This window comes from Carboxylicivirga mesophila, assembly GCF_018271975.1.
In the GTDB taxonomy this organism is placed as follows: Bacteria; Bacteroidota; Bacteroidia; order Bacteroidales; family Marinilabiliaceae; genus Carboxylicivirga; species Carboxylicivirga mesophila.
This window is the reverse complement of the sequence record NZ_JAGUCN010000002.1, coordinates 173,014-230,684: the sequence shown is the minus strand read 5'-3', so window position 1 is coordinate 230,684 and position 57,671 is coordinate 173,014. Positions and strand designations below refer to the sequence as shown.

The 57,671-nt window shown below is 43.2% G+C and carries 42 protein-coding genes and 1 tRNA gene (2 of these 43 only partly in view); 5 read left to right on the top strand and 38 right to left on the bottom strand.

From position 1 onward, the window contains the following. The 9 genes in view from KEM09_RS02940 to KEM09_RS02900 are tightly spaced (at most 60 nt apart) and all read right to left on the bottom strand, a layout consistent with a single transcriptional unit that may run on beyond the window. On the bottom strand, positions 1 to 141 hold the start of the coding sequence (locus tag KEM09_RS02940; protein ID WP_212225260.1) for a methylmalonyl-CoA mutase family protein. It extends 3,186 nt beyond the left edge of the window; only the first 141 of its 3,327 coding nucleotides appear in the window; its start codon is at positions 139 to 141; its stop codon lies beyond the left edge, outside the window. A 14-nt stretch (positions 142 to 155) separates the two neighbouring features. Then, entirely contained in the window at positions 156 to 944 is a 789-nt protein-coding gene (locus KEM09_RS02935) for a (Fe-S)-binding protein (RefSeq protein ID WP_244824785.1), read from the bottom strand. Between the two features lie 26 nt (positions 945 to 970). Continuing rightward, positions 971 to 2,227, bottom strand: a complete 1,257-nt coding sequence (locus KEM09_RS02930) for a 4Fe-4S dicluster domain-containing protein (protein ID WP_212225258.1) — start codon at positions 2,225 to 2,227, stop codon at positions 971 to 973. Positions 2,228 to 2,265: 38 nt separating this feature from the next. Then, the gene (locus KEM09_RS02925) at positions 2,266 to 3,243 is read right to left on the bottom strand and encodes an electron transfer flavoprotein subunit alpha/FixB family protein (RefSeq protein WP_212225256.1); all 978 of its coding nucleotides are present in this window, start codon (positions 3,241 to 3,243) and stop codon (positions 2,266 to 2,268) included. A 60-nt stretch (positions 3,244 to 3,303) separates the two neighbouring features. Further along, positions 3,304 to 4,047 carry an electron transfer flavoprotein subunit beta/FixA family protein gene (locus KEM09_RS02920; RefSeq protein WP_212225249.1) on the bottom strand — a complete coding sequence of 248 codons (744 nt, stop codon included), beginning with the start codon at positions 4,045 to 4,047 and terminating at the stop codon, positions 3,304 to 3,306. 18 nt (positions 4,048 to 4,065) lie between these two features. Continuing rightward, positions 4,066 to 5,214 (bottom strand): acyl-CoA dehydrogenase family protein, encoded by a 1,149-nt coding sequence (locus tag KEM09_RS02915; RefSeq protein ID WP_212225247.1) that lies wholly within the window; start codon positions 5,212 to 5,214, stop codon positions 4,066 to 4,068. Positions 5,215 to 5,244: 30 nt separating this feature from the next. Continuing rightward, positions 5,245 to 6,480 (bottom strand): thiolase C-terminal domain-containing protein, encoded by a 1,236-nt coding sequence (locus KEM09_RS02910; RefSeq protein ID WP_212225238.1) that lies wholly within the window; start codon positions 6,478 to 6,480, stop codon positions 5,245 to 5,247. A 3-nt stretch (positions 6,481 to 6,483) separates the two neighbouring features. After that, complete coding sequence (locus tag KEM09_RS02905) at positions 6,484 to 7,815, bottom strand: 3-hydroxyacyl-CoA dehydrogenase family protein (RefSeq protein ID WP_212225230.1); 1,332 nt, start codon at positions 7,813 to 7,815, stop codon at positions 6,484 to 6,486. 24 nt (positions 7,816 to 7,839) lie between these two features. Further along, positions 7,840 to 8,598, bottom strand: coding sequence for an enoyl-CoA hydratase/isomerase family protein (locus tag KEM09_RS02900; RefSeq protein WP_212225228.1), 759 nt, complete (start codon positions 8,596 to 8,598; stop codon positions 7,840 to 7,842). 406 nt (positions 8,599 to 9,004) lie between these two features. On the opposite strand from KEM09_RS02900, the gene KEM09_RS02895 reads away from it, so the two are divergent. Next, positions 9,005 to 10,237 carry a hypothetical protein gene (locus KEM09_RS02895; RefSeq protein WP_212225226.1) on the top strand — a complete coding sequence of 411 codons (1,233 nt, stop codon included), beginning with the start codon at positions 9,005 to 9,007 and terminating at the stop codon, positions 10,235 to 10,237. A 62-nt stretch (positions 10,238 to 10,299) separates the two neighbouring features. Here KEM09_RS02895 and KEM09_RS02890 read toward each other — a convergent pair whose 3' ends face one another. From KEM09_RS02890 to folB, 4 genes are all read right to left on the bottom strand, one after another. Beyond that, positions 10,300 to 10,494 (bottom strand): YwbE family protein, encoded by a 195-nt coding sequence (locus tag KEM09_RS02890; RefSeq protein ID WP_212225224.1) that lies wholly within the window; start codon positions 10,492 to 10,494, stop codon positions 10,300 to 10,302. Positions 10,495 to 10,681: 187 nt separating this feature from the next. Further along, positions 10,682 to 10,752 (bottom strand) — tRNA-Cys (locus KEM09_RS02885). Between the two features lie 50 nt (positions 10,753 to 10,802). Beyond that, positions 10,803 to 10,997 (bottom strand): cysteine-rich CWC family protein, encoded by a 195-nt coding sequence (locus KEM09_RS02880; protein ID WP_212225222.1) that lies wholly within the window; start codon positions 10,995 to 10,997, stop codon positions 10,803 to 10,805. Between the two features lies 1 nt (position 10,998). Then, a complete protein-coding gene (gene folB, locus KEM09_RS02875; protein WP_212225220.1) occupies positions 10,999 to 11,367 on the bottom strand; it encodes a dihydroneopterin aldolase in 369 nt (122 codons plus the stop codon). Positions 11,368 to 11,504: 137 nt separating this feature from the next. On the opposite strand from folB, the gene KEM09_RS02870 reads away from it, so the two are divergent. Then, the gene (locus KEM09_RS02870; protein WP_212225218.1) at positions 11,505 to 13,214 is read left to right on the top strand and encodes a glutamine--tRNA ligase/YqeY domain fusion protein; all 1,710 of its coding nucleotides are present in this window, start codon (positions 11,505 to 11,507) and stop codon (positions 13,212 to 13,214) included. Positions 13,215 to 13,276: 62 nt separating this feature from the next. On the opposite strand, the gene KEM09_RS02865 is transcribed toward KEM09_RS02870, so the two are convergent. The 25 genes from KEM09_RS02865 to KEM09_RS02745 all read right to left on the bottom strand — a co-directional run bounded on the left by KEM09_RS02865 (position 13,277) and on the right by KEM09_RS02745 (position 50,981). After that, positions 13,277 to 14,008 (bottom strand): sulfotransferase family 2 domain-containing protein, encoded by a 732-nt coding sequence (locus KEM09_RS02865; protein WP_212225216.1) that lies wholly within the window; start codon positions 14,006 to 14,008, stop codon positions 13,277 to 13,279. Positions 14,009 to 14,217: 209 nt separating this feature from the next. After that, positions 14,218 to 14,595: a GxxExxY protein gene (locus KEM09_RS02860; RefSeq protein WP_212225207.1), complete on the bottom strand. Its 378-nt coding sequence runs from the start codon at positions 14,593 to 14,595 to the stop codon at positions 14,218 to 14,220. A gap of 517 nt (positions 14,596 to 15,112) precedes the next feature. After that, a complete protein-coding gene (gene gltX, locus KEM09_RS02855; RefSeq protein WP_212225205.1) occupies positions 15,113 to 16,636 on the bottom strand; it encodes a glutamate--tRNA ligase in 1,524 nt (507 codons plus the stop codon). Further along, on the bottom strand, positions 16,623 to 17,210 hold the full coding sequence (locus tag KEM09_RS02850) for a hypothetical protein (RefSeq protein WP_212225203.1): 588 nt from the start codon (positions 17,208 to 17,210) through the stop codon (positions 16,623 to 16,625). Before KEM09_RS02850 ends, gltX begins: the two co-directional genes overlap by 14 nt. A 311-nt stretch (positions 17,211 to 17,521) precedes the next feature. Beyond that, the gene (locus tag KEM09_RS02845) at positions 17,522 to 18,370 is read right to left on the bottom strand and encodes a sugar phosphate isomerase/epimerase family protein (RefSeq protein WP_212225202.1); all 849 of its coding nucleotides are present in this window, start codon (positions 18,368 to 18,370) and stop codon (positions 17,522 to 17,524) included. Beyond that, complete coding sequence (locus KEM09_RS02840; RefSeq protein WP_212225200.1) at positions 18,367 to 19,113, bottom strand: 3-keto-disaccharide hydrolase; 747 nt, start codon at positions 19,111 to 19,113, stop codon at positions 18,367 to 18,369. Before KEM09_RS02840 ends, KEM09_RS02845 begins: the two co-directional genes overlap by 4 nt. A gap of 99 nt (positions 19,114 to 19,212) precedes the next feature. After that, positions 19,213 to 20,697 carry a Gfo/Idh/MocA family oxidoreductase gene (locus tag KEM09_RS02835; RefSeq protein WP_212225199.1) on the bottom strand — a complete coding sequence of 495 codons (1,485 nt, stop codon included), beginning with the start codon at positions 20,695 to 20,697 and terminating at the stop codon, positions 19,213 to 19,215. Positions 20,698 to 20,741: 44 nt separating this feature from the next. Beyond that, positions 20,742 to 22,292: a Gfo/Idh/MocA family protein gene (locus KEM09_RS02830; RefSeq protein ID WP_212225197.1), complete on the bottom strand. Its 1,551-nt coding sequence runs from the start codon at positions 22,290 to 22,292 to the stop codon at positions 20,742 to 20,744. Continuing rightward, the gene (locus KEM09_RS02825; RefSeq protein WP_212225195.1) at positions 22,282 to 22,773 is read right to left on the bottom strand and encodes a DoxX family membrane protein; all 492 of its coding nucleotides are present in this window, start codon (positions 22,771 to 22,773) and stop codon (positions 22,282 to 22,284) included. The genes KEM09_RS02830 and KEM09_RS02825 overlap by 11 nt, the downstream gene beginning before the upstream one ends. A 297-nt stretch (positions 22,774 to 23,070) precedes the next feature. Further along, positions 23,071 to 25,458 carry a glycoside hydrolase family 3 C-terminal domain-containing protein gene (locus tag KEM09_RS02820; protein ID WP_212225193.1) on the bottom strand — a complete coding sequence of 796 codons (2,388 nt, stop codon included), beginning with the start codon at positions 25,456 to 25,458 and terminating at the stop codon, positions 23,071 to 23,073. Between the two features lie 21 nt (positions 25,459 to 25,479). Next, on the bottom strand, positions 25,480 to 27,201 hold the full coding sequence (locus tag KEM09_RS02815) for an MFS transporter (RefSeq protein WP_212225191.1): 1,722 nt from the start codon (positions 27,199 to 27,201) through the stop codon (positions 25,480 to 25,482). Positions 27,202 to 27,223: 22 nt separating this feature from the next. Continuing rightward, entirely contained in the window at positions 27,224 to 28,018 is a 795-nt protein-coding gene (locus KEM09_RS02810) for a glycoside hydrolase family 16 protein (protein WP_212225189.1), read from the bottom strand. A 25-nt stretch (positions 28,019 to 28,043) separates the two neighbouring features. Further along, positions 28,044 to 29,489 (bottom strand): MFS transporter, encoded by a 1,446-nt coding sequence (locus KEM09_RS02805; protein WP_212225187.1) that lies wholly within the window; start codon positions 29,487 to 29,489, stop codon positions 28,044 to 28,046. A 59-nt stretch (positions 29,490 to 29,548) separates the two neighbouring features. Next, on the bottom strand, positions 29,549 to 30,625 hold the full coding sequence (locus KEM09_RS22065) for a glycosyl hydrolase family 17 protein (RefSeq protein ID WP_212225185.1): 1,077 nt from the start codon (positions 30,623 to 30,625) through the stop codon (positions 29,549 to 29,551). After that, the gene (locus KEM09_RS02795; RefSeq protein WP_212225183.1) at positions 30,622 to 31,581 is read right to left on the bottom strand and encodes a glycoside hydrolase family 17 protein; all 960 of its coding nucleotides are present in this window, start codon (positions 31,579 to 31,581) and stop codon (positions 30,622 to 30,624) included. The genes KEM09_RS22065 and KEM09_RS02795 overlap by 4 nt, the downstream gene beginning before the upstream one ends. Positions 31,582 to 31,611: 30 nt before the next feature. Further along, positions 31,612 to 32,499 carry a glycoside hydrolase family 17 protein gene (locus KEM09_RS02790; RefSeq protein WP_212225181.1) on the bottom strand — a complete coding sequence of 296 codons (888 nt, stop codon included), beginning with the start codon at positions 32,497 to 32,499 and terminating at the stop codon, positions 31,612 to 31,614. A 63-nt stretch (positions 32,500 to 32,562) separates the two neighbouring features. Beyond that, positions 32,563 to 36,015, bottom strand: coding sequence for a hypothetical protein (locus tag KEM09_RS02785; RefSeq protein WP_244824782.1), 3,453 nt, complete (start codon positions 36,013 to 36,015; stop codon positions 32,563 to 32,565). Between the two features lie 25 nt (positions 36,016 to 36,040). After that, a complete protein-coding gene (locus KEM09_RS02780; protein ID WP_212225179.1) occupies positions 36,041 to 36,913 on the bottom strand; it encodes a hypothetical protein in 873 nt (290 codons plus the stop codon). 159 nt (positions 36,914 to 37,072) lie between these two features. Then, positions 37,073 to 39,328 (bottom strand): beta-glucosidase BglX, encoded by a 2,256-nt coding sequence (bglX, locus tag KEM09_RS02775; RefSeq protein ID WP_212225177.1) that lies wholly within the window; start codon positions 39,326 to 39,328, stop codon positions 37,073 to 37,075. Positions 39,329 to 39,354: 26 nt separating this feature from the next. Beyond that, positions 39,355 to 40,158 carry a glycoside hydrolase family 16 protein gene (locus KEM09_RS02770; protein WP_212225174.1) on the bottom strand — a complete coding sequence of 268 codons (804 nt, stop codon included), beginning with the start codon at positions 40,156 to 40,158 and terminating at the stop codon, positions 39,355 to 39,357. Positions 40,159 to 40,183: 25 nt separating this feature from the next. After that, positions 40,184 to 41,275, bottom strand: coding sequence for a glycoside hydrolase family 16 protein (locus tag KEM09_RS02765; protein WP_212225172.1), 1,092 nt, complete (start codon positions 41,273 to 41,275; stop codon positions 40,184 to 40,186). Positions 41,276 to 41,347: 72 nt separating this feature from the next. Then, the gene (locus KEM09_RS02760; protein WP_212225170.1) at positions 41,348 to 43,129 is read right to left on the bottom strand and encodes a PKD domain-containing protein; all 1,782 of its coding nucleotides are present in this window, start codon (positions 43,127 to 43,129) and stop codon (positions 41,348 to 41,350) included. A gap of 19 nt (positions 43,130 to 43,148) precedes the next feature. Continuing rightward, entirely contained in the window at positions 43,149 to 44,669 is a 1,521-nt protein-coding gene (locus tag KEM09_RS02755; RefSeq protein WP_212225168.1) for a RagB/SusD family nutrient uptake outer membrane protein, read from the bottom strand. 20 nt (positions 44,670 to 44,689) lie between these two features. Next, positions 44,690 to 47,812: a SusC/RagA family TonB-linked outer membrane protein gene (locus KEM09_RS02750; RefSeq protein ID WP_212225166.1), complete on the bottom strand. Its 3,123-nt coding sequence runs from the start codon at positions 47,810 to 47,812 to the stop codon at positions 44,690 to 44,692. Positions 47,813 to 48,080: 268 nt separating this feature from the next. Continuing rightward, on the bottom strand, positions 48,081 to 50,981 hold the full coding sequence (locus KEM09_RS02745; RefSeq protein WP_212225164.1) for a triple tyrosine motif-containing protein: 2,901 nt from the start codon (positions 50,979 to 50,981) through the stop codon (positions 48,081 to 48,083). Between the two features lie 475 nt (positions 50,982 to 51,456). Here KEM09_RS02745 and bglX (KEM09_RS02740) point away from each other — a divergent pair, with 475 nt between their 5' ends. The 3 genes from bglX (KEM09_RS02740) to KEM09_RS02730 all read left to right on the top strand — a co-directional run. Further along, the gene (gene bglX / locus KEM09_RS02740; protein WP_212225162.1) at positions 51,457 to 53,709 is read left to right on the top strand and encodes a beta-glucosidase BglX; all 2,253 of its coding nucleotides are present in this window, start codon (positions 51,457 to 51,459) and stop codon (positions 53,707 to 53,709) included. 5 nt (positions 53,710 to 53,714) lie between these two features. Further along, positions 53,715 to 55,166 carry a sulfatase-like hydrolase/transferase gene (locus KEM09_RS02735; protein ID WP_212225160.1) on the top strand — a complete coding sequence of 484 codons (1,452 nt, stop codon included), beginning with the start codon at positions 53,715 to 53,717 and terminating at the stop codon, positions 55,164 to 55,166. A gap of 393 nt (positions 55,167 to 55,559) precedes the next feature. Further along, positions 55,560 to 57,671 carry the 5' portion of a SusC/RagA family TonB-linked outer membrane protein gene (locus KEM09_RS02730; RefSeq protein ID WP_212225158.1) on the top strand. Its footprint extends 966 nt past the window's final position, so 2,112 of the gene's 3,078 nt are visible here — the first part of the coding sequence; its start codon is at positions 55,560 to 55,562; its stop codon lies beyond the right edge, outside the window.

Below are 57,671 nucleotides of genomic sequence, written 5' to 3'. Positions count from 1 at the left end.
ATTGTGCCCCAGGTGAATCACTTCAGCACCTGATGCCTGCATGATACGGCGCATGATGTTAATAGCCGCATCGTGCCCATCAAATAAAGAGGTAGCCGTTACAATCCTGATCATATTTTTTGATTGGTAGATGGTTTCCATAGTCACATCCTGTTTTAATCCACTAGGTTTTGAGCAATAAGCTCAGCAATATCCATATTGATCACGTCCTCATCCTTATTGGCAAATTTGATCCCATCGGTAAGCATCGTCATGCAAAACGGACAGGCCGTAGCCACAATGTTGGCACCTGTTTCCAGCACATCAGCCGTACGTTCTTCATACACTTCCTTTTGCCCCTTTTCTGCTTCTTTGAACATTTGCGCCCCGCCAGCCCCGCAGCAAAGCGAAAAGCTCTTTGCACGTTTCATCTCCCGGTAATCAATATTAAAATGGTTAATCACCTTACGAGGTGCTTCGTAAATACCATTTCCGCGTCCGAGGTAGCAAGGATCATGATAGGTAATACGTTTATTCTTCAAGCCTTCCTGATTCACCTTTATCTGACCACTGTCAACCAGTTGTTGTATAAACGCTGAATAATGGATGACTTCGTAGTCTCCCCCCAGTTCGGGGTATTCGTTTTTGATGATGTTGAAACAGTGAGGACAAGTACAAATGACCTTTTTTACACCATAGCCATTTAGCGTTTCAATGACCTGCATGGCCTGCATCTGATATAGCATTTCATTACCAGCCCGTTTGGCAGGATCACCCGTACAGGTTTCTTCAGTGCCTAAAACGGCATAATCTATATTAGCGGCATTGAGTATTTGCGCAAAGGCGCGCGTCACTTTCTGGTAACGTTTATCAAATGCACCGGCACAACCGACCCAAAACAGGTATTCTGGCTGATGCCCTTGTGTACTTAATTCTGCCATTATTGGCACATCTATCTTTGTCATGTGTGAGAATTACGATTAAAAATGCTTTAGGCTTCTGTCCATTTCAGGCGGTCTTCGGCCGAATACTTCCAGGGTGCCCCGTTATTTTCGATATTGGCAAACATGGCGTTGAGCTCATCCGGTGCATCTCCCTCTTCCAGCACCAGGTAACGGCGCATATCCATTATGAGATTCGGATGACTGATGTTTAAAGGGCATTCCTGAGCACAGGCATTACAAGTGGTGCAAGCCCATAACTCTTCTTTAGAAATGTAATCGCCCAACAGGAAATGACCCGAGCCATTCTTACTTTTCTCGTCCATCCGTGCACGGATATCAACAAACAGTTTTCGCGGAGACAATAGTTTACCGGTAATATTGGCTGGGCACACCTCTGTACAACGCCCACATTGGGTACATGTCAATGCATCCATGTAATTCTTCCAGGTGATGTCCTCCACATCCTTCACGCCAAAACGCCGGGGTTGTTCCGGTGGTGCGGCATCATAAGCATTACCACTGAGCATCAGCGCCACCTCTTTTTGTACTTCAGGCATCGAAGGCAGATAAGTCAATGGATTCAGGTTACTGAAAAATACGTTGGGCAAGGACATGAACACATGAAAATGCTTGGAGTAAGGCAGATAATTGGCAAAGATAAAGATGAGCAAAATATGCGTCCACCAATAAAAGCTATACATTACCTCTGCATTAACTGTTGATAAATCGAAATAGGGCAACAAACTGGCCGATACAGGATAGGCTCCCGGCAACTCACTGCCATGCAGATATAAATCGGTCATATTAAGCCCAATCAATGACAGCATCAGTAGCATGATAAAACCAAGAGCAATGGCAGCATCCGTTTTATTGGCATTGGTCAGCTCAGCACCTTCGAACCGCCTGATATGCATCAACAGACGACGAGCCAGGAACAAAATAATTCCGGCCAGCACCACATAGGCAAAAATATCGCCGCTGGCAGCTATCACGGTATATAAAGGTCCCACAATACTTAGTGATCGATGCCAGCCTGACACCCCATCAATCACCATCTCAAGGCTTCCGATGGTAATCACAATAAAGCCCCAGAACACAAGCGCATGCATCAGACCGATGAACGGTTTACGCAGAATTTTAGTTTGTCCCAAAGCAACTTTTGCGGTTAAACGCAGACGTTTCATCACCTGTCCATCAAACGCCACATCCCGGGTAAGAGCAAAATTTGCTCGTATCTGCCAGAATGAACGTAGCAAGACGGCAATGGCGGCAATGAGTATAATTGTAAAAACAAGCTGATTCATAAACATAGTTTATTAGTTGTCAGGCAGAGGGCAGAAGTTTACTTATTCTCGTGGATATGCTTCTTGAACAAGGCATTCAGCTCCGGAATAATCTGAAAAGCATCTCCCACCATGCCGTAGTCGGCCACCTCAAAAATGGGCGCTTCGGGATCGGAGTTAATGCCCACAATACATTTGGCACCACTCACCCCGGCCACATGCTGAATGGCTCCGGATATGCCAATGGCAAAATAGATGTTTGGCGCAATAATCTTGCCTGTTTGTCCCACATGCTCATCAGCAGGGCGCCAGCCATCATCGGCCACAGGCCTACTACAGGCAGTGGCGGCTCCCAGCGTGGCAGCCAGTTCCTCCAGCAGCGCAAAATTCTCTGATGAGCGCATGCCACGTCCTCCACTTACAACAATATCGGCATCTGCCAACTGCAGGCCTTCTTCGCTCAACTGTTTGCCAACCAGCTCCAATCTTGAATTAGGCTCTTCAATATGCGGCTCGAAGCTTTGTATTTCCAGATCCCGGGCATTTTCCCTTAAACCGAAGCTATTGAGCATAGGCGTCAGAATAACCCGCTCGGTATGGGCTGTGACTGTTGCAATGGCTTTACCGGTGAAGGCTCTCTTTTTAACAGTGAACGGTTCATAGGACGAAGGCAAATCCAATACCTGTGGAATAAATCCGGCTTTTAAACGTACCGACAACCGAGGTGCAATGGCTTTTCCCTGCGCATTATCGGGAAACAAAATGTATTTGGCATCCACTTCATTAACCGCCTGCTCCACAATGCGTGTATAAACTCTGTTCACCCGCTGGTTGTACTTTTCATCATCAGCTTTAAGTAAACGGCTCATACCATAATTGCCTAATTTTTTCAATTCATCATCAGCGATGGTGCCAATTACCAAACCTGTTACTTCCAGGTTCAAGGTATCAGCCATCGCTTTGGCATAAGCGGTTAGTTCAAGGCTTTGTTTTTTGAGTTGCCCCCCAACATTTCTGATATATACGAGTATCGACATAGTCCTGATTTAAGATGTTAATAATGGTGTGCTTGCTTCTAGCGATTTCCTTTTGGTGTGTTAAATGAGTTTTGCCTCGTCACTCAGGCTTCGAACTAACTCTTCCGGCGTGTTAAGCATCTTCACTCCTCCTTTTGAAGGTGGAGCAGTATACATCACAAATTCTACCAACGGATCAACTTCTATGGCAGGAATCACATCCAGCGGCTTGCTTCTGGCTGTCATAATTCCACGCATATTAGGGATTTTAGGCACACGGGCGAATCCTTTCTGCACAATGAGTACAGCCGGCCCATCCACTTTCACCTGCTCCTTACCATTGGCCACATCGCGCTGGTAGATTGGTGTTACACCATCGAACTGAACAGATGACACCGAAGACACCGAAGCATAATCCAACAATTCGGCCAGCATACCGCCCACGGCCGCCTCGTTGTAATCGCCCGACTCAATGCCGCAAACAATAAACCCACAGTCCTTGCCCTGCAGATAAGCTGCCAGCTGAGTGGCTGTCTGAAAGGCATCCAGCGGTTCCACATCAATCCGGGTGGCTTTGTCAGCACCAATGGCCAATCCTTTGCGAAGGATGGGTTCGCACCGTACGCCACCTACCATCACAATCTCCACCTCATCAACAGGTGTACCTGCATCTTCCTTCAGTTCCACGGCACGTGTCAATGCCAGTTCGTCCCATGGATTAATCACCCATTGAATGGTTGTATCATCGAGTTGAGTGTTATCTTCCCTAAAGCGTATTTTGGTTGTTGTATCAGGAATATAACTCATGCAAACTAATACTTTCATAGTCCTTGTTTTAGTTGATTAAACATCGCCACTTTCAATGGCGCGGGACACCACAATCTTTTGAATCTCGGAAGTTCCCTCATAAATCTGTGTCAGCTTGGCATCGCGCATCAGCCGCTCCACATGGTACTCTTTCACATAACCGTATCCACCATGAATCTGCACAGCTTCGGTGGTTACACGCATGGCCATATCGGCCGCATACTGCTTGGCCATGGCACTGGCAATGCCATACGGTTGCCCCTGATCTTTGAGCCAGGCTGCTTTCATACAGAGGAACCTAGCTGCTTCTATCTCGGTGGCCATATCGGCCAGCTTAAAAGCAATGGCCTGGTGCCTGATAATAGGCTTCCCGAAAGTCTTTCGTTCCATTGCATATTTACACGCCAGCTCGTAAGCCCCGGAAGCAATGCCCAAGGCTTGCGATGCAATACCAATCCGCCCGCCTTCCAGCGTTTTCATGGCAAACTTAAAGCCGAAACCATCTTCACCAATACGATTTTCCTTGGGCACCTTCACATCGGTAAACTGCACCGAATGTGTATCTGAACTACGCATCCCCATTTTGTTTTCATGTGGGCCAACCGTTATTCCGTCGGCGTGTCGATCTACTATCAGGGCATTGATGCCATGATGGCCTTTAGCCGGATCTGTTTGTGCAATCAACAAATAAACTGAGGCTGTATGGCCATTGGTGATCCAGTTTTTAACACCATTCACCAGGTAATGATCACCCATATCAATGGCCTTGGTTTGCTGCGACGTGGCATCAGAACCTGCTCCTGGCTCAGACAACAAGAATGCACCTGTTACTTCCCCCCTGGCCAGCGGCTTGAGAAATTTCTCTTTCTGCTCTTCAGTACCGTACTTCTCCAATCCGAAACACACCAGTGAGTTATTAACCGATATGATGACGCCCACCGAAGAATCTACTTTGGAAAGCTCTTCCATGGCCAGTACATAAGACACCGTATCCATGCCACCACCATCGTATCTGGGATCGACCAGCATCCCCAGAAAACCCAGTTCAGCCAGGTTACGAATGTGTTCTGTGGGATAAATCGCTTTCTCATCCCGCTCAATCACATCCTGTATCAGCTCGCGCTGCGCATAATCGCGGGCAGCCTGCTGAATCATTATTTGCTCTTCTGTTAATTGGAAATTCATTTGTCTTTAGTTATTTGATTAGGGAGATTTTTATTTACATTTTTTAAATACCATGCTGACCACCGTCTTATCATTGCCGCCCATATTCACTGTCATTCCGTAAGGTTTATTATCCGGAACCTTGATTTGTGCCTGACCTGCCTGACCTGTAAGCTGCTCCCAGATGGTTACCACCTGATGCACGCCTGTAGCTCCGGTTGGATGTCCCCAGGCAATCAGTCCGCCAGTGGTATTAAATGGGATAGTACCATTACGTGCCGTGTTGCCTTCGGCCACATAGGCAGCTCCATGTCCCTTTGCTGCAAAACCAATGGCCTCGGTTGCCAAAACGCCAGCAATGGTAAAGCAGTCGTGCGTTTCAACTGTTGCCAGCTGTTCTTTTCCAATGCCAGCCATGCTTAACGCTCTGTTTACGGCAGCTTTGGTAGTACTTAATTCCAAGGGATCAACCGGTTCTTCCATGATGTTATCCTCCGCCTGGGCAAAACCGACCAGTTCGATGGCCTTGTTTGGCGCAATGCCGGTTCGCTTTAATCCTTCCTCAGAAACAATAGCAATAGCAGAGGCACCGTCGGATACTTTTGAGCAGTCGGTATAATTAAGATGATCCACGAAACGGCTTCCATCGGGAGGCAGCAATCCCGTTTCCATCAGTTTATCACTCTTATTTTCAAACTCCTGGGCTGTTTCACACAGACGTGCATTCTCCACACAATTGACATACCATTGAGCCAGGCCTTTACGCATGTATTCTTCGCCATAGGCACTGGCATAAGCACCAGCCCGGTCGCTGAATTTTCCCGGAAAGAAGTAGGCATGTCCGTCTTTACGTTTCGGATAATAATCAGCCTGAGCCAGGAAGTCGGCACCATACATTGCTTTCACTGTATTCTGAACTTCCACACCAACAATCAGTACCACATCCGCTGTGCCAGCAAGAATTGATTTCACGCCCGTCATCACAGCCAGCCCTCCGGAAGCACAGGCTCCTTCAACCCTTATAGCTGGTTTATACTTCAATTTCTCATCAATAGATGGGATAAAAGCCGCCAAATGTGCCTGATTATTGAAACGGGAAGCAATGAAGTTACCAATAACGCTTTCGTCTACATGTTCTGCCCCGTTAATACGCGCCAAAACTTTACGTCCGGCTTCCTGTATGTAATGTGCCAGTCCCGGGTTTTCTTTTTTAGGATTGAACTCTGAACGTCCGCTCCCCAGCGAGACCGTATTATATCCAGCTACTATAAAAACACGTTTTTGCATGGCTTAGAAATTATAATCGTTAACGGGTCCGTACAAGTGATAGAATCCATTCATCATCACGGCATTGACATAATCGGTGGATGCGGTGACACCATCTTCCTTCAGTTGAAGGCCCAGAGCTTTCATGGCTGCCATATAGGTTTTCAGGAGTCGGGCACCCCGACTGTCCTCATTGGCCAGATGTTCAAAGGCTTCTTTCAGATGCTGCTCCCTGTATTTAGAGCGACTCAGCTGATTCCAGGAGTAGACTTTTGTTTGCACTGACAGGTACTCATCAGCTTTCGAAGCAGGTGCTTTAAGGGCCACATATTTATCGGTATCTATATCATACAACTCAACCGGACGGCCTTTTACATATTTGAACAAACCTTCTTTTTGAGAGCCATCATGATGTTGCCCGCCTCTTACGCCTTTTTCCAAAAGACCGGTTAGCAATGGACTGACTATCTCTTCATCGAGGTAAGTATTCATCACCTTCATAATCAACACACAGACATCAATGCCCACATAGTCGACCAACTGAAAGATACCCATGGGGCGCATCATCAGCTCATGACTGACCTTATCCGTAATCAGTAATGCCTGCTGCGCATCCAGTTCTTTTCGCAGATCATTATACATTTTCTCGGCAAACAATATCTCGCGCATGAAAAAGCCATTGCCAACAAAACCTGCCACATCGAAAGAAGGCACGATGAGTTTATCCATGTGTCTGGCAAAACCATCCACTATTTTACTCAACTCAGGATGGCCGCCTTTCAACTCAACCACCTCGATCAGCTTCTGTACAGCCGGCGGATTATAGAAATGACAGCCAATGATGCGTCCATCCAATTGTGCTTTCTGATTCAGTACCTCAATGGGAATAGCACTTGTGTTAGTCAGGAAAAATGGTTCGTGAGGATTATTGTCATTGATTTGTTTCAAAACAGATGACTTAATTGTCTCATCCTCAATAATGGCTTCAAAAATCAGGGTAGAATGATAGGCAGCCTCCATATTAATTGATGGCTTCACTAACGATAGCGCTTCAAACACAAAGGCCTCAATGATGTCTTTATTATCAATGAGGTGCGCCCGGTTGGCGTAGAGCTTCCGCAGCTCCACAATGTTTTTTTCAGCCCACTTCTGCAGTTGCTCTTTCAGGTAATTCATTAATCCCTGCAAGTGCTCAAAGTCTTGGTCAATGGCATTGATGACAAAGGTTTGTCCCAAATAGGGTGCATGGTGCATCAACTTAGTGGCATGTAAAACATTCAATAGCAGAATGCCACTGCCCATTTTACCGGCCGCACCAATGACACTAATGTTCTTAAATCTATCCAGGTGACTCATAGTTTATTGTATAATTGGTTTATTTTACCACTGAGGTTTGCGTTTTTCGAGGAAAGCACTCATCCCTTCCTGAGCTTCGCTGTTGAATAAGGAAGCAAATGCGTCCTGCTCTGCGTCACATCCAGCCACAAAGCCCTTCTCTAATCCACAATTAACAACAGTCGCTAAAGATCTGGTGGCTAATGGCCCTTTGGATGCAATGAGTTTGGCCAGTTCCATGGCCTTATCCATCAACTCTTCATTGGAATAAACAGCCTGAACCAATCCCATACGAAGTGCCTCGGTGGCATCAAACATATTGGCAGTATACAGGTAATAACGGGCATTATTAAGCCCAATGGTACGCACCAGTCGCTGCGAACCACCAAAACCGGGTATCAATCCCAGGTTCACTTCGGGGGCACTAAACTTAGCCGTTTCGGCAGCCAACAGAAAGCTGCATGATAACGCCATTTCTAGACCTCCTCCCAAAGTAAAGCCATTGAGGGCTCCGATAAATGGTATTGGTGATTGCTCAATGCGCTTCATCACATCATGTCCCAGGCTGGAAAAAGCTTTAGCCTCCTGCTCCGACTTTCCCTGCATCTCAGCAATGTCGGCACCAGCTATAAAAGCTTTGCCTTCACCAGTAAGAATAACCACACGAATATGTTCGCTGGCTTCTATTTTATCCAGAAGGGCATTTAATTCCTTAAGCACTTCGCTATTGAGAGCATTCAATGCTTTGGGTCGCGAAAAAGTAATGATGCCAACAGCATCGTGTTGTGTGCAAGTGAGGTTCATAAAAATAACTTAATTAGAATGCTAATCAAGTTAGGCAATCTATTTTAAGATATCAATGTCTTTTTTATAAAAAATTAAAAATCACTTACAAATCACAACCTCCATCAACAGCCTCCTAACATGTACATTAAAAAATATTAACCGAACGATAACCTGATACTACATTACAAATTAACAGCATCCTATTATTATACTTACAACACCAATTTTCAGGCATATACTAACAATGCCATAGGGCACTGCTAAGCACTTTGTAATCCATCTACAAGTATGATAAATCCACTCTTGACAAAGCCTACAAAGTCGTCATTACACACGTATTATAATCTATTGATAAAAGTTTAAAAGAACATTGACACCATTTCAATTGGAGTTTATATTTCCCAGGTAATAAAAGCTATCAGTTATGAAACAAGTACCTTTATCAATCAGAAAAACAGCCTGGCTCTTAATCACAGGTGCTATACTAGCAGCAACGCTCTGTTATTGTTCTGATGAAACGGTTCTGGAAGTGGCTGAACCAGAAATCCGGCTTAAAGCTTTCCATGGCATTCCTGATTACCAGGATGGTCAGTGGTATGTTTATCGCGATATCATCAATAACGACTCTATTGAGGTACTCATACCTCCCGTCTGGAATGGTCAGTTTATAGTATATGCCCATGGCTATGTAAATCCTAACTTGCCCATCCATCTTCCTGATGATATTATAGGAGGCATGCCTTTATCGCAATTAATAACTTCTGCCAACTTTGGTTATGCCTCAACCAGTTATTCTGAAAATGGTTTTGCAGTGAAGGAAGGAGTTATTGATGTTTTATACCTGGGCAATCAATTAAAAGCCCACTTTAAACCTCATCACATCTTCCTTGGTGGCGTTTCAGAAGGTGGACTGGTAGCTATGAAAACCCTTGAAAGGAATCAGAAGATCTTTGAGGCCGGACTTATCAGCTGTGCACCTGTAGGTAACTTTAGAATGCAGTTAAATTACTTTGGTAATTTTCATGTACTTTTTAATTACCTGTATACCGATGAGTTACTTAACTACCCCGGAGGCTCCATCGATTTAGGCAATCCACAAGGCGTACCTCCTCTAACCATGGACTACTGGAGTAATGGCTTTTTAGATGCTCCTCTTCTTTGGGTTATCAGTCAGGAAGAATGGAAGTTACCTCTACTGTTTCAATTAGCCGGCGTTCCTACTGATTTTATACCTAATGAAGAATACATGCTATTGATGCTAAGAGAACTTCTACGCTTCAATATTATGGCAACCAATGATATGATTGAACGTTTGGGTGGTGTCCCTTTTGAAAATACAGAAACCTGGTACCAATGTGACATACCCTTTAACTACGAGGAGCTTAATGCGCAGGTACAACGTATCAAGGGCGATAAGCAAGCCTTTCATCATATGGAACGCCTATACGAGACAAAAGGCACACCAAATGTACCGGTTGTATTAATGCACACAATGGGTGATCATGTGACACCATTCTGGCATTTTGAGCAATTTATGACCAAAGTGGCTATGCAAGAAGGCAATCATGTAATCCCATTTCCTGTTGAAAGATATGGTCATTGCAATTATGAGCTTGAGGAAGTGCTCGGAGCTATACAACTAATGATTAACCAGTAATCAAAAAAAACCTCCCAAACTCATATGCAGAGAGTGGGAGGTTCAATTCATTTATGTAACTTTTATAACTTTATCATCTTCACACGACCAATCTGGCCTGTCTTAAGTTTACATTCAATCCCTTTCAGATGAAAAGATACTTCATCAATAATTTCCTGTACCACACCGTGAGTTAGATTTCCTGAACGCTCATCTTGCTTCTGAAGAATCGCCACCTTAGTTCCCTTTTTAATGTTTTTTCTTTCCCTTCCGTCCATTTTTACTCTAAAATAATAATTGACATTTTCTACTAATTCTTAATACAGGTGTTCTTTGGGATACTGCACGTCATCCCTTTAGCTATTTAGAACATGCCTAATTAAACTACTTCAACTTCCCCTACTGTATTGTTTTTTATTCCCAATTAAAAAGCCGAACTCCATTTCTGAAATTCGGCTTATTTTGAGGTTCCTGGCGGATTCGAACCGCCGTACACGGTTTTGCAGACCGTTGCCTAGCCACTCGGCCAAGGAACCGTCGTGTTTCGGGTTGCAAAATAAGTAATAAATTATTTTCTGAGCAAATTTTATTTCCTCTTTTGCCCATATAATTTCAGGCAATCGGGACATAAACAACCTTTGTATTTCTCACCCAATACTTTAAGATTTTCACCCGCCACAATATATTCGTTACACCAACAAGGCGAATCGGCTTCAGCATGACAAAAAAACTCAGCACCACAGCGTGGGCATACCTTTGTAATGACTCCTGGATCTTTCATTTTACCTGCTAAATGTTGCACTCACACATTTCATCTGTCCCCCCATTGGCGGATTCATCTTTGATACCTTAACTGTTGCTTTTAGTAGCTGAGGGAAACGCTCATAGATACCATCAATAATGCGCTTATTAAGATGTTCGAGCAGATGTGAATTTTGCATGATTTGCTCGCGCACAATCTCATAAACCGTTACATAGTTAAGTGCATCGTTGATATTATCGGTTTGGGCAGCTATGGTGCAATCGGTCTCCAATGTTACTTTCACCAGAAAACGGTTTCCCACCACCTGCTCTTCTTTAAAACAGCCATGATAAGCATAAAACTCCATTTCCTCCAGTTCAATCACACCAATCATTTGCGTCTCTTCCATGGTTTTGTATTTTTTTGGCGAAAATACTGTTTTATCATCGAATCATCAGATTTTTAAGTCGAAAAACAATTACTTTTGTGCCTGATGTTCACACATCTCAAAAAGCAAATACTATAATAGACAAAATACACGAGCAGATGGAATTGAACGAAACGCCGAAAACGAATTTCATTCATCAGGAGATTGACAAAGATTTAAGTGAAAACAAAAACGGAGGAGCTGTACTAACCCGTTTCCCGCCAGAGCCCAATGGCTATCTGCACATCGGGCACGCAAAATCTATCTGCCTGAACTTTGGCCTTGGCAAACACTACAAAGGCGGTACCAACCTGCGTTTTGATGATACCAACCCTACCAAGGAAGATACTGAATATGTAGAATCAATTAAGGAAGACGTAAACTGGCTGGGCTTTCAGTGGAAAGATGAGCCTAAGTTTACCTCCGACTATTTTGAGCAACTATACCAATGGGCCGTTTTATTCATTAAAAATGACAAGGCCTATGTCGATGACCAGAGTGCCGAAGAGATTGCATCACAAAAAGGAACACCGACCATGCCTGGCCAGGAAAGTCCATACCGCAATCGTAGTGTTGAAGAAAACCTGGACCTGTTTGAGCGCATGCGTAAAGGGGAGTTCAAAAATGGAGAACGCGTACTGCGTGCCAAAATTGATATGGCTTCGCCAAACATGCACATGCGCGATCCGTTGATGTACCGAATCATACATGCTCATCACCACCGCACAGGCGATGACTGGTGCATTTACCCCATGTACGACTTTGCCCATGGGCAGGGCGACTTTGTAGAGGGCATCACACACTCTATCTGCACATTGGAATTTGAAGTGCACCGCCCCTTATACAACTGGTTCCTGGAACAAATACTAGCGTTTCAACCTGAGTTACAAGAGCAGGCTCGTCCTCGTCAGATTGAATTTGCACGACTGAACCTCAACTACACCGTAATGAGTAAGCGCAAGCTGCTTCAACTGGTGAATGAGAATTACGTGGCTGGCTGGGATGATCCACGCATGCCTACTATCTCGGGATACCGTCGCAGAGGCTACACGCCTGAATCGATTCGCCGCTTTGCCGACCAGATTGGTGTAGCCAAGCGCGAAAACGTGATTGATGTGGCCTTGTTGGAACACTGCATCCGTGAGGACTTAAACAAAAGAGCGCCGCGCGTTTATGCTGTCTTGAATCCGGTAAAAGTGATTATCACCAACTACCCGGAAGGTGAAGTTGAATGGATGGAAGCCATCAACAACCCTGAGGATGAAAGCATGGGCGCACGTCAGTTACCATTTAGCCGCGAGATTTACATTGAACGCGATGACTTTATGGAGAACGCACCTCGTAAATTCTTCCGCATGGATGTTGGCCGCGAGGTACGTTTGAAGAACGCTTACATTGTAAAATGTGAGGGCATTAAGAAAGATGAGAACGGTGAGATAACAGAGATTTACTGTACATACGATCCGGATACCAAGAGCGGTATGGAAGGCAGTAACCGTAAGGTAAAAGGCACCTTGCACTGGGTAAGCATTGAGCATGCCAAAACCGTTCAGGTGAAACAATACGATCGCCTGTTTATGGATGAAGAACCGGATGGACATAAGGACAAGGACTTCCTAGAGTTTCTGAATCCAAACTCACTTTCGGTTATTAACACGGCCTATATAGAACCTAATTTCAAGGATGCAGGTGCTAAGTTTGATGATGGCATTGAGCGCTACCAATTCCAGCGCCTGGGCTATTTCTGTATTGATAAAGATTCGACAGAGGAGACTATTGTTTTCAACCGCACGGTGACATTAAAGGATTCGTGGACTAAGAAGAAGTAGTTAAAGACTTAAGATTCCAGATATAAAACTAAAATCCCGCTTTCGAAAAAGCGGGATTTTTTTTATAGCTCTGTTTTATAATTCAGTTTTTCGAAGTCTTCTCTATAGGCCTTAAGGATGTTCTGTTGACTATCTTCGCAATAGTATTGCTTATAATGCTCATGCTCGGTGGTGTTCAATCGAGGAAACTCAAACTCCAGCTGCAGGTGTTGTTTAATTACCTCCACATCCTCATGGATATTCTCCAGCCGGGCAATAAAATCTGTCAATAAACTATCTCGATTACTGATATACCTTAACTGCGGAAACAGGTAGCCTTCGTAGCTGTTAAATGTAGAACAGTCCTTTTCAAAATCAATCTTACTGATATGATAAGTAAACTCCCTGAAACTCATCTGTGGATGAATCCATTTATGCTGCTTAAAATAAAAGAATGATGAAACAGCGCGTTCGTATGGATTGCGAACAATGGCAAATTTAAAGGCCGATTGATGAAATGATTCATTAACCAGATTGCTAGCCCGTAAATGGGAATAATTAAGCGGTCCAAACGACACCAGTCCTTTATTGGGGAAATAAAAGCGAACAGCTGCTTCATTGTCAAGGTACTGCATACCATGTGGCTTAAGAACCTGGAACATGCTGGTTCCGCCATTCTTCGGAATCCAGATAAACACTGCATCTTTAACCCCTGGATGTTGACGGACATACTGTCGCTTATAATAGCCTGTTCGCCTTTTTATCTTATTAAATATCTCAGGAACTGACCACCTTTTCACTTCTCGCTCTGCCATAAGATAGCTGTTTGACATACAATATTACACAATTATTGAGAGCTATAGTAAAAGACTAAAGACACAAGAACCAAGATATAAGATTTTCCAGTTCCACATCGGAGAAAAAATTGTGTGAATCGGTCAAATTTTGGTTGGAAGTTAAAAGGCTCGCATCTTTAACGGCATGGGTGCTAGTACGCTGTGTTCCTTCTGGTTTCATTTGTGGATTAATTAATAATCCTTTTGAATTCAAGCGACTCTGCACCAAAATTAACCAACAATCCCATCTTTCTTTTCGCAATCTTGAGATAATTAATAAGCTGCGCATAGTGAACATCATCAAGTTCCTTAACCGCTTTGAGCTCAACAATAACCTCATCATAACAGATAAGATCTGCTTTATACTTCTTGGTAAGAATTTCTCCTTTATAATCAATCTGCAGTTCCACTTCCTGGGCAAACGGTATATTCTTGTTTCCAAGTTCAATTGACAAAGCTTCTTGATATACAGCCTCCAACAATCCAGATCCCAGCACTCGATGCACCTCCATACAACAACCTATAATATTGTAACACTCATGCTTTAACGGGTAGACTTCTTTCATAAAAAACATTTAACCACAAATTACGCAAATTTCACAAATTCACAGGTGAATTTTACTCGTACGAAGTCTATTTATATAAACCCATTGAATAATCTCCAAAAATTATCAAATACTGAACAACACAAGGTATATCAAGAATTTTGTTTTCCTACGGAAAACTATTGGTGTCAATTCGTGTAATTTGTGGTGGCTAAATTCATGTAACTTTTAATCATCATGTACACAATTTATGCTAGAATTGATGAAAGAACACCCAATAATGTGGTAATACTCATACTTTGACAAAGTAGCGTATTCGATAAAAACCACTAATTACGCAGATTCCACGAAATCCACGGGTGAAATTTATTTGTGTTAATCAGTGTAATTTGTGGTTGATAAAATGATAAGTTGGAAGGTTCGCATCTTTATTGGCATGGGTGCTATTAAGCTGCGTTCCTTGTAAGACTAAGAATCCCGCACCTGATGAGATGCGGGATTCCAATTCGTCTAATTCGATTTCAGTTCGAATAATTCGTTAGCCTATATTTTCAACGGCTGCTTTAAGGCGCTGAATCGTTTCTTCCTTGCCAATCATCTCAGCAATCGTCATCAGGTCAGGACCAAAGCCACCACCTACTAAAGCCAGACGGAAGGCATTCATCACCAAACCAAAGCCCAGCTCTTTTGCTTCAATCTGCTCGGCAATGGCTGCTTTAATGACATCGGCCTGCCACGTATCAAGCTGCTCTAGAACAGGCATTAGCTCCGTCATAAATGCCGGCACATCACCCTTCCAGCGCTTCTTCACCACCTTGGCATCGTATTCAACAGGTGCCTCAAAGAAAAATGAGCACTGCTCCCACAGCTCACTCACGAAGTTAACACGCTCTTTAATGAGGCCAACCACTTCCGACACATATCCATTTTCACGTTCATGACCGCGTTCCTTCAGCTCGGCCTGAAACAGTTCTGCCAGCTCTTCGTTGGATTTGCGCACCAGATGCTGCTGGTTGAACCATCTCGCTTTATCCGGGTCAAAGCGGGCACCCGACTTGTTAACCCGCTCAATGGAGAATAACTGAATCAGCTCATCCATTGAGAATAGCTCTTGCTCCGTACCGGGGTTCCAACCTAACAGAGCCAGCAGGTTAACCACCGCCTCGGGGAAATAACCGCTTTCGCGATAGCCAGCCGCAATACCATCCTCCAACTGCCAGTTTAATGGAAATACTGGGAAACCACCTTTATCGCCATCGCGCTTCGATAGTTTTCCTTTACCGGTAGGTTTCAGAATCAGTGGCAGGTGAGCAAACTGCGGCATGGTATCTTCCCAATTCAATGCACGGTACAGCATGATGTGCAACGGGACTGATGGCAACCACTCCTCACCGCGAATCACGTGTGAGATATCCATCATGTGGTCATCTACAATATTGGCCAGGTGATATGTAGGCAGTTGATCAGCACTCTTATAAAGCACCTTATCATCCAAGGTGTTGGTATTAAAAGTAACCGAACCGCGCACCATATCATTGGTCTTCACCTCGGTATTTTCAGGCATCTTGAAACGAATTACCCAAGGCTCTCCGGCTTCCATGCGTTGCTTCACCTCATTTTCTGACAAACTCAATGAGTTTTTAAGCCCTTTACGGGTATGCATATCGTAAGCAAAGGTCTTTTTCTCAGCCTCAGCCTGTGCACGTAAAGCATCCAGCTCTTCGGGTGTATCAAAGGCATAATAAGCCCAGTCAGTTGCTACCAGCTGATCGGCGTATTTCTTATATATCTCGCGACGCTCGCTTTGCTTGTATGGACCGTAATCTCCACCTTGCTTAACACCTTCATCGATGGTCATGCCAAGCCACTCCATACTCTCATTGATATACTCTTCGGCACCCTTAACAAAACGTGTTGAATCGGTATCTTCAATGCGAAGTATAAAATCGCCCCCATGCTTTTTGGCGAACAGGTAGTTAAACAATGCGGTACGAACACCACCAATATGCAATGGTCCGGTTGGACTCGGTGCAAAGCGCACACGTACTTTACGAGTTGTCATATGTTGTTTTTTTTTTTGCAAAGATAGTTTTAAAATGTTGATTTGTTAATTGTATGATTTGGTTAGTTGTGGATAATATCAAGATCGCCTTTACATGAAGACCTTGCTGCAGGTTGCAGGAACCATTAACAGATGCTGAGGATGAGTCACGCAAGTTGCAGGAGCCATTAACAGATGCTGAGGAGACGTCCCGCAGGTTGCAGGAGCCATTGACAGATGCTGAGGAGACGTCCTGCAGGTTGCAGGGACCATTAACAGATGCTGAGGATGCGTCCTGCAGGTTGCAGGAGCCATTAACAGATGCTGAGGAGACGTCCTGCAGGTTGCAGGAGCCATTGACAGATGCTGAGGAGACGTCCTGCAGGTTGCAGGAGCCATTAACAGATGCTGAGGAGACGTCCTGCAAGTTGCAGGGACCATTAACAGATGCTGAGGAGACGTCCTGCAGGTTGCAGGAGCCGTTAACAGAAGATGAGGAGATGTCCTGCAGGTTGCAGGGACCATTAACAGATGCTGGGAAGACGTCCTGCAGGTTGCAGGAGCCATTAACGGATGCTGGGAAGACGTCCCGCAAGTTGCAGGAGCCGTTAACAGATGCTGAGGAGACGTCCTGCAGGTTGCAGGGACCATTAACAGATGCTGAGGAGACGTCCCGCAAGTTGCAGGAGCCGTTAACAGATGCTTAGGATGCGTCCTGCAGGTTGCAGGAGCTATCTCATGTATAGAGAAAGGGTCTGTTCTCAATAAAAGGGTCTGTTCAATAAACTGTGTCATCCATTAATTTTTCTTTTTCAAGGCCCTTCACAAATCATAGGGTTTTGGAAAAGAAAAATAAAAGAGGTTGCCCAAAAGAAGAACAACCTCTCAACTTAAACATGAACTAAACTATTTGACGTAAGGTGCTTCCATCAAAAATGAAAGACTGCGCTCAACACTCTCCAGTGGAGTGTAGTTGTAGCGCTCCACCTCGACAATGATGTCCTTCATACCTGCTAACTCGGCTTTTTTAAAGATGGGTTCAAAATCCATCTTTCCACTCTGCCCCAGCTCCATTTCATCTTTCACGTGCCATAATTCAAAGCGTTTCGGATACTGTTCAAAATAAGCGGTGGCCTCTTTTCCGCCTTTCATAATCCAGTACAAATCGAGCTGAAACATCACTTTGTCCGGATCGGTATTTTGCAACATGTAATCGTATCGCACCATGCCATCCACCTCTTCAAACTCCTTGTCGTGGTTATGGTACCCAAAACGGATGCCTTCAGCATTGCATTTTTCTCCAACTGCATTGAAGTAATCGCAGTAACGCTTCAAATCGGCCAGAGAACCATAGCCCTTTTTATCCATCGATGCCTGAACGATGTATTTTGCGCCTGCCCTGGCATGAGCATCAATACACTGATCCCACCATTGCATGGTTGCTTCCCACTGCTCTTTATCGGGTAAGGGATGACCGCAATGCGAGGCCGTAAAGCTCAGTCCATTGGCATTTAATAGCTTACTAAACGCTTCGGGCGACATACCATAAAACTGCCCATCGGCATAACCGGCTGCCTCCACAAAGGTGTAGCCCATCTCACCCAACTGCTTAATGGTGCCTGCTGCATCCTTTTTCATATCGTCGCGCACCGACCACAATTGGATGCCGATGCTTTTTTCTGCTTTTTGAGCACTTATATTCATAAGCGGCAAAGTAATTAAAACAATGCCCATAATGGCAAGGTGGCGTATCATAATTCTTTGATTTTAATGTTACGGAACCACACATCGTCGCCATGATCCTGAAGCCCGATATACCCTTCGCTGGCCACATCGGCCCATGTTGGGTTCAATGCCGGAAACTTACTACCAGCCACCAACTCGTTCCATTCAGGTGTCCACAGATGGTATTCAACCACTGTTTCACCATTCTGCATATGCCAAACCGAACCCTTGTATACTTTTATCTCTACCGAATTCCATTCGCCGGCAGGCTTGGCATTCTGAGGTACAGCAGGATACAGGTCATAAAGCGAACCAGCCTGACGGTTACCGGCAATCCCGGCTGCCGCATCAGGATGCTTCTCATTATCCAGTATCTGCATCTCCGGAGCTGTTTTCCAGATGTAATCCAATGAGTCACTTTCCTGTCCCAGGTAAAAAATACCCGAGTTACCACCTTCTGAGATTTTCCATTCCAGCTTCAGATGGAAGTTACCGAATTTCTTATCGCCATAAATAATATCACCTCTGTCTTTTCCGCCTGCTTCACCCCTGCCAGAGCCAGGACAGTGAATCGTACCGTCTTCGGTAATCTCCCAACCGTCGGGGAAAGTGGTTTTACCATAGTTGCGCCAGCCATCAGTCGTTTTTCCATCGAACAACAACTGCCAGCCATCGGCTTTCTCTTCTTTAGTTAGTGCATTAACTTCCTGCGTCTTATCGCAACATGAGCTTAGTATCATAGCTACTAAACTGATTAAAAATAGATTCTTCATTTTATTAGATTTTTTATGCGCTTCGGCCAAATCTGGCGAACACGCTTTTCTTTAGTTTGATATTGATTTTATAATTCCTTGTTTCAACAACTCAACCTATTACACTGGCATCTCCGGCAATGTCCAGCCATCGCGGTAAGTGTGCTTAATGAGTTCATTGGCAAAGGCGTTGGCATTAACTGGCTCGGTCCATTCTTTATCAAAAGTAGGGTGACCATCGTGTATTTTAAACCCATCGCTTATCACTGTCCGGATGGTTTCATCATCGCCAATATTTGTGAATCGCATATTTTCACCATCCCACTCCAGCTCTTTATTGAGTGACTGCAAACGAACGGCCAGCACCCCCATCACCACCATTTCATTAAAAGGGCCGGCCTCGCTAAATGGCGATAAGGTTTCCACTCTGGTTTCGGGTGATTCTTTACAAGCCCTTACCCAATCCATCTCATGACTGGTTGTAATACGCGGTAATGTTTTGGGCACATCAGGTGTCCGGCCAGAAAGCAGCCAAGGATCGCGACCATAGCATCCACAAACCAGTGTATCTTTTGAGCCGTGAAAGAGCACACCACCTCCGTGATGATTCATATCTTTTCCTGCTGGCCATCCGTCTGGTTTAAGGGGCTGTAAACCGCCATCGTACCAATGTACTTCTACTTCGGGCATATTTACTTTTGGCAGGCTTTTACGTTCAGGAAATACCAGTCGAACTTTTTGGGCCACAGGAGCCGCATCGGTTAGTAAGAGTGTAGAACTGCCCTGTGCTTTTATGGGATAGCCCAGGTTAAGCCCTTTAAACACCGGATGCAGAATATGACAGGCCATATCGCCCAAAGCACCTGTACCAAAGTCCCACCAACCGCGGAAATTCCAGGGTGTGTAAATCTCATTAAACGAACGCATTTTAGCTGGTCCAACAAATAAATCCCAGTTCATGGTTTCGGGTATGGGCTGCTTTTCTGTCGGGCGATTCAGACCCTGTGGCCATATGGGGCGGTCGGTAAAAGCTTCAACTTTGCGCACCTCACCGATCTCACCATTGCGAATCCATTCGGTAGTGGTAGCAACTCCATCGCCCGATGCTCCCTGGTTACCCATCTGCGTTGCCACCTTATATTTAGCTGCCAGTTTGGTTAGCAAACGTGATTCATATACGGTGTGAGTCAGCGGCTTCTCAACATACACATGCTTACCCATAGTAATGGCCGTAGCCGCAATGATGGCGTGCGTATGGTCGGCTGTGGCTACCACCACTGCATCAATATCATTGCCCATTTCGTCCAGCATTTTACGCCAGTCCCAGTAGCGCTTAGCCTTTGGAAAGTACTCGAAACAGCCTTTGGCATATTTCCAGTCTACATCGCACAGTGCTACAATATTTTCACTTTCGACGGCCTTCAACACACCAAAGCCTCTTCCTCCAACACCAACTCCGGCAATATTCAGTTTGTCATTTTTCGATTTCCGGCGACTGTTCATGGCCACAACAGAGGGCATCATGGTCAAACCCGCAGCAGCCAGTCCTGCATTGGATATAAACCTGCGCCGGTTCATTTCATAGATTTTTTCTTTTTTGTTCATGTTTGATAATGTAAGGTGATTAATACTGAGTTTATAAAGGGTAATTATATCAGTTGTTCTTTATCAGCATCCCAATACACTTTGCGGTTCTCGCGATAAGCGATGGTAGCCATGTGTGCGGTAACAGCCTCTTCAAAGGCCTGATGAATATCGCAACTGGGTTGCTTGTTACTTCGTATGCCATTGAGCCATTCTTTTATGTGCAGATGCGCCGTATTAACCCGCTTGCCCTGCACATGGGTGTATAACAGACCTCTGCTGGCAAAATATTGCTCGGTGGCTGAGCTGTAGCCATCCAGGCTGTTTTTACCAGGCTGGTAAGTTATCATAGGCTTATCGGCTGAAATCAAGCCGGCATCAAGCTGCTTGCGATACTGTGTCGAACGGTTATCGGGATACACCTCCAGTACATTTTCCATTTTCATGGTGGCATCGTGCCCCATCAGTACTTTACCACGGTAATGATCGTTTGCCAGAGAGGCACTGTACATGAAAGTCAGGTCACGCTCCGGGTATTCAAACACCGCCTGAAAGACGTCAGGTACTTCACGGCCATCTTTATAAAAATAGATACCTCCTGATGCCACTGCCGAATGCGGTATCCCCAGCTGCATCACCTGGTTAATGGCATCGTACTCATGAGTCAGCAGGTCGCCAGCCAGCCCTGTACCATAGTCCCACCAGCAACGCCAGCGAAAAAAACGCTCGGCACTAAACGGATGATTATTGGTTGGCTCAATAAATTGTTGCCAGTCGATGGTTTGTTCACTAGCCGCGGGATGAATCGGATAAACCCAGGCACCATTGGGGTCGTTTCGGTTGGTACATACCTCAATGAGGGATATTTTTCCAAGCACATTTTTATCAACTAACTGTTTGGCCTTTTTAAAACTGGCTGTTTGCCGACCCTGGTGTCCCAACTGGAAAACAACGCCCGACTCTTTAACTGCTTTACGCAAGGCAAACGCTTCCTCAATGGTGCGGGTCAGGCCTTTTTCGATATAAATGTGCTTACCGGCTTTGGCCGCATCAATGCCCATCTGAGCATGCCAATGGTCTGGGGTAGCAATAATCACCGCATCAATATCAGGTGCTGCCAGTAATTCACGATAATCGGTATAGTGTTTCACCTTAGAAGCCGCCTCGTTTAACTCCGTTGATTTTTCTTGGTTGCTGCACGACAAGAGAGCTTCTTTGGCATTAACATCGAAAATGTCGCATACACCACGTATGTCAATATTCAGGTCATCCTGCTCTATAAAATCGCCATAACGGGTATCAGATGGGTTAAGCTGTGCTTGCTCTTGCCAATGCTTTAGCGTATTGGGATGCGCAAAACCTGCTGCTTCCAATAGGTAACGACCACGACCACCTGTTCCAATAATACCCAGCCTGATGGTTTGTCCACTGGAAATTGAAGCCGGTTCGGGATCATCATATAACTTCAGCCCCAGTTCATCAGCCATGTTGAAGCTGTGTTGTTGTTGATAGTCAGTTTTTTTAAGCAGAGCATATGCAAATGCCCCTAACACAGGTACTGTCGCCAGAGTTTTGACTATATCTCTGCGAGAGAAGCTTCGTTTATTATCGTCCATGGGTATTGCTTTTGTTGAATATCAGGCGATCGAGACCATTCACCTGGCTGGTGGGAATTGCATAAAGTACTATAAGCAGAAGGGTAAATATCAGATTCTTATCTACCCATAAAGCCTGCTCTGAACCAGGCATCAGCTGTGCTGCAATAGTGGGTGGGTGGGCCAGGTAATATAGAAATACCAGCAAGGCTCCTGCCAAAGAAGCAATGCGCGCCAATGTGCCAGTTATCAGACCTATACCTATGGCAATTAATCCCCAAATATTAAGAAAATTAACTACATCAAGGCTAATGGAATTTTCAGCCAGTGAATGAAAAAAGCCTGAAAAGACACCTTCTGTACTCATTAAAAAACCAAAGGCACTCCATCCGGGATGAAGTAATTTGATGATTCCTTCATAGAGGAAATACCATCCGGTAAGCACGCGCAAGCCAACCATGGCGTACAGTTGAAGGGTATTCAAAGAAAATGGGTTATTCATTTTATTGGTCAATTGTATGATTAGTTTAGAAGATGTAAAATAGAAACAATTACAACTTAAACAAATACTAATCAATCAAATAACCATATTATCTGAACATTTTGAACATACGTCAACCACTTAACAATAGTAAGTAACATAAGCCAGGTGCCGAATATGGAAGTATGGCAAATAATAGTGAGGTAAAAGTAAGCCCGCCTGAATTTGAATCTGCGATTATTCTTTTATTCTATTGTTTAATACTGTTTTAAAACAATTAACGGGCTTACTCTTTTACTTATTGACTAATACAATTTATCAGAAGGAAACATTCTCCACCTCCTTAAACGTCCGGTAACTGGGCGTATAAGTAATGTTCTTGCAACGCTCTATTAATTCATCCACTTGCTCGTGGGTAATTTCATGGTTGGTGATGTAGGGAAACTTAATCATCGGATGCTCCATAAAAAAACCTGGGATATTGGCTTCGTCCATAGTTTTGCCTTCCGGCACCCAACCATTAATCCAGTTAGGCATGTATTCCTTCAGTAATTCGCGGGTTTCTTGGTTATCCCATAGCTCCTTGGCAAAGGTATATTTATCCACCATCATGGGTACTTGCTGAGTGGATTCCAACTCAAAATTTGCTTTCAGACGAATATCGCGTGATGAGGCCGCTGCCATTATTTCGAAATTGCCACTTTCTGCAATCCACATATCCCGCCTGGCATCATAGTAAGAGAAATCGCGACCGGATAACTCGAAGCTCACTTCTTTTGTTTCACCCGGTTGCAGCTCAACTTTAATAAAGTGCTTTAGCTCTTTTTCAGGGCGTTGCAGGGTACTTTCAAGGTCGCTGACATAAAGCTGCACTGTTTCTTTACCTGCTATTGCACCTGTATTCTTTACTTTTAAGGTGACAACCAACGCATCCTTATCGCTTATTTTTTTAGCCGACAACTGAATATCGGAATAATCAAATGTGGTGTAAGACAATCCATGACCAAAAGGAAACAGTGGTTCAATTTGCTTCTCATCGTAATAGCGATAGCCAACAAAAATACGCTCGCCATAGAGCACATTGCCCTGTTCACCCGGGAAGTTAAAGGCAGCAGGCGTGTCAGCCAGTTTAACAGGGAATGTTTCTGCCAGCTTACCAGAAGGATTGACGGTTCCAAAAAGCACATCGGCCACAGCTCCTGCGCCTGCCTGTCCACCCAACCAGGTTTCTAATACTGCAGGTACTTGCTCAATCCAGGGCATAGCCACAGCACTGCCATTGGTTAAAACAGCCACTGTGTTATTCTGTACTTTTGCCACTTCAGCAATCAACTGATTATGTGCAGCCGGCATATCAATGTGTTTGCGGTCAATACCTTCTGACTCATAATGCAACGGTAATCCGGCAAAAACCAAAGCGACATCGGACTCTTTTGCCAATTGCACAGCTTCCTCAACCATGGTGAAATCATTATCATCCTTCAGGTTATAACCCTGGGCATAACTTATTTTCACTCCTTTACCATATTCCTTTTTGATGATATCCAACACATTATCCAATTGGGTCGGCTTCACCTCTGAACTGCCATTACCCTGGTAGCGCGGATTAGCTGCAAACTCGCCAATGATGGCAATCTTTTTGTATTTATCTTTACTTAAAGGCAACACATTTCCATCGTTTTTAAGCAATGTAATGGCCTGCCCATGTACCTCGCGAGCGAATTGATGATGCTCCCCCACCTTTTGTTCAACATCTTCTCTGTCGAGCGACTTGGCTTTTAACACCACCATCAATATTTCTTTCACCAGATTATCAAGAATAGCTTCATCTAATTCGCCCTGCTGAACTGCCTTAAGCAGTATCTCATCATTAACACTGCTCACATGCGGCATTTCGATATGCATGCCCGCTTTCAGAGCCGCTACACGATCCACCACCGCAAACCAGTCAGATATAACCATCCCTTTAAAGCCCCACTCTTCTTTCAGTAAGCTGGTTAGCAGATACGGACTCTGTGTACCGTATTCACCCTGCACCCGGTTGTAACAAGCCATCACCGTCCAGGGCTGCGCCTTCTTAACGGCAATTTCAAAAGGTGTCAGGTAAATTTCATGTAATGTACGCATATCCACATCGGAGTTCATAAACATGCGCATGGTTTCAACATTATTAGCCACAAAATGCTTGAGCGAAGTACCCACTCCCTGACTTTGCACACCATTGATGTAAGCTGCTCCCAATTCACCCGACAGAACAGGATCTTCAGTGAAATATTCGAAGTTACGGCCACCTAATACCGAACGCTTGATATTGACGCCTGGTCCCAGCAATACATTCACACCCAAAGCCTGACATTCCTCCCCCAAAGCTTGTCCCACTTTGTAAATCAAATCCGTATCCCAGGTTGCGGACAAAGCTGAGGCCGTTGGGAAACAAGTTGCCGGATGCTGATCGCCATAACCGGCTTTATTAGTGGCAGGAGCCCGCCTCAGTCCATGTGGTCCGTCGGCCATCCATATCCAAGGGATATCCAGTCGTTCAATGGGCTGCGTACTCCAGTCGTCGCGGCCTGAACATAAGGAAATCTTTTCCTCAAGCGTCAGTTCAGACACTAGGTTATTTACTTTCTCTTCCAACTCCTTATCCTGAGCTGATAATGACAATGTGGCCATAAACACAAATGTTAGTATACCTACAAGTCTCATATCTTAGTTTATTTTGTGGATTTATTCAATACCTGTCTGATTTCTTCTTTCCTCCAGATCGGCCTGCATTTGCTCACTTGTTTTTTTATCGATGGTATAGAAGAATAGCAATGCGGCACAGGACATGTACAAGATGCCCGGTATCACCGAAACCATAAGCTTAATACCGGTAATGGTTGACTCTGATTGAACAGCATTAGCTTCAAACTTAAACAGTACGAGCAACCATCCGGCCAAAGCACCACCAATACCCCATCCGGCCTTTTGCGCAAAGGTGGCAGCTGAAAACACCAGTCCGGTAGCACGCTGCCCTGTTTTCCACTCGGTATAATCGGCTGTATCAGCCAACATGGTCCACAAAAGCACAACTGCAGGCGCATAGGTGAATTTGGCCAGCACATTAAAAGTATATATCAGTGTGTAATCACCGGCTTCAGGAATATACAGCAAGGCAAAGAAAATACCCGAGAGAATGGTGCTCGCCATAAAAACATTGCGGTTGCCAAATTTTCGTGCCAATGGTTTAGCTATTGGCAGGCCAATAATGAGGGCAACACTGCTTACCACATTAAACAACTGCACATTTTCCTCAGTACCAATGTAATACTTGAAGTAATAGGCAATTGACAAATTCTGCAAAGCAAACATGATGAAGGATACGATACCAACAAGTGCCAGCACGACCCAAGGCCTGTTCGACCCAAGGTTTTTAATATCGGACCAGATGCTTTGATTCGGATTACGGGGTGGCGCTACCCTTTCTTTGGTTGAAAAGAAAGTGATGAGGAAAAAAATCACACTCAGAAAACCAAGAACGATAAGCGTATATTGATAGCCTTTGGCCTTGTCCACCAGGTTATCGTTTGCCCTTACATCAATCACAGAGTCGCTTCTTTGCGTATCGATATAATGCACATCTTCACGTGCTAAAGGGTAGGGTATAACACCTGCCTCTTTGATCTGTTCTTTTATGGCAGTTGAGTCAAAAGCCATTACTGCATCGCCATAGTCAAGCGTGTCCTCAGCTGAAGGTGTCACAACAACATACACCACACCTTCTGTAATATTGTTATCAGCATCCTCAATGGTATATCTCAGGGTATCAATTCCTGCAAATCCGGCATTAAGCTGATATTTGAGGCTATCGTTATTAATAACCTCCACATACCCGCCCTTGCTTTGAAGCTGATTGACTTTGGTGGTAAACTCGCCTTTACCAAAATAAATAGCCATTGACAGGGCCAGACCAGTGACAATCAGCTGCCCCGAGAACGCACTAATGAAACGATAAGTGTTAATGCCGGCTCGCTCATTGGAGTCGGATGTCATGACTGCCATTAATGATGAATACGGCAGGTTGATGGCTGTATATGCCGTCATCAGTAAGAAATAAGTCACGGCGGCCCAAATAATTTTACCCGTATAACTCAGGTCTGGCGTGGTAAAGGTTAACACAGCCAGTATAGCATAAGGTACAGCCGTATACAAGATATATGGCCTGAACTTTCCCCAGCGTGTATTGGTACGATCGGAGATAATGCCCATCAGCGGATCATTTATCATGTCCCACACACGGGCAATAAGCATGATGGTACCAGCCGCTGCTGCGGAGATACCAAAAGTATCGGTATAAAAAATGAGGATCCAGAACCCCACCATGTCCCATACAAAATGGGAGGCTGTATCGCCCAGGCTATAGCCCAGCTTTTCTTTAAACGATAATTTAGACGCTGTTTTATTCATTTTGCATGGTTTTAATGGGTATTTATTTCTGGTAAATTCTTACATAATCGACTTCCATTGTTTGAGGGAATGATAGTGTATCTATACCTTCAACACTTCCCCATGCGCCACCTACTGCCAGGTTCAACAACAAGTAGAACGGTTTCTCGTATGGCCATTTATCTTCGCCCAATCCTTCATTGGCATAGGCAAAATACTGCTGGTCATCCACAAAAGCTTTTAAAGAATCAGCTGTCCACTCAAGGGCATAGGTGTAAAACAGGCTGTCAACATGAGGAATCTTTACGGTTGCTGTTTGCTGCGTTCCTGCCTGCCACTGATAATCTTTTGAGTGAGCAGAGGCATGAATGGTGCCTAAATCATAGCCCACGTGTTCCATGATATCTATCTCACCAATATTTGGCCAGTTACCATCGTTGAAGGTCCAACCACCCGGCATCATCCATATGGCCGACCAGGTACCAATCCCTTTGGGCAGTTTTGCTCTGACTTCTACACGACCATGCTGCCAGTCGGCTTTTGACATTAAGCGGGCTGATGTAAATTCCTTCCCTTCGTAAGCTTCATTTACCGCTATGATGTGCAGCTTCCCATCCTCTACCCATGCATTCTCTCTGCGGCTATTGGTATAAAACTGTGCTTCATTATTTCCCCATCCGTGAGGGTTGCCTTCCTGATCATAGGCCCATTTGCTTGAATCGGGCAAGCCCACATAATCGAATTCATCCTGCCAAACCAGTTTGTACTCTTTGTTTTCCTTACAGGCAGACAGCCAAACCAGTACAGCTATCAACGTCATTAAAACTATCTTTCTCATAACAAGTATCTTTCCTATTCTTTAATTAATTTTCTCCCTGATGATGTGCTTTGCCTCGTCGAGCTATCAACGCTTCCCTTATTTCATTTGCTTTTTGTTCATTTAAATCATATTTCCAAATGATAAGAATAGCCAATAAAGCCATTGTAACAGGTATCACAATATCGGCGATACGCAGGTTATGCATGGTTTCAAGGGCTTGCTCTCCTTTGGATTCGTCAAATCCCACCAAATGCAGCACCACACCACTTATTAATGTAGCCAAGGCATAGCCCAGTTTGACCGTCCACCAATAGACCGCCCCAAACATGGCCTCACGTCGCTTGCCGTTTTTCAATTCATCGAGGTCACACACATCGGCCGTCATAGACATCATTAAAGTAAACAGGCCGCCAATTCCAAACGACAGGAATGGAACAGGTAAGAACATTAACCATGGATTATCGGGATTGAAGCCCCACCATTTTAGTGTATAGCCAACGATAGAAATCAAAGTAGCAATAATGAAGGCTTTCTGTTTACCAAAAGCGACTGCCAGTTTTGTTATTATTGGTATTACAATAAAAGCTGTGGCTACAGCTGTTGATGTGAAGAACCAGGCCGGCCAGTGCCCTGCAGCAGATGTGTCGCCTCTAAACAGATAATAAACAACTATAAACCAGGCAAACTGTGCAATTGTTTGATAACCATTAAATATACAGAAGGTAGCTCCGCACAGTTTTATAAATGGCTTATTCTGAAAGGTGAGCTTAAAGCCTTGAATAAACTCCCTGAAATTACTTTTAATCTCTTTAAGAGATAAGTCCTGTCTTTCATCTTCTTCCGGCAATACCAACTCTTTATTAAAAAGAGCCGGCATTATGCCCAGAACCATACATAGGCCACCCACCCAAACTGACAATATGCGAGCTCCTTCGGGAGCGGTATCGAAGATGGACTGGTCATAAATAACCACCCAGAACCATGGAGCAATAATCCAGGCCATCTGGCCCATAAACTGCGATACGGCCATTAGCCGGGTACGCTCATTGTAATCGGCTGTCATCTCATAACCCAGACCAATTAATGGTGTAGCAAAAATGGTGTACCCCAAGTAAAAGAACAGGGATACTATCAGGAAGTAAAAGAAATTGTATAGTTCTGAATTATCGGGGTTTAATTGCCACATAATCATGTAAGCCACACCCGCAATAACGCTTCCCAAGAGGATGTATGGACGCCGGCGCCCCCATCTGGATTTGGTGTTATCTGACAAATAACCCATTATCGGGTCGGTCAGGGCATCTACCAGGCGAGGTAGTGCTGCCAGCAATCCTGCCAAAGCCGGGTTCATTCCGAGTGACATAACCAATACCACCATAAATACTCCCAGTGCAGCCGGAAACAGCTGGTTGGCCAGATGACCCGAACCAAAGGCTATCTTCTGTAAAATCGGAACTCTGTCTTCAAGGGCTGTTTTATATGCATTCATTTTTCATTGGATTTAGATAGTAAATTGATTTAAGGGTCTTTTCATTGTTGAAGCAGATATTACTGCCTCATCACTTGTTTAGGGCTTCGGTCGATATTAAACAGTCCCCAGTGTTTTTCGGCACCTAAGGGGTTATCCGGATTTCCTTTCCAGTCTTCATCAAAAGCCTCAAAAAAGAAAGTGGTTATATTCATTTTTTCTGACCAGTTCATTAGCTCGTTGTAATAGCGCAACTGCTTTTCTTCGCTGGCTCTCTCACCAAATTCAGAGGCCACAGAGGCCCATCCGGCTTCACTGATGACGATTTTACTATTGGGCAGTGCCTCACGTACTTTCTCCACATTAGCAATCGAATAGTACAGTCCTTCATCAATATCTTTTCCTTCCCAAACCGGGTAGAGATGGATGGATATAAAATCAAGCTCACGAGCTAACTGTTGACCATTTGCCGCCCACCATTCATAGTTTTCGGCCACTGTTATCGGTTGCTGAATGGCAGCCTTTACCCGGCGACAATAAGCTATAATTGAGTCTGTATCCACCAGGTGATCATTCCAGTCTACTAAAGCTTCGTTGCCAACATTAACGGCCACCACAATATCGGGGTACTGATTGGCCAGTTGGATGCCCCGCTCAATTTCCAGTTGATTATCCAGCTTATTTTTATCCAACTCCTCATCGGCAATGGGTTCTGTCAGCCATGCACAGCCCTCATGGTTGCTCAGCTCGGCTTTCAGCCATATGCCCAACATCACTTTTACAGGTAACGCATGCTCCTTAATTATTCGGAGGACTGTTGCTGAATTCTCCTGTGAGTCATACACGCGAATCAGGTTAAAGAGAGAGTCCTTGCTGATTATTTGTAAATCCTCCAGTATCTGTTCATCGGTGGGCCAAACTGCGCCATCTCCTCTATCAGGATGCTGCCCTGTTCTGAAACCGGAATAGCAAACGGCCCTGTGGGTGCCTGCCAGCAAGTCATCAGGTTGTTGCTGAATTGCTGATATTACTTTTGGAGGCAACTCCTGTCCTCCTTTATCTTTCTTTTGGGTTTGGCAACCTACTATGCTCAGCACTATACTACTGATTAGAACAACTGCTTTAAAATGACTCATCATGTGTCTATTTTTTTTCACACTTTAGATTTTTTCATTTCTATTAATTCGGGATATAGTTCCTGCATCACTTTCTTTGGCGTTCTGTCGACCGTGAACAATCCCCAATGTTTCTCAGGCTCCATGGGTTCTGGCGAACCTTTCCATGGCTCATCGAAGGCTTCAAAAACAAAGGTCATTACCCCCTCCTGCTCACTCCAGTTTACCAAATCGTTGTAATACACCTCCTGTAACTCTTCATTCACATTCGATGGTTCGATACCTCTCCCGTTTGAATTGGTAGCCCAGCCTGCTTCTGTTATCACTACCGGTTTATGCGGATATTTTTCGGCCACGCTATTGTAATTCTGGCGGGTATATTCCAGGGCCTCATGTATGTTTTTATACTCCCACACCGGATATGTGTGGATGGAAATAAAATCCACTTCTTCGGCCAGCTCTTTCAACTTACTATGCCAGGGCAGATAATTCTCACAAAATGTAACAGGCTGGCGGGCTCCCTTCTTAACCATTCGCACATAATCAATCACTGAATCAACCGGCACATAATGGTCGGTCCAATCCACCGTTGCCTCATTGCCAACCGAAAGCGAAAAGATGATATCAGGATATTGATTGGCCAGAATGATGAGTTTCTCAATCTGTTTTACATTTCTTGCCTTATTCTCTTTGAGTTGCTCCTCGGCATATATACCTCCCCATGGACAGCCATGGTTATTGACTTCTGCGCCGATATAAGCGCCCAGCATCACCTGAAAGTCCAGCTTTTCAGTACGAATCACTTCCAATACCAGGTCCGTTTGTTTATCGCAATCGTACAATCGCAGATACTTCCAGTTCTTGGCAAGAATCAATAAATCCTCCCTGACCTGTTCATAATCTGGAAACACACCAGTATCCGGGCTTTGTCCGTGACGAAAGCCCGAATAGCAGATGGCATTTCCCGATTTAATATGTATTAATTCACTTAATTTCATTTCACTCCTTTTCCAATACCCCAGAATGCCTCACTTATATTTTAGTTGCTCATGCTTATCCCACAATCCCCAGTAGGCTCCTACATCGCCTTCGGTACCCGTTTTCCAGCTTTCATCAAATGAGGAGAAATAAAACATGTCGATATCGTCTTCGCGCGCCCACTTTTGCGCATCAATGAAGTACTTAAGCGCATTTTGTTTTGATGGTTGTGCACCATGAAAAGGCATTCCTTTGCTTGGCCAGCCGGTTTCTGTGATGATCACTTTTTTACCGTTGCCTGCCTTCACAGCCCGCCTATACATATCTTTCATATATAGCAAGGAATACTCCAGACTACATCCTTCCCAGAACGGGTAACAATTAGCCAGAATCACATCGCATGCTTCCGTAATAGCCGGACAATTCTCAAACTCATAATACGCATCAACATACCCAACCGGAATACCCTTCACACTGCCTTTAACCTGGTTAATGTGAAACAACAACTCCTCTTCGGTTAAGTCTTTGCGATACAGCACTTCGTTACCAACAGCAATCACATCGGCATAACCACTGTGTGCCAACTCAATCAAACCTTCTATTTCCTTTTGGTTAATTGCCTTGTCTTTGCCCAACCAGGCACCAACCAGCGTTTTAATACCCACCTCTTTGGCAATAACTGCAATCAGCTCATTACCTTCGGTGCATGAAAATGTTCTGATCCACTTAATGTAAGGACGAATGATGCTTAAGCGTCTTCTGACCTGCTCTTCATTCAATTGGTCACCTGGCTTCTGTCCTTCTTCATAAGGACTGATGCATAAGCCATGCATGCCACCTTTTAACACATTCTGAAAAAGATTAATTAACTCATCATAGGACATTGCAGAAATATTAACTCCTGCTAATGACATGACATATTCGTTCCTTACTGACATAGATTTGATCTGACTAATTAATAGCATCGCCTGACTACCCACAAGTAGCCAGGCGAAATCATTTTATTTAAACTTTACCTGTATCAATTTAACCTGGGCACTGCGGTTAAAAATCATTGCAGACATTTCAGCATTGATGGTATGACCATTAAACTGCACATGCTCACCATCAACCAAAGTAATCAGCACTTCATTAGCCTGGCCTTTTGAATAAACCACCGGTATTTTACAAATGGTAAAACCAAGCTGACCAGTTTCGAGACTTATCTGCTGCTGGCTGTGTCTTGTATCGAAATAGTTAAACACTTCTGGTGCAGATAGCAACTCATCCGGATTAAACAATGCTGTATTAAACCTGATTTGGCCGTTTTCAACATGCACACCTAATTCTCCCATTCGGGTAATGACATCCTCTTTAACCTGTCCTGTCATACCGGGCTGCTTAACCCCGGCGCCTCCTGGTGTATGCGAATAGGCATCGGTAGGGAAAGCACCATATAATTCGGGTGACTTATTCAGTCCTATACCTGCTTTAATCTCATAATAATGGTCCTTCATGCTTCCTAATAAGGCTTCGTCAGCATTGGCTTCAACTGCGGCAAAATAATTTTCCTGAACAGCCAGCAATAGTTTTGATACCATGTGCCAGTAGATACTGCCTAATCCTTCGTAACCATAGAATGTACCGGAGCGTCCGGTGAATGACTGGTGGTCAAACATCTCTTCAAAAGTTGCCAGAACATCATCCTTGCATGCTTCAATCAATTCGCCATACTTTGCAACATCAAGGCTGTTGAGCGCTTTATTTAACTCATCGGCATTGCGAATGGTACCATTGAAATGATAGCCTCCAGTGTTATCTTTTGACAAAACGCTGATATTCTTATCGGCCACGAGCTGTTGTAATAAGACTGAATTTTCAACCCTGGCCACCGGTATGTTATTTTTCTCAACAAAAAGAGGCAGCTGTCGGTCCGGATACAGTATATAACTATACTGGTCTTCGCGGAATAAAGCACTTGCCTTTAGGGCATCCATTACACTCAGGCTTTCTTCAGCATTTAAATAGCCGGCACTTAACACGGCTACCTGGCCTTCAAGCATTTCGTATAGGTAACGCACCGACACACCACTTTCATCAAAAGCGATCAGGTTATAAGCATGATACAAGCCATCGGCACGTTTATTGGCCCTGATGGATTGGTCCATATAAGCCAGGGCGACATCCATAAACTGTTTCAGGTCACTAGTATTAATCGTTGCCTTGTTTTCACTGAACGACTGCGAATAAATACTGTTTCGATAGGTTTCTCCGGCTTTTCCTAACACATCTGCAAACTGCTTTCTTTCGGCGTTGCTGAATCCTTTTTCTGTCAGGCTTACATTCTCAACAAACAAGGTATGAATAGCATCCAGCAATTCTTTTACCTCTATTGAAACGGTCAGCTCTTTATGGGTTGATGCCGCTAATTTATCAGACCAGAACTGAAGGAAGCGACGCATGTAATACAGAGTGACCATAGACACACCATTACCAACCAAAGCATTATTGGCATCGTTCCACTCCGGACGCTGTGTGTTTAACCAGATACCCGCTTCAGGAATAAAGTTGCTTAACTTAGCCAGCAAGGTCACCAGTATTTTTTCAGTCAGGTTAACCTGGTAAAGACCACCAGCTTTATTCTCCAGCATGCGGGCATCAGCTCCTAATTTTTTGCCCCTGGCTTTTATTTTATCGTTTAATTCGGCGTCAAACAATATTGTATCCTGAGGATTTGCCACGATATCGGCATATGACTTGATGCGATAAGGTACATTGGCGTAAACAAAAATGTCTTTGCTCAATAGCTCATCCAGTTTTCCCGGGTGGTATTTCTCAGATAGTTCCAATAATTTCTGAAGGTAGATAATCTGGTGATCGCCCCAGTAGCCGATGTATGCCCATGGATCGTGCGGATCAGGACATTCCCAGTCAATGCCCTCGCGCGTTATGCGATAAGGATTGTAACCATCAGGAGTTGAAGCATTCACAAACTTAGCAATCATGCCTTCAATAAACTCAGGGTAAGATAAGCCCAGTGCTTCCCAGTTCTGGAAGATATCACGCCAGTTACCCTGGTAGTTTAATTTAGGACTGCCATCTTCATCCTTTGAATCGATGGAAAACTGATTCCAGGGACGACTCGGATCCCCATGGCGACGACTGAATGTTAATGGCAAATACTCGTATGCCAAGCGTACTAAATCAGCATTACCTGTTTGTTCAGCTGCATCAATCAAGGCTTTGTATGTAAGCGTTTCAGGCAAGTTCGCCATCCATTCACCTGCATTAGCAGCCACCGATTTGTTGTTCTGTTCAATATAGAGTTTAAAATCAGTAATGCTTACATTATAGCCATCATTGAATATACCTCCACGCATCACATTAAACATGGTATTTGAGAAATGGCGTGCACAACTTAATTCATCACTACCCAACTGCAGACCGTCGGCACCTGCCACTATTTCAATTAGGTTTTTAGTGCCCTGCTCAATGTCTTTCTGGATTTGTGCTGCAATGTTATTCTCTGATTTAATCAGGTAATTGAGGTTAGCCACATCACCGGCATCTTTATTAATATCGGCAACGATGCTCCATTTCTTTGCTTCTCCGGCCATTAATGACAGCTCAGCTATGAGCAGATAAGAGCCTCGGGCAGCTCGTATATCTGTTTCTGTACTAACAGCATTTCCTTGCTTAAATCGGGCGATCTGACGTCCCGAAAGCAACACCTTGTAATCATCTAATCCGTGTGACCAAACCGTTGTAGTCTTGAGTGACTCACTCGGCTCAGCTCTGTCAACCGGAATAGAACTTAGAGAAAACAATCCGAGCCCGGTTTCTTCAATCAATTCATTCTTTTTATAGGCATCCAGCAAGTTGCTGTATTCATTCTGAAAAGCATAATCCAGGCCATATGGCAGGATATTGCGGATCCCATCCAGCACTTCCACTTTCAAAGTGTCAGATCCTTCATTTTGAATGGCAGAAGTACGAACAAAACCAAATTGTTCACTATTGCACCACTGATATTTAAAGCTTAATCCAAGGTTAAGGTTAATCTCCTCGAAAATGATTTTGTTGCCATAAATACTTTTGTAAATATTTCGGACTGTTTTGTATATGCCATTGGCGACAGCTTCGAAAGGCTCCCATAAATACGTTTTGCTATCTTTCTCCACCAGAACAGCAGTGACACTGCCTGTTATTCCCTTATAATCATGAATCTTATCATCCGTATAATATGGAAATAAAGCATTGTTACGATCTTTTCTTCCTGCAGACAATGAACCATTACTTGATAAGAACATCCAATGATCAGAATCGCTAACGATGGACATGAAAAAATCATCCATCTGATCATAGTTGCTAATCTTATAATACTTCTCATTTTCACAGACTACGAATTGTCCTTCTACTTTCTTTAAGTTGGCGTTTAAATTCGTATCCCCTAAATAGATCTCTCTCGTTTTCATTATAAAATAATTAGTCTATAGCGCTTTATATTTCTTTTATCTCGAAAACCCTTTGCCAACGCTCTGTTGCACCTGGCTGAAGGTTAATGTTTTTAAATAGCTCGGGACTAACCACATGTGCTCGTCCCCACAGATTGATTTTGCAGGGTTTAAAATCGGTTGATTCAGATATTGACAGGTTCAGTTGCTTATCGCATATACACCAGTTCTGCCCACCATCTGATGGCTCGGCTATGTGCTCGAAGAAAAAATCGGATTGAGGGGTTTGAGTAAATTGCAGGTAACCATTCGATGCGAAGATACCACCGGGATTTAATCCGGCATTAAACTGATTCATATCCACCCCAGTTCCAACACTTAAGTGAATATCGTCAGACAAAAGTTTTTGACCGGGAGACAGGAAATTATGCACATATTCAGTTGTTTCATAAGCTTTCTTGCCCGTATTTTTAAGCTGGTAGTCAATAATAAAACCATCGTTTTTGATGGTAAATGTTTTGTTCAGGGTAAAAGGGAAAGGTACCTGCCTGTTAATACACTGAAAAGTGACCGAATCATGATTATATTCAAAGGACATTTGGAAAGGCATAACAGGATAATTGCCCGCAAAACTGTATGGTGCATCACTTTCTTTTTTAAGGTGTCCCACCCCAATTTTCGGGAATAATTCGTCAATACCACATTCAGAATAGCCTATCGCCTCATCAATACCAAATTCGTTAAAAAACCCTTTTCCCTGTTGGTTGGCTGTACTATTTATCATTTCGGTGGTACACAAAGGCACTTCCTTCCACCACATTTGAACTAACTTACCGGTCCAGTCAAAGCGCGTTCCAAGGTAGTTTTCCCCAGGCTCCTCAAACAGCATCCTTATATGTCCTTTGGCTAATTCAATCATTAATAAGTTGATTAAAACTGGTGGTATAAGGCTATACCACCAGTTTTCATTCATCCAGTTAATAAAGTCAGCAAAATTTTGTTTCCGACTGAGATTGCTCCCCTTGCTGCCTTACTATAATTGTCTCAAAAACTACACACTTATTCGCACACTCATTATCTATTGTACGCTAAAGCTGGCTGATAACTCAGCATTTGCATCACCTCCAACCCATAGCTGAAAATCACCTGGTTCAACCACTTCAGCCATGTCAATGTTATGAAATGCTAAATCCTGAACTGCAATCTCAAGTGTAATGGTTGTTTTATCGCCAGACTCGATACTTACACGCTTAAATGCTTTCAATTCTTTCACCGGCCTTGATACACTTCCTACTAAGTCGCGCACATATACCTGTGCTATCTCATCACCAGCCATTTCGCCGATATTAGCCAGCTCAAATGACACCTTGATAGTCTCATCTTTGCCATACACTTCCTTATCCAATTGCAGATTAGCATATTCAAATGATGTGTAGGACAAGCCATAACCAAATGGATAAAGTGGCGTGAATCCGGCATCGATGTAATGCGATTCATTGCCTAGCGATGTTTGAGGCGCCTTTACAGGAATATCATACATCTGTGTCCATGAATGTGGATTGGCAGGACGGCCGGTATTTTTATGATTGTAATGCATTGGTATTTGGCCAACTACTTTTGGGAAAGTGACTGGCAGCTTGCCCGATGGATTAGCCTTACCAAGCAGTATATCGGCTAATGCCGCGCCTCCCATTGTTCCCGGGTGCCAGGCATAGATAACGGCATCGGCGTATTCGCTAATTTCACCAATCGTCAACGGACGACCTGCCATTACCACTAACACCAAAGGCTTACCGGTTTGCTTCAAGGCTTTGATTAGCTCATTTTGAACACCCGGCAAATCGATATCGGCACGTGAATGGGCTTCACCCGAAAGAATCGATTCCTCACCGCCACAGAATACAATCACATCCGCTTTCTTTGCTTGCTCAATGGCCTTCTTAAATCCTTTTGTGTGTTGGGTACGACTAATAGCCATGCCATCGGCAAATAGCACCTGTTCGTCACCCATCTCTTGCTGTAAAGCCATCAGAGGAGTTACCGACAAGGTACTGTCACCATCAAAAATCCAGGTACCTAACTGTTCGTAGGCCTGATGAGCCATTGGGCCAACCAGAGCAATTTTCTTATCCTTGGTTATTGGTAATGTATTCTCTGAATTTTTCAGTAACACCATACTTTGTGTGGCCGCCTCTTTGGCTGCCTCCAGGTATTCAGGTTTGGCAAACTGGTACTGGTTATCCTCAGTTATATAAGGGTTCTCAAACAAACCCATCTCAAATTTCACTCTTAATATTTCGCGCACGGCTTGATTAATGGTGGCTTCACTCACCTGTCCTTCCTGCAGCAATTCTGCGATGTGATCGACATAAGTCGTTGAAGCCATTTCCATGTTGACACCGGCATTTATGGCGCGTTGGGCTGCTTCCTTCTCATCTGCCGCAAAACCGTGATTAATCATCTCCCAGGCTGATGCCCAATCGCTCACCACAAAACCATCGAACTGCCACTTACCGCGTAACACATCGCGCATCAGGTAGGCATTACCGGTAGCTGGCACGCCATCAATATCATTAAAGCCTGACATAAACGTTCTGACACCTGCGTCAACAGCCGCTTTAAAAGGAGGTAAATAAATATCATGTAATTCGCGCGGTGGAATTAATGTTGAGTTATAATCGCGACCGCCTTCGGCAGCGCCATAACCAGCAAAATGCTTCGCACAAGCGATGACACTATTGGGGTTGGTTAAATCGTCACCCTGAAAACCTTTTATCATGGCAGCGCCTAATACAGACGTCAGATGTGGGTCTTCACCCAGACTTTCGGCGATGCGTCCCCAGCGGGCATCACGACTAATATCAATCATGGGAGCAAAGGTCCATCTAACACCAGACGAAGCAGCTTCAGCCGCCGCTATGCGACATCCTTCCTGAATTATCTCTGGATTCCAGCTGGCAGCTTGTCCCAAAGGAATTGGAAACACTGTTTTAAAACCATGAATAACATCACGAGCGATAATCACCGGAACGCCCAATCGACTCTCCTCAACCGATATACGCTGTATTTCATTGATGGCAGCAACATCTACCTCATTTAAAATAGAGCCAATACGCCCCTCTTTCAATGCTGTCTTCAGATCTTCCGGTACTGTTCCACCGGCACCGTTAATCTGGCACATCTGCCCTATCTTCTCTTCAAGGGTCATCTCATCTAACAAGGCATCCACCCGGCTGTCAATGGATGATGAATTAGCCTGGTTGTTATTTTGTTGACAGGCTCCCAGAATGAACACTGCAATTAACGTTAATATAATGTGTTGTAATACTTTCATTGCGCGAGTACTTTTTGGTTTAAAGCCTAGTTATGAGGCTTGCTTTTTTGGTAAACTCTCACATAGTCGATCTCCATTGTGCTTGGAAAAATAGACTCATCGATGCCATATTTTCCGCCCCAATGTCCGCCTACGGCTACGTTTAAAATCAAGTAGAAAGGTTGGTCAAAAGGCCATTGCTCACTGCTGGCCTTTGCTTCTTTATGGAACACAAAACACTTGTGCCCATCGATAAAAAACTTGCAGCTTTTCTCTGTCCATTCGATGGCGTATTCATGAAATTCATGTTGAGCATCCGCCAAATGCCAGGCTGCTGATTTTTGTGTATTTTTTGTGTGATTGTAGGCACCTGTATGAACAGTACAATAAATTGAGTCGGGCTGATAGCCAACATACTCCATTATGTCAATTTCGCCACTGGCAGGCCAGTCGCCATATTCATTATTAACAGGCAGCATCCAGATAGCCGGCCAGGCACCTTGCCCTCCTGCTACTTTGGCACACACCTCAATTCTTCCATATTGCCATTCGCCTTTGCCTTTAGTAATGATGCGGGCTGATGTATATGGCTGAGCTGGATTGCTCGATTTTGTTGCTGTGATGTACAGCTTATCATCCTGCACCCAGGCATTTGTTTCGTTATGACTCGTATAGTGCTGTAACTCGTTATTCCCCCACTGCCAACTGTTGCCTTCAATGTCGTAGCTCCACTTAGTTGAGTCAGGTAATCCTATATAATTAAATTCGTCGTGCCACACCAACTCATAGCCCTCATGCCTGAAGCAAGAGCTCACTATTAATATAAAAATGGACACAAGGATTACTCTCATACTAATTGAATTGAAAAAAGTTAATCTAATTCAGTTCGTAAACCCGCACATAATCAACTTCCATGCTCTGCGGGAAAATGGCATTGTCAATTCCCTGGGCTCCACCCCAATTGCCACCAACAGCTACATTCAGAATAAAGAAATGAGGTTTATTAAAAGGCCAGTTGGAATCATTTTTCTCAGCAGGGGCATAAACATGTACCACATTGTCGGGCGAGTCAACATAAAAAGTCATGGATGTTTCGGTCCATAACAAACCGTAAATATGAAACTCCTCTTCGCATGTTGGCAATGACTTACTGCTGCCGTTACCATCGCCTGCATATCCTGCCGGGGTATGGACAGTTGCATGCACCACATCAGGTTGATAACCGACGTACTCCATGATGTCAATCTCACCACAGGCAGGCCATCCTACCTGACCCAAATTGGCACCAAGCATCCAGATAGCTGGCCAAACGCCAGTGCCTGAAGGTAGTTTAGCACGTACCTCAATACGACCATAGGTAAACTCTTTTTTGCCCCAACTAATCATTCGCGTTGAGGTGTAAGAACCTTGAACCTTATCCTCATTTACCTTTTTGGCAGTCAGAATCAGCTTGCCATCCACCACTTTCGCATTGTCACCATTGGTGTAATACTGCAGCTCATTGTTGCCCCATCCATTATCACCGGTTCCTACTTCAAACTTCCAATTAGCGGTATTAATGGTCGCACTGTTAAACTCATCAGACCAAATCAATCCTTCCGGATTCACATAATCCGGATCGTCAGCATCTATAGTTATAGTCTTTGTAACTGTTTTGGTATCCGATTCGGTATTCAGATTGCCCCAAAGCTTAAGCGTCACCTCATATTCTCCTTTCAAAGGAAAATAGATAGTGTGTACTTTGCTTTTATCGGCACTCTTTCCAGTGGACTCATCATTGCCAAAATTCCACTCTACATAGAGATAATCGCCAGTTGAAGCGTTAGTAAAAACAACCTGATTGTCTTGAACATCGTAGCTAAAATCAGCATTATAGGTTTCTTTATTATCTTCTTTACTGCAAGATAAACATGCAGGCAATATAATAGAGATGGCCAATACCTTTAGAATGAGTAGCAGCTTATTCATCTGTTTTAATTATGGTTTGTTGTGATAGGGAATAATAGGTGCACCATATGGTGCACCTATATTTTAGCTACATTATTTTTTTGCAGACTTTAATCCTTCAACGTGTGGTCCGGCCAAATCGTCGAAATAGAATTCATGCGTTCCTACATTACCACCATCCTCATTAGCATTAAGCATAATGCGAACAATATTGTAAAAATCATGATTATAATAGTCATCCGCAGCAACATCGTATGATACTGGATCTGGCCACCATTTCCAACCTTCTGAACCAGGCATTACTCCAGCTCCAGTGAAATCGAACTCAACAACTTCCCAAGTATTATCGGCCTGAATGGTATAACGAACTTCTGTTCCTGTTTGCCATGCATCCCCTCCTTTATCAGTATTCTCTAGTTTAAGAAGTACTTCGTCACCAGCATTACCGTAAACCATAAGTTTAAACACGCTATTACTTCTCAGGTCGAAACGGTAACCTGCAGGTAATTTCATGTAGGCATTAGCCCAAGCTTGGTCAGTCTTTGAGTAATGAAATACCTTACTTCCTTTGTTAGGATAAATTCGCTCTGGACTATCAACAACTGTAACAGCGCAATCTTCACCCAATACAGGAGCCATTTCCACCTCACTATTATCCACGTACATTACCATGTAGTCTAATAAGAAGATTTCATACTCTGAGTGATAGTTTTCAACAGTGATTGACTGATTATCAACTACATTCTCATTAGATGCAAGTACAGTTACAGTTACAGGGTATGTACCCTTACGCATATATACATGTGAAAGTGTAGCATTGTAATCTTCGGTTGAATAAACATCAGTTCCATCACCAAAATCAACTGTGAATCCATTAACTGAAATTCCGTCAGGAATCACAACATTGGCTAGGTTAACTGACCATTCGTTTTCGTTTCCGGTTGCAGCAATCTGCGATTCGAATGTTACTACCGGTTTCTCATAGCCTTTAAGAATTAACTTATTATACCAACGGTTACCATCACCACCAATGGTACTCATGCTGATATTTGTCTCAGTAATCTCATCAATGCGGTATTCGTATGTACCACCATAATCAAATCCAAAGAATGATGGCTTAGCGGACGATAGCACTAAATAGTTTATTCCATCCTTTTCTAACATAGACCATGTTGCAGAAGCTTCAGGCGTATACGATACACGACAATCAACTCCATCAACCTCAACAGGGTTAGAATAGTTAGGATCACTTTTACGATAGTCCTTCACATATGAATCACCATTATTTTTGAATTCGAAAATAAAATCAACCAGCTTAAAAGTAAACTCGTCGTCATAGGCTCCAGATTGTGTTTTCTGAAGAGGGCCAGCTGCCCACCATTCTAAACCACTTCCCGCAGCAGGGCCAATACCAAAGTGACCGCTGGCCAAACTATCAACTACCCAAGTCTTACCGTCTACCGCTTCTGCACCCCCCGTTAAGGCAGTCAAAATCGGACTAGCCAAAAATTCATAATCCGTTTCTGTTTGCTCAATTTCATCTGCTTTTGAGTTTGCTTCACCATTATTAGCAGTAATAGTTAATGTCACCTCATAAGTACCAGGTAATGGATAGTAGGCAACCACTTTATTACCTTGTAAAGTTGATCCATTACCAGTACTCCATTTAATGGTGTTTACTCCATTTACGGGTGTATTGTTTTCCAATACAAAATGGAATTCATCCTCACCTGGCGTAATTGTAAAACTCATTTGCTCATCAGTAGGAGCTCCATTACTCCCCAGATCAGACTTGTCAAATTCTTTAGGCTCACAACCCAATAGCAAAATAGCTGCCATCAAAAATGCGATACCTGATTTTATAATATTTTTCATAATTATCCAGTTTTGCTAATTAGTTATACCCTTCGTTTTGAACCAACTTGAATTCACCTTCAGTCTTATCAATTTCCGACTGAGGAATTGGCAGATACTTCTTATAATCGGCCCATGTACGATTTGATGAAAAATCAGGAATATTCTCAGTTAAAACATCAGCTTCCCCCCAGCGTACAAGGTCCCAGAAACGCATGCCTTCACCAACAAACTCACGACGACGCTCTAACTTAATGTTATCAACATTAGCTGCAATCGACTCTAAACCGGCTCTTTCGCGGATATCATCTAAAGCACTCTGAGCTGTTTTAGCTCCTGCTGCAACACCATGTACCACTTCCAGTTCAGCAATATTCAGTAATGCTTCTGCATAGCGGAAGATGCGAACATTGTTTTCAAAGTTCAAGTCTGGTGTATAAGGTGCATCTGCATAATCTGCACGTGCAGCATATTTAGCCATAAAGTAACCTGTATTCTGAAAACGTTCGGTGTAGGTGCCTTTTGCGAACTGATTGATGGAACCAGCCAGACGCTTATCACCATCTTCAAAAATACTCACCAACTCAGTACGGACCGGACCAAATCCCCAACCGCCTTCATAGAAATCAGCTCCTGAAAGCAGGTCGTCACCTTTCAATTCGTTTGGAGAGACAAAACGTGGCAGGTTAGTACCGAAACCAGTCCAAGCAGCACCCCAGTCTTTACCTTCTGGTAAATGATTTGCTTCAAAAATAGAGCCGGCACCGAATTCGCCATCACGGGCCCAAATACTTGCATAATCTGGTAAACTGTAACCACCTTCGCTAACGATGGTCTGCATATCGGCCATTACCTCTGCATATTTAGAAGCATCTTTCTGATACATTACCACACGAGCTTTAAGCATCATAGCCGCGGCACGTGTTGCGCGTCCATCATTAGTTGATGTTGTATTCATAGGTAAAACACCTTCAGCTGTAGCAACAGCCAGGTCTGCCATTAACTCAGCATAAACTTCATCAGCGGTATACTGACGTGCCATATATGGCTCTTCAAGATCTTCTTCAAAATATGGGATGTTACCCCAGAATTTCCATAACCAATGTACATAGTAAGCACGTAAGTAATGAGCTTCAGCGTTATACTGCGCTAGTCTGTCTTCATCAACATCAACTGCATTTTCACAGGCAATAATAGCATTGTTTGCACGGCTTAATCCACTGTAATAGATGTTCCATAAGCCGGTTGGCACATCGTTCGACTCAAGTGCTAACTGAGAAAGACGATATAAAGCAGCCTGGTCACCGGCATCACCACCACCTTTATAGATATCATCCGATCGCAGGTCTGACATCAAAGGCACACTGTTGAACTGAAAATCTGCATAACTATCAAATAGTAATATCTGATAGGTGGCACCAAGGTTAGCCAAAATAGCCCCTTCGGTCGCTGGTCCGCCTGCCTCTTGCGAAGAGGTTGGCTGAACAGTCAGAAAGTCTTCGCTACACGCGGTAAAACCAATTAGTGCAGCTAAGAATAATGATTTAATATATTTAGTCATAATAAAAATCTTTAATCAAATTAGAAAGTAATGTTAGCACCAATTGAGATAGTTCTCGATTGAGGATAGATACCACGGTCAATACCAATAGTAGTATAATCTCCAGAAGCAATTTCAGGATCAAATCCATCATAATCGGTCAGCGTAAATAAGTTCTCACCCATTACATATATTCTGCATCGACTGATATAATTATTAAGCACTGATTGTGGAATGGTATAACCAATTTGTAAAGTTTTTAGTCGTACATACGAACCATCTTTAACATACAAGTCTGATGACACCCAGTTATCGTTATGATTTTTAGAGGTCACACGAGGAATTGAATTAGATGTTCCTTCACCGGTCCAACGATCTAAAATCCAAGAAGGACGATTCATCATTGGGATATCACCACGTGTTGAGAAGTCGAAGATATCGTTACCAAGACTACCCTGGAAGAATGCTGTTAAATCAAATCCTTTGTACTCAGCCCCCAGGTTAAGACCAAATGTCCAATCTGGCATTCCTTTACCAATCTTAGTACGGTCATCTGTATCAATATCACCATCACCGTCAACATCAACAAATCTTACATCACCTGGTACAGAAGATTTACCATACATATCATTGTATGCAGTGGCTTCAGCCTCATTTTGCAGGATGCCATTTGTTTTATATCCGTAGAAGTATGGGAATACCTCGCCATTCTGTCCTTTCACGAAGTCACCAACACCTGATGCACCGGCACTTTCGTAAACAATCTCACCAGACTCATTACCCAAATTAATCAACTCATTCTTTAGATATGATGCGTTGGCACCAATGCTATATGTGAGGTCACCAATGTTATTCTTGTATGAAACTTCAAATTCCAAACCACTGTTTTCCATGTCACCAGCATTGGCAATTGGAGCACCTTTACCGTTGTAGCTAGGTATTGGTTGATCCATTAACATACCATTAGTTTTCTTTACATAGTAGTCAAATCCTAATGATAATGAACTATTAAAGAAGCGGGCATCAAAACCAATGTCCAACTGCTCTGACTCTTCCCATATAACATATGGGTTGGCAATACGTGATGGGCTGCTACCATACTGCATGTACTGGTTATCGCCACTACCAAAGTAGTAGTTCTGATTACCATCCATCAAACTGGTATAGGAGAAAGCACCGATATTTTCGTTACCGTTCACACCCCAACTGGCTCTTAACTTCAAATAAGTGAACCATGTAGGACGTCCATCCATAAATCCTTCGTTGGTAACGTTCCATCCACCAGAAACAGAAGGGAATGTTGCCCATTTGTTCTCAGGCCCGAAGTTTGAGGAACCATCACGACGAACAGTTAACTGAATCATGTAACGCTCATCGTAGTTATAATCTAATCGACCAAAGTATGAAGCTAATGTTTTGGCACTTACTCCGTCAGTACCACCAGCAGTTCTTTCGTCATCTCTATCTGCAGTAGCATAATCAATAACAGCTTTAGCAGGATCTTCTTCCAAAAGGTCATAATCATCACCATATAGATGACGTGAGGTATACTCTTGTGCAGATTGCCCAACCAAAACACCTAAATTATGTTTCTCAGCAAACGTTTTATTATAGCTCAATGTATTTTCAACCTGCCACGTGAAACCACGGTGCATATTTGACCATACGGTGCTACGGTCAAAGTCTTTGCCCTGAGAGGCTAAGAAATGTGGAAAACGGTATCCATCACCACCCCAGAATGCTAAATCAACACCATAACTACTTTTGAATTTCAGTCCTTCATATAACTCCAGTTCGCCCCAGAAGTTAGCAACAATCTTATCTGAATTATCCTGACTATTTTCAGGAGCGTTTAACATCGCCACAGGGTTAGCAATTTCCTGGAATCCAGATGGAGGTAATGAGAATACACGACCATCTTTATCCTTAACTGCTGTTGGATATTCTGCTAAAACAGCATCAGGGTCCTGAGCATAAACAGGAATTGCTGGGTTAAATGCCAAAGCACTTCCCAGGATAGAACCATACTCTGAGTTGGTTTCAATACCTGATGATACAACTCTTGAGTAACCAGCTGTAACTCCAACCTTCAAATTTGAAAGAAACTTACGATCGTAATCAAATGCCTCATAAGTATTGTTGGTACGAACACTATAACGTTCAAAGTTTGAACGGTCGTAATTACCACCTACAATACCTTCCTGGTTGAAATATCCGAAAGATAAAAAGTATGACACATTATCACTTCCTCCGTGTAAACTCATCTGGTGGTTTTGAACCGGTGCATCGTAGTTAAATGTTTCATCCTGCCAATCAGTTCCAACACCTGCACCTGCTACTTGTTCAGGAGAGTAAGGAGCGTCATTACCATCGTTTAAAGCAATCTCATTCATGATTACCATGTACTCTTCGGCGTTCAGCACAGAGCGCTTCTTCCATGGATTCTGCCATCCGTAAGAGAAATCATAATTAATGGTAGCTTTACCCTTCTTGCCTTTTTTGGTGGTTACTAATACAACACCATTGGCAGCACGTGCACCATAGATAGCAGCAGAAGCCGCATCCTTAAGCACCTCAACAGATTCAATATCTGCAGGGTTCAGGTAGTTGATGCCACCACCAACAGCCATTCCGTCAACAATGTACAATGGGTCACTGTTGTTAATTGTACCAATACCGCGAATACGCACTTTTGATTCAGCTCCAGGCTGACCTGAGCTTTGCGTGATCTGAACACCAGATACGCGTCCTTTTAATACATCTTCTACCCTTGTTGGTGTACTTGCTTCTAAATCTTCAGCAGATACACTACTAATGGCGGCGGTTACAACACTTTTCTTTTGAACTCCGTAACCAATCACCACTACTTCATCCAAATCAGTTAGCTCTTCTTCCATTATTATATTAATTGTAGAAGAAGCAACTGTGACTTCCTGTGATGTCATCCCGATAAATGAAAATACAATCACATCGCCCATGTTGGCTTGTAATGTATAATCCCCATCAATGGTAGTAATTGTTCCAGTGGTTGTACCTTTAAGTACGACACTTACCCCAGGAACAGGTGCTCCGTCAGTACCCGTTACCTTTCCCGAAACGGTTATGTCTTGTGCCTGACTTGTGAGCGTCAGTAAAAAGAGAATAATCCCCAATACGTGTTTCATAATAAATGGATTTTAATTATTCGATGAAGCAAACATATACCTCATCTGTTAATTTTTCCTAATATAAAGACGCACTTAAAACTCTCATTACACACTTCAACAACTCACATTAAACTCACACAAAATTACATTTACCCTTGATTTACTGATATTTAAATATTCTTAAATTCAAATTTACACCCACACGACACCACTCACTTTCTGGCGTTTTACCAAATAGTGCAAATTGCACATTTTTTAACATTTTAGATTTGTAGAATTTCCGTGACTAGATACTATTTATATACCTGGAAAGGTTTTCTCCCGATTCAATGCCCAGGTTTTGTCGTAGTCGATAGCGATTATTTTCTACAGCCCGGTAGGAGACGTTCATAATAACAGCTATTTCTTTTGATGACATTCCCATCCGAATGTATGCACAAAGTTTTTGCTCGCGAGAAGAAAGCTCAGGATGTTTTGACTTTAATCGCTTAAGAAAATCTTCATGTACCTGCTCAAGGTGCAGCTCGAATACTTCCCAGTGGCTCTCACTATCGAGATCTTTATTAATTTTCTTAATTAGCAAATCGAGCTTGTGAGCTATTTCAGAGGAATCTTTTAGTGTTTTAATCCGCTTTAAGCGTTCTTTGACCGACGCCAGAAACTCATTTTTCTGAATAATATTCATGGTGGAGTTAGCTAACTCTTTTTCCTTGAACAGCATCTCATTTCGCAACTTTTCATTGCGTATTCTAATCATCTCCTTCTCGGCTCGCAACGCTTCGTTTGTCAGTTGCTCTTCCTTGGCTTTGTAATGCTGGCGCTGTTTCAATTTTTCCTTTTGTCGGCTAATTTCAATCCGGCGATTAAAAATATAAGCCACGAAACCCGCAGTTATCAGAATTAGTATGAGATAGATTATTTTAGCATAAATATGACGATGCCAGGGCGGATGTATTTTAAATTTAAAAGTAAGAGGTAAGGCCTCCACTCCATATCGGTTGCGTGCGCGTATTGTAAGTGAATAATCACCCTCTTTTAGTTTGGTGTATTGTACAAATGTCTGATTAGACCAACTTGTATGCTGCGCATCAGGCCCTACCAGGTCCGTCGCATACTCAACATCCTTATCCTGAAAAAAGGTAGCAGCATAGCTAATGGTGAAAGCATTCTTCTTAAAAGGATATTCCGGAATCACCAACTGCCTGGTATCTTTATTATTGGATTGATGAAGTACATATCCGATACTATCGCCGACTCCTTTAAATGAACGCAAATGCACTTTAAATGGTAAACGAAAATTAGTATTGTCCAGCACATAATAGTGTGCAAAGCCATCTTCTATTCCAAAAAATACATTATTAGAATTACTAACAAAAATGGACTCAAACGACGAAACCAATTTTTGTTTTAAGGGTACAAAAGGGAATTCAATTTTCTTGTAAGTACCATCCTCCAAACGTCGTAAAACACCTGTATTATTATTCATGAAGAACCAGATATTGCCAAAACGATCTTCAATCAGCTTTTCAGGATAATGACCTGCCTGAAAAAAAGCATCATAACTATCCTCTTTCCCCACTATTCCATCAGCATTAATCCGGTAATAGGCATCTTTACCGATAAAAATTAAGCGCCCGTTAATTTTTGAAACCAAGCCCATTTTATTGCTCGGAAAGTTTGAGAATGCATATTCTTTGACCTTATCAACCGACTTATAATCATCGCTAAAAGTCAACTGAAATATCCCTCTGTCGCCATGCGATACCCAAAGCTTTCCATTTTCATCCCATTCGGCAAATCGCGATGATTCAACAAAACCATCTACCTTACAAACAAATTTCCAATTACCCTGTGTTTTTTCCAGTAGGATAAAACCATCATAAGTACCAGCAAGCATCAACCTCGGATTATCTTCAATCTGAATAAATTTCCAGACTCCATTAACCGAAGAAGGGGTAATGGTTTCAGCCTGACCATTCCTTACGCTGAGCACACCCAAATTATGCCCGCATAAAATTCCATTTTTGTCTTTATATAGGCTCCAAACCTGTCCGTCGGCTCCTGGCACTTTTATAAAATGAGACCTCCCTTTAAGCGGGTTGTAGAAATCCTTCTGCGAAATTCGGAATAGTCCCTGATTCGTACCAAAATAATAGCTACCCTCATAAAAATCCATCACGTAGCCAGTACCTAAATCATAATAGCCATTAATAAAAGAAATGCCTGACTTTAGGTTTATACGCCCAATTCCATTATCGAGCCCACACCAGATACTTCCTTCCTTGTCAACAAACAAACTCAGTACCGTATTATTAATCAAGCCCTTATCCTTATCGACTTGCAAAACCAGCTTACCTTGCTTATCGGCAATCAATACACCTTGCTGAATAGTTCCAAAAACCAGATAATCATCAGCATATGTTGTACCGCAAAAAATATTTGCTGCCTGCAGCTGCGGCGCTACTTCCACATTCCATGGCTGTATTGTTTGTAAATCCCATAAATAAACCCCATTCTTCATGGTGCCTATCACAATCTTGTCGTCAGCTATTGCCATGACTGATGACACATTCATGCCTGCGAAAATTTGTCCACCAGGCAGAGGATAAGCATTTTTACCCCTTACTTCCAATAAACCCTGGGATATATCCTGAACCAGCAACATGCCGTTTACCAAAAAAACCGATATAAAACGCTCTTTAGCAGGTATTATTTCTTGCAATTCGTTGTTCTCATAAATACAAAGCATCAGCTCTGATTGAAAAACAACTTTATTGTCCCATTGGGTAATAGTCCAGACATTTCCAATACTTTTAAGTTGCGGTAGCTCCGATAAACTTTTATAACTAAGGTGATGAAGAGAATCATATTGAAAATAGCCAAACTCATTATATCCTCCAACGTAGATTTTTTCATCAATACAACTAACACTTCTGATAATAATATCGCCCATATCTTTATGTAGCCGCCAGTTAACACCATCATATTCCAGCAAACCATCATTGTTGGCAAAGTACATCAAATCACTATTACTCTCATTTATTTTCCAGTTTTGTGTACCGGCCTCGTACTGACGCCGGTTAAAATACTCCAGATCGGGTATTCCTAATTTTTGTGAATCAACTAACTGACTTATGATTACAAAAAACAAAAGGAATATGTGCTTGATAATGGTGATTTGTCTCATGTGTATTCAAAATAGCTAAGATTGCTTGCTCTATTATTTCAAAGCAGACAGATAATTCTAAAGTACAAGTTAAGCTGTAAATCTACAAGTAAAGGCTTAAATTCATCGATAACATCAAGTCTTAATAAGATTAAAAGAAGAAAGTTAAACTTCAACAATTATCATTATTGTTCAGAAATTAGCTTATCCGGCACCTCTACTTTGTACTTATGGTCTTCAATATAGTTGATATAATGCCACTGCCAACATTTCTTCAAACTCTTGTGAGCCTATTAAATTTAATCACCACATCAAAATACTCTATCCAACTACTAATGTGCCTATTAACAATAGCTCACACAAAGCCATGTATAGGTAAAATGAAGGTTTAAAAAGTTGATTATTTCATTACATGCAAGTAAAGCTGCAATACGCTTATACTGTAAGCTGCAGCTATCTCATAATTTTAACAATCGTAGATTAAATCACATTAAACATGAAAAAATTCCTCACAAGTCTAATCGTATTTGGCTGCATCTACTTGCATGGACAAGACCACAAAATGAATGGTTTTATTGATTCACTGATGAATCAGATGACCCTTGAAGAAAAACTGGGACAACTCAACCTCTCATCGGGCGTTGGCAATCTACCTGTAATCACCGAAGGTGAAGGTAAAATTGAGTTTATCAAAAAGGGCCTGATTGGTGCATCAGGTGGCTATAATAGCCTGAAAGCTTCTGTTGAAGAGTCGAGGCTTGGCATTCCGGTTATTACCGGACGTGATATCATCCACGGCTACAAAACCACTTTTCCAATACCATTAGCATTATCATGCATGTGGGATCTGGAAAGAGTTGAAGAAATGGCGCGCATCTCGGCGATTGAAGCCAGTAGCGATGGCATTAACTGGACCTATTCGCCCATGGTAGATATCAGCCGCGACCCAAGATGGGGACGGGTAGCTGAAGGTGGTGGCGAAGATGCATGGCTGGGTTCCCGAATTGCCCAGGCCTATGTGAGAGGCTATCAGGGCGATGACTTGTCGGCCAATAACACCATCATGGCTTGCGTCAAGCATTTTGCCTTATATGGTGCTTCAGAAGCCGGCCGCGACTACAACACAGTTGATATGAGCAAAATAAGTATGTTCCAGGATTATCTTCCCACCTACAAAGCTGCTTTTGATGCTGGTGCCGGTTCGGCTATGAGTGCTTTTAATGTCATCGACATGGTGCCTGCAACAGGCAATCGCTGGCTGATGACTGAGTTACTGCGCGAGCAGTGGGGCTTCGATGGTTTTGTTGTAACTGACTTTACAGCCATTAACGAGATGATGCATCATGGACTGGGTGACCTCAGTGAAGTTGGGGCACAAGCTCTAAAAGCAGGCATAGACATGGACATGGTTGGGCAGGCTTTTATTGGTACATTGAGTCAATCGTTAGAAGAAGGTAAGGTAAGCGAAGATGAAATTGACACAGCGTGTCGCCGGGTATTGGAAGCCAAATATAAGCTTGGTCTGTTCCACAAGCCCTTTCAATATTACGATCAGAAAAGGGCTGATAAGGTATTACTTTGCAAAGCACACAAAGAAAAAGCACGAGAACTGGCTGCTCACTCCTGTGTATTACTAAAAAATGAAAATCAACTACTACCGTTGAGCCGAAAAGGTAATATTGCTGTAGTGGGGCCATTGGCCGATACAAAAATTGATATGTTGGGCACATGGGCAGCTACACGGGATACAACAGATATCATTACCATATTGCAAGGTATTAGAAATGAAGCTGGCAAAAAAGCAAAAGTGAGCTATGCACAAGGTGCCTATTTTACAGAAGACAATTACCTCCTGAATGTTAACAGAAACCACAAAAAGAAAAGTAGTCCGGAAATTTCTATAACAACTGAACAATCGGAAAACCTATTAAAGGAGGCCATTGAAGTAAGCCGTGATGCTGACGTAATTATTGCTGTTTTGGGCGAACCTCGCAGCTGGTCGGGTGAAGCGGCCAGTCGTTCTGATATTAGTATCCCGGCTTGCCAGCAAAGGCTGTTAAAAACAATGTTGGAAACGGGTAAACCAGTTGTATTGGTTTTATCTAACGGGCGCCCACTCACCTTAAGTTGGGAAAACGAACATGTACCGGCTATATTGGAAACTTGGCATGGAGGTGTTGAAGCTGGTAATGGCATTGCCGACGTACTGTTTGGCAACTATAACCCTGCCGGTAAGTTAACCATGACCTTCCCGCGTAATGTGGGTCAGATTCCAATTTATTACAACCACAGAAATACAGGTCGCCCAATCGATCACAACCATAAATTCACCACCAAGTACCTGGATGTTCCTAACACCCCACTGTATCCTTTTGGCTATGGCCTGAGCTACACCACTTTTGAGTACGGTGACATTATCCTTAGCAGTAAAGAATTGAATGGTAATACGTCTCTCAGTGTCTCCATCGACATAAAAAACACAGGTAGCCGTAGCGGCGAAGAGGTAGTGCAACTCTACCTGCAAGATCCTGTTGCCACCGTATCACGTGCAGTAAAGGAATTAAAAGGCTTTCAGAAGATTCACATCGATGCAGGTGAAAGCAAAACGGTTACATTTCAAATCACCACAGATGACCTAAAGTTCTTCAACAGTGACTTACTGTATGATTGGGAAAGCGGTGCTTTCAATGTATTTATCGGAACCAATTCGCAGGATGTCAAACAAGCGTCATTCACCTGGACAAAATAACACTCATGAATAAAATTAAGATACTACTATTGGCAGTGGCTGCGATTCTTTCCTTAGAAAGCTGCAGCGCAAATAAAGCACCAAAAAAACCTAATGTTATCGTTATTTTAGCTGATGACTTAGGTTATGCCGGACTCAGTTGCTTTGGTGGTGAAGGCATTGCAACTCCACACCTGGATAAGCTAGCCGAAAATGGTGTTAAATGCTCCAACTTCTACGCCAACAGCACGGTTTGCTCTCCTACGCGCGTAGCGCTGTTTTCAGGACGCTACCAGCAACGCGTAGGACTCGACCACATCTACTTTCACTGTGTTGACTCCGTTGGCTTCGACCCAAAAACAAATCCATCACTACCATTAATAATGAAGGAAGCCGGCTACAAAACCGGTGTATTCGGCAAGTGGCACCTGGGTTCGGGCGAGGCCTTTCAACCCAAAGCTCACGGATTTGACGAGTTTACCGGCTTTTTGGATGGCAACATCGACTTTGTATCAAAGCACAATACCGAGAGCGAAGTCGATTGGTTTGTGCATCATCAACCCACTAACCAGGAAGGCTATGTAACCAACCTGCTGAATCAGGCTGTTGTCGATTTCATTGACAAAGAGCATGAACATCCTTTTTTCATCTATCTGCCCGAAGCTGCTGTGCATGTGCCCATGCAAGGACCCAACGATGCCCCTTTACGCACCGATGATTTCTATGCCTATGCAGTTCAGCATAAATTTCCAAAAGACGAATACATGCGTCGTTACTCCGAGATGGTTAGAAGCATGGATGATGGCGTTGGTATGATAATGCAAGCCCTTAGGAAGTACAATATTGAAGATAATACACTCATCATTTTTACATCAGACAATGGTGGCGAAGGTACAGGTGTTAAGCACGGAAAAGTCAATGGTGATCACCGAGGCCACAAGGTGCAACTATACGAAGGTGGCATAAAAGTGCCTGCTTTGTTCTACTGGAAAGGTCAACTGATACCATCAATCAACGACAATAAGATGCTTACCATGGACTTATTGCCCACCATCCTGGAAATGTGCGCTATTGACTACAATGATCCCCACAAATTGGATGGCATCAGTCTAAAAGAATGTATTTCGGATAATACATCTTTACCTGAACGCGACCTTTTCTGGATGCACACCGACCGTATTGCCATGCAACGCGGCCACCTGAAGTTACTCTGGCTTACCAGTGGAATAGAGCTATACGACTTGAAAGCTGATCCTCTGGAGCAAATCAATCTGGCAAACAGTGAATCTTATCAATCGGAGCTACAGCAAATGCAGGAAGCTTGCTTAGCCTGGCAAAAGCAAACAGCGACCGGCTTCCCCGGTCAACGTAAGTTTGGGGATGGCGTTAAAACTCCCTGGCCATGCTCAAGAGACTTAAACACATTTAATGCAGGCAAAAAATACTATTGGGAAAATGATGGCCCGATTATCAGGTGATAATTCATTATTTCAGAAGAGTTCCCAATTAATAAATACCAGTACTTGAAACAGACCAGGTAAATATTGGAGACGCTCTTTTGAAACCACTACAAAAGCTGTTCTTGATGAGCAGCTTTTCTTGTTTAGTACATACAAATTGGCGGATGGGCGAAGTACATTATCAGCTCCTATAAGATCAACACATTCACATTAAATAGCACAAACACACTTTCATAGACATCTATATAACTGCAAGTTACCAGCATCAAATTCTTTTATGTTTGGTTGATATAACAAAAGATTTTTTGCACATGAAAGTGCTTTTGTGGCACTTAATTGTTAACGGATGTTAAGCCTCTCTAATTTTAAATTCTGAATATAAAACATTCAGAGAACCTAAATTCAAATTGTATGACTAGAAGATTATTTCTATTGATGTTTGTGTGTTTGCAATTCTTCATTGCCGACGCTCAAAACATCCGTATCCAAGGAAAAGTTTTGGATGAGAATGGAGAGCCTCTGATCGGAGCAACCGTGATGCTTAAAAATGCAAGCGATTTAAGCACTGCCGGTACTATCACAGACATCAATGGTTCATTTAACCTGAACCTGCCTGCAGATGGGACACTGGTTGTTACCTTTATTGGCTATCGTAAGCAGGAGATTCCGATCAACGGACAAACATCATTCACTATTAACATGCAAGCCGATGTAAGTGAGCTGGACGACATTGTTGTTGTTGGTTTTGGCGTGCAGAAGAAAGAAACTGTCGTGGGCTCCATTACCCAGGCTAAAGGAGAGGAATTATTAAAAACAGGTGGAGTAACCAGTGTTAGTGAAGCTCTTACTGGCCTCTTACCAGGTGTGGTTACGTTACAAAACTCATCGCAACCGGGTGATGCATCAACCGATATTCTTATACGTGGAAAATCATCGTGGAATGGCAATGCTCCCCTGGTATTGGTCGATGGTATTGAACGGCCTTACGATCAGGTTGATCCCAACGAGATTCAATCATTATCAGTTCTAAAAGATGCCTCTGCTACTGCTGTTTTTGGGGTACGAGGTGCCAACGGCGTTATACTCATCACCACCAAGCGAGGCACTGAATCTAAACCCAAAATTAGTTTCAATGCCAATGTTACAGCTAAGCAGATGACGTCTGATTATACCATACCGACACATGCTCAGTCGATGCAAATGTATAACGAGGCACTGATAAACGGCAACAGTTATACCGGCATGTACTCAGAGCAGGAGATAGCCATGTGGCAAAACCAGGTTGATCCTTACTTTTACCCCGAAATTGATTGGGAGAAAGAACTATTGAAGGATCTGGGATGGAGCCAGACAGCTAACCTGAATGTATCCGGAGGTAACAAATTCATGAAGTATTTCACTTCGGTAGGTTACACCCACGAAGGAGACATCTTCAAAACAGAAAAGCAAGCTGAATATGATCCCCGGTTTAACTTTAACAAATACAACTTCAGAAGTAATTTTGACTTTAGTGTTACTAATACTACCAAATTATCTGTTAACCTGGGTGGTATCATCAGTAAACAAACACGTCCGGGTGGCGTAGGTGCCAGTGCGAACGATTATTCAAAAAACGAGTTTTTCCGTCGTATTTACTCAACTCCCAATTACTTATATCCGTTGTATTACGAGAATGGCCAGTTTGGCGAAGATCCTTCCTTTCAAAATGCCAAAAACATGTATATCCGACTAAATAAGGAAGGTTCCAACACCATTAACCAAGCCAATGTATTCGTTGATTTTAAGCTCGACCAAAAGCTCGATTTCATCACCAAAGGCTTATCGTTTAAAGGAAGTGTATCCTACACGAATAAAGCTCAAAGCAGCCGCAAAATCAATAAAACGATAGATCGCTACTTTTATGCATCACGTGAGGACTATGAAAATAATGTCTTTCTTCGCTGGCCTACGATGGACACTTATGAGGAGCCCATATCCTATGCCAACGAAGAAATGGGCACATACAACCGTCAGTTATACTATGATGCCAGCTTAAATTACAATCGTGATTTTGGAAAACACAGCGTTAGTGCATTACTATTAACACTGCGCGAAGAAACGAAAAGCAAAGTACAGTTTCCGGATCGTTATATGAGCCATGTAGCTCGGGCTACCTATGCATATAACTCGCGTTACCTGCTAGAGTTTAATGGCTCTATTTCGGGCATCAACTGGTTCCATCCTGATTATAACACCGAAGATTTTTATTCAGGAGCAATTGGTTGGATCATTTCCGAAGAAAATTTCATTAAAGACAACCTGCCCTTTATCGACAAAATGAAGGTTCGCTACTCATGGGGTGAAAGTGGTAGTTACGATGGATTCCGAAGCCTAAAGTTTAACTGGGATATCCAACCTGAAACATTTAATGTAAAAGGCAACCGCATTCTGTACTTTGGTGATCCGGTAAATCCCGTCAACCAGTTTTATGTCACCAGTGGTGCCAGCAACAAGTTCGCCTTCTGGGAAATCGCTATTAAGCAA

Bases quoted from the DNA above. Each gene is read 5' to 3' on its own strand.
- KEM09_RS02935 (WP_244824785.1), bottom strand. From the start codon at position 944: ATGACAAAGATAGATGTGCCAATAATGGCAGAATTAAGTACACAAGGG.
- KEM09_RS02930 (WP_212225258.1), bottom strand. From the start codon at position 2,227: ATGAATCAGCTTGTTTTTACAATTATACTCATTGCCGCCATTGCCGTC.
- KEM09_RS02925 (WP_212225256.1), bottom strand. From the start codon at position 3,243: ATGTCGATACTCGTATATATCAGAAATGTTGGGGGGCAACTCAAAAAA.
- KEM09_RS02920 (WP_212225249.1), bottom strand. From the start codon at position 4,047: ATGAAAGTATTAGTTTGCATGAGTTATATTCCTGATACAACAACCAAA.
- KEM09_RS02915 (WP_212225247.1), bottom strand. From the start codon at position 5,214: ATGAATTTCCAATTAACAGAAGAGCAAATAATGATTCAGCAGGCTGCC.
- KEM09_RS02910 (WP_212225238.1), bottom strand. From the start codon at position 6,480: ATGCAAAAACGTGTTTTTATAGTAGCTGGATATAATACGGTCTCGCTG.
- KEM09_RS02905 (WP_212225230.1), bottom strand. From the start codon at position 7,815: ATGAGTCACCTGGATAGATTTAAGAACATTAGTGTCATTGGTGCGGCC.
- KEM09_RS02900 (WP_212225228.1), bottom strand. From the start codon at position 8,598: ATGAACCTCACTTGCACACAACACGATGCTGTTGGCATCATTACTTTT.
- KEM09_RS02895 (WP_212225226.1), top strand. From the start codon at position 9,005: ATGAAACAAGTACCTTTATCAATCAGAAAAACAGCCTGGCTCTTAATC.
- KEM09_RS02890 (WP_212225224.1), bottom strand. From the start codon at position 10,494: ATGGACGGAAGGGAAAGAAAAAACATTAAAAAGGGAACTAAGGTGGCG.
- KEM09_RS02880 (WP_212225222.1), bottom strand. From the start codon at position 10,997: ATGAAAGATCCAGGAGTCATTACAAAGGTATGCCCACGCTGTGGTGCT.
- folB (WP_212225220.1), bottom strand. From the start codon at position 11,367: ATGGAAGAGACGCAAATGATTGGTGTGATTGAACTGGAGGAAATGGAG.
- KEM09_RS02870 (WP_212225218.1), top strand. From the start codon at position 11,505: ATGGAATTGAACGAAACGCCGAAAACGAATTTCATTCATCAGGAGATT.
- KEM09_RS02865 (WP_212225216.1), bottom strand. From the start codon at position 14,008: ATGGCAGAGCGAGAAGTGAAAAGGTGGTCAGTTCCTGAGATATTTAAT.
- KEM09_RS02860 (WP_212225207.1), bottom strand. From the start codon at position 14,595: ATGAAAGAAGTCTACCCGTTAAAGCATGAGTGTTACAATATTATAGGT.
- gltX (WP_212225205.1), bottom strand. From the start codon at position 16,636: ATGACAACTCGTAAAGTACGTGTGCGCTTTGCACCGAGTCCAACCGGA.
- KEM09_RS02845 (WP_212225202.1), bottom strand. From the start codon at position 18,370: ATGATACGCCACCTTGCCATTATGGGCATTGTTTTAATTACTTTGCCG.
- KEM09_RS02840 (WP_212225200.1), bottom strand. From the start codon at position 19,113: ATGAAGAATCTATTTTTAATCAGTTTAGTAGCTATGATACTAAGCTCA.
- KEM09_RS02835 (WP_212225199.1), bottom strand. From the start codon at position 20,697: ATGAACAAAAAAGAAAAAATCTATGAAATGAACCGGCGCAGGTTTATA.
- KEM09_RS02830 (WP_212225197.1), bottom strand. From the start codon at position 22,292: ATGGACGATAATAAACGAAGCTTCTCTCGCAGAGATATAGTCAAAACT.
- KEM09_RS02825 (WP_212225195.1), bottom strand. From the start codon at position 22,773: ATGAATAACCCATTTTCTTTGAATACCCTTCAACTGTACGCCATGGTT.
- KEM09_RS02820 (WP_212225193.1), bottom strand. From the start codon at position 25,458: ATGAGACTTGTAGGTATACTAACATTTGTGTTTATGGCCACATTGTCA.
- KEM09_RS02815 (WP_212225191.1), bottom strand. From the start codon at position 27,201: ATGAATAAAACAGCGTCTAAATTATCGTTTAAAGAAAAGCTGGGCTAT.
- KEM09_RS02810 (WP_212225189.1), bottom strand. From the start codon at position 28,018: ATGAGAAAGATAGTTTTAATGACGTTGATAGCTGTACTGGTTTGGCTG.
- KEM09_RS02805 (WP_212225187.1), bottom strand. From the start codon at position 29,489: ATGAATGCATATAAAACAGCCCTTGAAGACAGAGTTCCGATTTTACAG.
- KEM09_RS02795 (WP_212225183.1), bottom strand. From the start codon at position 31,581: ATGAAATTAAGTGAATTAATACATATTAAATCGGGAAATGCCATCTGC.
- KEM09_RS02790 (WP_212225181.1), bottom strand. From the start codon at position 32,499: ATGTCAGTAAGGAACGAATATGTCATGTCATTAGCAGGAGTTAATATT.
- KEM09_RS02785 (WP_244824782.1), bottom strand. From the start codon at position 36,015: ATGAAAACGAGAGAGATCTATTTAGGGGATACGAATTTAAACGCCAAC.
- KEM09_RS02780 (WP_212225179.1), bottom strand. From the start codon at position 36,913: ATGATTGAATTAGCCAAAGGACATATAAGGATGCTGTTTGAGGAGCCT.
- bglX (WP_212225177.1), bottom strand. From the start codon at position 39,328: ATGAAAGTATTACAACACATTATATTAACGTTAATTGCAGTGTTCATT.
- KEM09_RS02770 (WP_212225174.1), bottom strand. From the start codon at position 40,158: ATGAGAGTAATCCTTGTGTCCATTTTTATATTAATAGTGAGCTCTTGC.
- KEM09_RS02765 (WP_212225172.1), bottom strand. From the start codon at position 41,275: ATGAATAAGCTGCTACTCATTCTAAAGGTATTGGCCATCTCTATTATA.
- KEM09_RS02760 (WP_212225170.1), bottom strand. From the start codon at position 43,129: ATGAAAAATATTATAAAATCAGGTATCGCATTTTTGATGGCAGCTATT.
- KEM09_RS02755 (WP_212225168.1), bottom strand. From the start codon at position 44,669: ATGACTAAATATATTAAATCATTATTCTTAGCTGCACTAATTGGTTTT.
- KEM09_RS02750 (WP_212225166.1), bottom strand. From the start codon at position 47,812: ATGAAACACGTATTGGGGATTATTCTCTTTTTACTGACGCTCACAAGT.
- KEM09_RS02745 (WP_212225164.1), bottom strand. From the start codon at position 50,981: ATGAGACAAATCACCATTATCAAGCACATATTCCTTTTGTTTTTTGTA.
- bglX (WP_212225162.1), top strand. From the start codon at position 51,457: ATGAAAAAATTCCTCACAAGTCTAATCGTATTTGGCTGCATCTACTTG.
- KEM09_RS02735 (WP_212225160.1), top strand. From the start codon at position 53,715: ATGAATAAAATTAAGATACTACTATTGGCAGTGGCTGCGATTCTTTCC.